The organism is Streptomyces sp. NPDC057565, from assembly GCF_042801455.1.
GTDB classification, from domain to species: Bacteria; Actinomycetota; Actinomycetes; order Streptomycetales; family Streptomycetaceae; genus Streptomyces; species Streptomyces yanii.
Genome location: NZ_JBHVFU010000006.1, coordinates 262,971 through 320,482, shown reverse-complemented (window position 1 = coordinate 320,482; position 57,512 = coordinate 262,971). Strand labels below are relative to the sequence as shown.

Genomic DNA, 57,512 nt, shown 5'->3' with positions numbered 1-57,512 from the left:
GCCCATGAGGACGGCGGTCAGAGCGCCGAAGGAGGCCATCGACACCATGAAGAAGGCCTGCAGGGTCAGGTCGGTGTGCGGAACCCTGTCGGTGGTGTTCCGGGTTCCGGAGATCAGCAGGTAGATCACCGACGGGTAGATGACCGAGAAGAACATGAACTTCTTGTTCCGCAGGGTGCGGGTCACTTCGAGCCTGATGAGTGCCCACGAGAAGAAGTTCAGCATGCGGTCCTGGCCTCCTCGGCCTCGGTGATGGCGACGAAGGCCTGTTCCAGGCCGAGTCCTGCGACTTCGAGTTCGCGCGGGTAGAGGCCGAGTGCGTAGACCGCGTGGACGGTCGCGTCGGCGTTGTGCGACTGGATACGGACCCGGTTGCCGCTGATGTCGAGCGTGGAGAGGAACGGCAGGCCGCGCAGGGCCGCTTCGTCGACCGCGCTCTCGAGTTCGAACGAGATCCGGCGGGCTCCGGCCCTCGCCTTGATCTCGGCTGCGGTGCCGTCGGCGAGGAGCCGCCCCTTGTGGAGGACGAGGACGCGGTCGGCGATCGCGTCGGCCTCTTCGAGGTAGTGGGTGGCGAACAGGACGGTACGGCCCTGCTCGGCCTGTTCCCGCATGGTGGCCCAGAACGCCTGGCGCGCGGTGACGTCCATGCCGGTGGTCGGCTCGTCGAGGACGATCAGGTCATTGGCCCCGGCGGTGGCGAGCGCGAACCGTACGCGCTGCTCCTGGCCGCCGGAGAGTTTGTTGACCATCCGGTCGGCGATCGACGCGATGCCCGCACGGGCCAGCACGTCGCCGACCGGGTACGACCGCGGGTGCAGATCGCAGACGAGCCGGACGATCTCCTCCACGGTGACGTCCTCCATCAGGCCGCCGGTCTGCAGCATCGCGCCGACCCGGCCCTTGGCGATCGCCTCCTGCGGGGAAGCGCCGAAGAGCCGGACCGTGCCGGAGTCCGCGGTGCGCAGGCCGAGGAGCAGGTCGAGAGTGGAGGACTTGCCGGCGCCGTTGGGGCCGAGAAGCGCCACGGTCTCGCCGGGGTGCAGGTCGAGGGTGAGCCCGTCGACGGCGCGTACGTCTCCGTACGCCTTGCTGACCTGGTCGAAGCTGACCACTGCGGCGTGCGCGGTGGTGGCTTCGGTGGCTGTCGTCGTCATGCGTCCAGGCTGGCGGAGTGGGGTGGCCGCCCGGCAGGGTCACGGGTCGTGAATCGGGGATGACAGATGTCATGCCCCACGCATGACGCCGCCCCCCGGAACAGGGGGCGGCGTCATCGGGATCCGTGCTTCGGTGATGCTATCCGTTGCCGTCGAGGGCGATGGTGGCGGTGCGCTCGGTGGGGGTTTTGCCGAGCAGCGCGGTCTGCATGGCGTGTGCCACGTCGTCCGCACTGAGCTGGTGCTTCTTGCCGTCGCCCTTGGTGATCATGATGCCGTCGAAGACGCCGTCACAGAGGGTGTCGATCGCGGTCTTGTTGTAGACCTCGACCAGCCGGCCGTCGACCGCCTTCATGGAGAGGATCTGGGGCAGCGACTTCGCCGGTCCGAACTGGATCTGCTTGGGCCCTGCCTTGATCGTGATCAGGCCGGACATCGCGGGCTTCGCGAAGTCCTTCATCGCCCGGTCCAGTTCGGCCTGGGCAATGGTGGGCTGGCGGGTGGTGACCGGCAGTTGGACCGTGGCCGCCTTGCCCGTCTGCACCTGGGCACGGTACGCGTCCCGTACCGAGATCAACGACCTGTTGACGTCCAGCGCCTTGCCCGCCTTGCCGGGGACCGCGACGGCCTTGCCCGGCTCGAACTTGATCGTGCCGTCGTTGGCGGAGCCGGACACGCCCGCCAGGTCCGTCAGCGCGACCCCGAGCTTCTCCTCGTCGACCGGGATCACCGGGTCGGCCTTGCGCTCGGCCCCGAAGAGGGAGCCGATCACCGAGACCGGGTTGTAGTCGCTGCCCGCGGCGCCGCGCACGGTCTCCACGCTGTCCAGCGCGAGACCGGCCTTCTCCGGGGCGAGCTTCTCGTTCTTGCCGTCGACCGAGAGCTGGAGGGGGGTCTTGGCGCGCTCCCCGAGAGCCTCGTCCAGCTTGGCGACGGCCTGCTCCTTCGTGCCGCCGCCGATGTCGACGCCGAGGACGGTGGTGCCCTTGGGGACCTCGGAGTGGTTCATCAACAGTCCCGCGCCGTACGCGACACCGGCCAGGACGACGATGCCCGCACCGAGCAGGACCGGCTTCGAGCGGCCCTTCTTCTTCGCCGGGGCCGGGGCAGTACGGGCGGGGGCGGACGCCTGGGCGGCGGGGCCGCCCGGTCCTGCCGGTCCGCTGCCCATCGGGTCGTTCGGGCCTCGGGGCGGCAGGTCGGCACGCGGACCGGGACCCGCGGGGCCGCCCGCGTTCGGGAACAGGGACGGGGCGGACGGCGAGCGGTGCTCCGGCGGGACGACAGGGATACCGCTGTTGAGCGTGTCCCCCGAGACGTGGCCGCCGGGGCCGGGCGGTGTGAACTGCGGCGTGAGGACGGCCGTGTCGTCGGACATCCGCGGGGGTACGCCACCGGGGGCGCCGGGAGCGGACGGTCCGCCGGGACGCGCCTGGCCTGCACCCGGACCCGCCGGGCCGGGGCCGGGGCCGCCCGGCCCGCCGAGGCGGGGAGTCAGGGACGAGGTGCCGGTGACCGGGCCGGTCGTCGGGCCGGACGGGCCCGGTGTACGCACACCGAGATTCGGCGTGGCACGCGGCCCGCCCGGGGCCGCGGAGTCGTCGCCCGGGCGGGGTGCGCCCTGGTCGCCGGTGCGCTGCGAGCCGTCCGAGAAGTACGGCAGATCGGCGCGCGGCGGGGTGGGTGCACCGGATCCGGCACCCCCGCCCGCGCCGGCGGATCCGGCAGCAGCGTTGCCGGCCGGCCCGGCTGCGGCGTCGACCACCGACGTGTTCGTCGGTGCCTTGCGCGGAGCGAACCAGTCGCTGCCGCTCTTCTCCCTGGCCGGCTTCTCGGCGCTCGGCTCCGCGGTCGCGGAGCCGTCTCTCGCTTCGGTGGCCGGTCCGCCCGATGCGCCCGGTCCGCCCGGCGCACCGCCGGACTCGGGTGCGCCCGGGCGCGGTGTGCTGCCCGTGCGCTCACGCGTGGCGTCCGCGTCGGCATCGCCCATCGGCGTACGCATCACGACCGGCGGGATGGGCCGCGAGCCGGGGATGTTGATCCGGATACGCGTCGTCAGTGTCGTCTCGGTCTTCGGCTCTTCGGACAGAGGCGAATCCGCAGGCTCCGGGGTCTCCTCCGGGGCGTCCTGCGAAGGGTGCAGCGACGGATACTGGCGTGATCCGTACGGCGGCGTACCCGAGGGATACGCGGCTCCCCCGCGCCCCTGGGGGCCGGTGGACGAACTGTCAGTTTCACGACTCAAAGCAGGTTCTCCCGATTGGCTCCGCCGCCCGTACTTCCCCCGTGCCGCAGGCCAGGGGACGGCTCGGCGCGCGAACCACCATACTGGCCGCCACCGACAGACACCCCGCGACCGGAGGAAACGACGGTGCGCCTCCCCGACGGAGGGGGTGCATTACGGGATCGGACGTGGCACATTACTTGCCAGGTCGGCCGTTGTCGGCGCCTTGTTGGGGCGACCGCGACATGGTGGCACACATCACAGCGACGGCCATCCCCCCCAGCATGAAGAGGATGAGCCCCAGTTCGTCGCCGAAGACGTAGTCGCCCTCCGGCCGTCCGCCGAGCAGAACGATGACCGAAATCAGCCAGCCCGCGGCGGGCGCGAGGGCGCCGATCTGGGTCCCGATGAGGATGCGGCCCCCGTAGAACAGTCCGGCGCAGGCCACCAGTGCGAGCAGCAAACCGCCCGGGAACCAGGCGGCTTGGACGAATGCTCCCGCGAGCCCGACAAGCGCACCGAGGACCGCGAGGCCCAGGTAGGCCCCGATGCGGCCCGGGTTCAGGGGTGCGGCAAGACCGGTGGGCACGGGCTCCCGGGGCGGAGCGTCGCTTCGGGGCCGGCGCTGCTTGCCGCCGCTCATGACCGTGCTCCCGACTCAGCCCCCGGCACGTTCTCCGTACCCGATACGCCCGGTACGCCCGGTACGCCCGTGAAGAGATCGTGTTCCCGTGCACCCGCGGGCGCTCCGGACGTTCCCCGTACCAACTCGTAGTACTCGGTGGTGAAGACGGGCTGCCCCAGATCGTTCGAGAGGGCGAAGAACGGACCGTCCACGGCGATCTGGGTGCGGTGTGCCCGCATCGCCGCCGTCTTGGCCGCCGCGTGGGCGGCGCCGTCGATCTCCGCGGTGATCCGGGTGTCGTTCACCACACCCGGTACGTCGTCGATCGCGGCGATCCCCGGGAAGGCGTCGGGGGCCGTCGAGCGCAGCCGTGCGAAGGCCTGCTCGGCGACGGAGCGCGGCACCCGATTCCAGTAGATCTTGTCGATGGTGTGCGGGGCACCGAGTCCGCTGCGGTACGCCGGGTCGGCTGCCAGGTCCGCGGCGCGCATCGCGACGCGGTGCGCCTGGATGTGGTCGGGGTGCCCGTACCCGCCGTCGGGGTCGTAGGTGACGAGGACCTGGGGGCGTACCGAGCGGATCACCTCCACGAGGTACCCGGCGGCCTCGTCCACGTCCGTGTTCCAGAAGGCGCCGGGGCGGTGATTCTGCTCGGCACCCATCATTCCGGAATCGCGGAACCGCCCGGGGCCGCCGAGGAAACGGTGGTCGGTGACCCCGAGCTCCTTCATCGCGGCAGCGAGTTCACCGATGCGATGGTCACCGAGGGTGTCGTCCCGATCGGCTACGAGATGGGCGAGTTCGGGCGGGATGACCTCGCCCTCCTCGCCGCGCGTGCAGGTCACCAGAGTGACCCGGGCGCCCTGGGCCGCGTACAGGGCCATGGTGGCGCCGTTGTTGATCGACTCGTCGTCGGGGTGCGCATGCACCAGGAGCAGACGACGGGCAGGAAGGTCCGTCATGGGACCCACCCTACGAGCCGACTGGCCCGGGGGCCGACCACGGAGGGGGCCGGGACCAGTCGCAGCTGCGCGTGCCGGACCCCCCGCGAGCCCGGCATGACCCGAAGGACAGGAACCGGATCAGAACTTGATGTCGCCGATCATGCCGGCCACATTCGTGGTCAGCTCCGAGATGGTGGGTGCGATGGACGAACTCGCGAGATAGAAACCGAGCAACATGCAGACCACCGCATGTCCGCCCTTCAGTCCGGATCTCCGGATCAGCAGGAAGACGACGATCGCCAGCAGCACCACCGCCGAAATCGAGAGTGCCACGGCGGTTCACCTCCATCAGTACGGTCGGGACGGGCAGCACACATGGAGCCGGCAGGTTCATACCCACCGAGCGCTACGGATCATAACTATCCGTGCCACCGCATTGATCGGGGCACAGCAGCACGAGGGGCGCACGACCGGACGGTCGGGCGCTGTGTCCCGTTCCGCGTTTCTCACTCCGATCAGGCCCTAGGGTTCGGGGGTATGACCTCGCAGAAGCTCTCGTTTCCCCGTCAGCACGCCAGAACACAGCGGTTCACCCTCGGCGCTCCGCGGGCGTTCACCGTCTCTCCGGACGGGGAGCGGGTGATCTTCCTGCGGTCGGCCTCCGGCACGGACCGGACCAACCGGCTGTGGGTGCTGGACCTGGCGGACGGTTCCACGCCGAAGGAGCGGCTCGTCGCCGACCCCGAGGCGCTGCTGGGCGGTTCGGCGGAGAAGCTGTCCCCGCAGGAGCGGGCGCGGCGCGAGCGCAGCCGCGAGGGGTCTGCGGGGATCGTCGGCTATGCGGTCGACTCCGCGGCCGAGTTGGCGGCGTTCGCGCTCTCCGGGAAGGTGTACGTTGCCGAGCTGCGGGCCGGGACGGCCCGCGCGCTGCCGGTACCGGGCCCGGTACTGGACCCGCGTCCGTCGCCCGACGGACGCCATGTCGCTTACGTGTCGAAGGGCGCACTGCGCGTCGTGGGGGCGGAGGGTGACGGGGACCGGGCGCTCGCGGAGCCCGAGGACGCGCACATCTCGTACGGTCTCGCGGAGTTCATCGCGGCCGAGGAGATGCACCGCTCGCGCGGCTTCTGGTGGTCGCCCGAGTCGGACCGGCTGCTGGTCGCAAGGGTCGACGACAGTGCGGTGAAGCGGTGGTGGATCGCCGACCCGGCGCATCCGGACCGCAAGCCCACCGAGGTCGCGTACCCGGCGGCGGGGACGCCCAACGCGGAGGTGCGGCTCCTGGTGACGGACCTGGACGGGGCCCGTACCGAAGTGGTGTGGGACCGGGGCCGGTATCCGTATCTGGCACAGGTGCACTGGTCGTCGGACGGCGCCCCGCTGATCCTGGTGCAGGCCCGTGACCAGCGCAGTCAGCTCTTCCTCGCGGTGGACACGGAGAGCGGTGCGACGCGGACGGTTCACGTCGACGAGGACCCGGTGTGGCTGGACCTGTTCCCCGGGGTGCCGGCGTGGGCGCCGGACGGGCGGCTCGTGCGGATCGTGGACGAGGGCGGGGCGCGGGTCCTCTCGGTCGGCGACCGGCCGCTGACCGGGGCGCAGTTGCAGATCCAGGCAGTGCTGGACATCGGCGAGTCGGACGTCCTCGTATCGGCTTCGGCGGGCGAGGACGCGGCGGAGCCGGAGATCGGGCAGAGCCATGTCTACCGGGTCAACGAGCTGGGCGTGGAGCGGGTCTCCGAGGGGGCGGGGGTGCACTCCGCGGTCCGGGCGGGCGAGGTGACGGTGCTGGTCTCGGCGTCGCCGGAGCGGCCCGGCACGGAGGTGCGGGTGCTCCGGAGCGGCAAGCAGGTCGCGACGATCGCGAACCACGCGGAGGAGCCGGTTCTGACGGCCCGGGTGCAGTTCACCGAGGGGGGCGCACAGCGGATTCCGTGCGCCGTGCTGCTCCCCACCGACTATCAGGAATCAGATGGTCCGCTTCCGGTCCTGATGGATCCGTACGGTGGACCGCACGGGCGACGGGTCCTTGCCGCCCACAATCCGCACCTGACGTCGCAGTGGTTCGCCGATCAGGGCTTCGCGGTCGTCGTCGCGGACGGCCGGGGCGCACCGGGGCGCTCACCCGGCTGGGAGAAGGCGGTCAAGAACAATTTCGCCCTCAGCCTCGACGACCAGGTGGACGCGCTGCACGCACTCGCCGAAAGGTTCCCGCTGGATCTCACCAAGGTGGCGATCCGTGGCTGGTCGTACGGCGGATACCTGGCAGCCATGGCCGCGCTCCGGCGGCCGGACGTCTTCCATGCGGCAGTGGTGGGCGCGCCGGTGACGGACCTGCGGCTGTACGACACGCACTACACCGAGCGCTATCTCGGCGATCCGGCCGAGCAGCCCGAGGTGTACGCGTACAACTCGCTTCTCACCGACGAGGGGCTGTCCGAGGCCGCGGACCAGGTCCGACCGATGATGATCATCCACGGGCTGGTGGACGACAACGTGGTGGTCGCGCACTCGCTGCGACTGTCGTCGGCGCTGCTCTCGGCCGGGCGGCCGCATGAGGTACTGCCGCTGAGCGGGGTCACGCACATGACTCCGCAGGAGCAGGTTGCGGAGAATCTGCTCCTGTTGCAGGTGGACTTCCTGAAGCGGGCGCTGGGGCTGGACAGGGCCTAGTCGGGCGCTCCGTCCTCGGTCTCCCCCGGGCCTCAAGGGCCGGGGGAGGCCCTCGACGGCTTCTGCCGGCCGGCCGGGTCCTGTTGAACCGGGTAACCGGCCGGAGGGACATGACAGCCCCCCGACCGGTCCACGGCACCCGCACGGCCGTACGTTGTCCATGGTGATGCGTTCGTATATCGGACGTGCGACGGTCAAGTTGCCCGTGCGTTAACGAATCCGCGGTCGCGTTCCCGGCGGCCGTCAGTCGGCGTGCGCGCCTCCGGACGGGGGTGCCGGCCCGTCGCCCTTGCCCGCGGCGTCGTCGGGTGCAGCCGGTTCACCGGGCCCGCCCGGCTCCTCCGGCGCCCCGGGCTCCACCGGCTCCGTCTCCGGCGCCTCCAGCAGCCGTTCCGGTGGCACCACCTGCTTCTCCTCCGCGAAGTGGCATGCCGAATCGTGTGCGGCCGCGGTGTCCGTCAGCCGGAAGGCCGCCGGGACCGCGAGCAGCGGCACCTCCAGTTCGCACCGCTCCTGCGCCTTCCAGCAGCGGGTGCGGAAGCGGCAGCCCGACGGCGGGTTGGCCGGGGACGGCACGTCGCCGTGCAGGATGATCCGCTCGCGGTACTCGCGCGCCATCGGGTCCGGCACCGGCACCGCGGACAGCAGGGCCTGTGTGTACGGGTGCGTGGGGTGATCGTAGATCTGCTCGTCCGTACCGATCTCGGCGAGCCTGCCCAGATACATCACGCCGACCCGGTCGGAAATGTGCCGGACGATCGACAGGTCGTGCGCGATGAAGACGTAACTCAGGTTGAACTCCGCCTGCAGCCGGTCGAGCAGGTTGATGACCTGGGCCTGTACGGAGACGTCGAGGGCCGAGACCGGTTCGTCGGCGACGATGATCTCGGGGTTGAGGGCCAGCCCACGGGCGATGCCGATGCGCTGACGCTGACCGCCGGAGAACTGGTGCGGATAGCGGTTGATGTACTCCGGGTTGAGACCCACGACATCGAGCAGGTCCTGCACCTTGCGCCGCCGCTCGCCCTTGGGCGCGACCTCGGGGTGGATCTCGTACGGCTCCCCGATGATGTCGCCGACCGTCATCCGCGGATTGAGCGAGGTGTACGGGTCCTGGAACACCATCTGGATGTTGCGCCGTACGGCCTTCAGCCCACGTCCGGACAGCTTGGTGATGTCCTCGCCCTTGTACTTGATCGCGCCGGACGTCGGCTGTTCCAGATGGACGAGCATCTTGGCGACGGTCGACTTGCCGCAGCCGGACTCCCCCACGATGCCGAGGGTCTCGCCCGCGGCCAGCTCGAACGAGACACCGTCGACCGCCTTGACCGCACCGACCTGCTTCTTGAACAGGATGCCCTGGGTCAACGGGTAGTGCTTGACGAGGTCGATGACCTCCAGAATGGGTTCGCCGCCCGCGCGAATGCTCCCCTGTTCAGCGCGCATCGAGCGTCTCCTTCCAGAAGTAGCAGGCGCTCTCGCGGTGTTCGGCCACCTCGAACAGCGGCGGCACCTCGCCGCGGCAGATCTCCTGGGCCATCGGGCAGCGCGGGTTGAAGGCACAACCGGGCGGGATGCGCAGCAGGTTGGGCGGCAGTCCCTTGATGGCGTACAGCTCCTGGCCCTTCTGGCCCAGCCGCGGAATCGACTGGAGCAGACCCTTGGTGTACGGGTGGGCGGGCGCCCTGTAGATCTCGTGGACGGGGGCCGACTCGACGATCCGGCCCGCGTACATCACGGCGATGTAGTCGGCCACATCGGCGACCACGCCCAGATCGTGGGTGATCAGGATGAGGCCCATGTTGAGCTCGCGCTGGAGCTCGGCGAGAAGGTCCATCACCTGGGCCTGGACGGTCACATCGAGGGCGGTGGTGGGCTCGTCCGCGATGATCAGCGACGGTTCCAGCGCCAGCGCCATGGCGATCATGATGCGCTGGCGCATGCCGCCGGAGAACTGGTGCGGGTAGTTCCCGACCCGGTCCTTCGCAGCGGGGATGCGGACCCGGTCCATCAGTTCGATGGCCTTCAGCCTGGCGTCCTTACGGGACATCCCTCGGTGCACCACGAACATCTCGCCGAGCTGTTCCCCCACGCTGAGCACCGGGTTGAGGGAGGACAGGGCGTCCTGGAAGATCATGGCCATCTGCTGACCGCGGACCTGCCGTCGCTCCTCCGCCTTCAGTGTCAGCAGATCGCGGCCCTTGAAGATGATCTCGCCGCCGCTGATCCTCCCGGGCGGCATGTCGAGGATCCCCATGATCGCCTGCGCGGTGACCGACTTGCCCGACCCGGACTCGCCGAGCACGGCGAGCGTCTCGCCCTCGGCCACCGAGTAGTTGACCCCGTTGACGGCCTTGGCCACCCCGTCCCGGGTGTGGAACTCCACGTGCAGATCGCGCACTTCGAGCAACATGGCAACGGGCTCCTCAGCGCAGCTTGGGGTCGAGGGCGTCGCGCACCGCGTCGCCGAGCATGATGAAGGCGAGCACGGTGATCGCCAGCGCTCCGGCCGGCCAGAGCAGCATGTGCGGGGCGTTGCGGATGTAGTTGGCCGCTGCGGAGATGTCGATGCCCCAGGAGACGGCCGGCGGTTTCAGGCCGACGCCGAGGAACGAGAGGGTCGCCTCCAGAGAGATGTACGTACCGAGGGCGATGGTCGCGACGACGATCACGGGGGCGACCGCGTTGGGGGCGATGTGGCGGAGCATGATCCTGGAGTTGGAGGCGCCGAGCGCTCGGGCCGCCTGGACGTAGTCGTTCTGTTTGGCGGTGATGACCGAGCCGCGTGCGATACGGGCGATCTGCGGCCAGCCCAGCAGAACGATGAAGCCGATCACCGGCCAGACGGTGGAGCCCGGCACCACGGAGAGGAAGACCAGGCCGCCGAGGACGACCGGGATGCCGAAGAACACGTCGGTGAGACGGGAGAGGACCGAGTCCCACCAGCCGCCGAAGAAGCCGGCGAAACCGCCCAGGATGCCGCCGAGGAGCGAGACTCCGAGGGTGGCGCAGACACCTACGGTGACCGAGGCCCTGGCCCCGTAGACCGTACGGGTGTAGACGTCGCAGCCCTGTCCGTCGAAGCCGAACGGGTGGCCGGGCTGTGAGCCCTCCTGAGCCTTGCCCAGGTCGCAGTTGAGCGGGTCCTGGTTCGTGATCAGCGACGGCCAGATCGAGATGATCACCAGGAAGAGGATGATCAGGGCGGAGATGATGAAGACCGGGTTGCGGCGCAGGTCGCGCCAGGCGTCGGACCAGAGACTGCGGGGTTTCTCCGCCGGCCCGGTCCCTTCGGGGCCGCCCGGGGTCTTCTCCAGGGTCTCCCCTTCCTCGATGGCGAGGTCCATGCCCGCACCCGCTCCTCCCGCAGAGATCGCTTCGTCCGGGGTCTGCTCAGGCATAGCGGATCCTCGGGTCGAGTACGGCGTACAGCAGGTCGACGACCAGGTTCGCCGCCAGGAAGACCAGGACCAGGATGGTGACGAACCCGACGACGGTCTGGGAGTTCTGGCGCAGAATGCCCTGGTAGAGCTGGTAGCCGACACCGTGGATGTTGAAGATGCGCTCGGTGACGATCGCCCCGCCCATCAGGGCGCCCACGTCCGTACCGATGAAGGTGACGACGGGGATCAGAGAGTTGCGCAGCAGATGCCGGATGACGACCCGGCGCCTGGGGAGGCCCTTGGCTACGGCGGTACGGACGTAGTCGGCGCGGGCGTTCTCGGCGATCGAGGTCCGGGTGAGCCGGGTGACGTACGCCAGGGAGACCGAGGCGAGGACGAGCCCAGGGACGAGGAGTTCGTCGAACGGCGCCTCCGAGGAGACGGACGGATCGATGATCCCCCATTTCACGCCGAGGAGGAGCTGGAGCAGCAGACCGGTGACGAAGGTCGGGACGGAGATGACGACCAGGGTCAGGATCAGCACGGTGGTGTCGACGGGCCGGCCGCGGCGCAGACCGGTGACGACGCCGAGGCTGATGCCGATGACGACTTCGAAGACGATCGCGATGACGGTGAGCCGAATGGTGATGGGGAAGGCGGTGGCCATCAGCTCGGTGACCTTCTGGCCGTTGAACGCGGTGCCGAAGTCGCCGGTGAAGACATTGCCCATGTAGGTGAGGTACTGCTGCCAGACCGGCTTATCGAGGCCGAATTCCTTGCGGAGTTGGGCGGCGGTCGCAGGATCGCACTGGCGCTCGCCGCAGAGACCCGCAATGGGGTCACCCATCACGTTCACCATGAGGAAGATCAACAGCGTGGTGCCGAAGAAGACCGGGATCATCTGCAGCAGCCGCCGGATCACATACCGTCCCATGAGGGGCTCCGGGGGTCGCGGGGGGCAGTTGCTCGGGGATGGGGAAGCCGGGTGGCCGGTGCGGGGTGTGCACCGGCCACCCGGCTTCCGGGTCCTACTTGACCTTGATCTGCTCGTACACCGGGACGCTGAACTGGTTCAGCGCGACGTTGGTGATCCGGTCCGAGTAACCGGCGCTGCCGTTCTGGTACCAGAGCGGGATGACGGGCATCTGTTCGGCGAGAACCCTCTCCGCGTCCTGGAACGTGGAGACGGCCTTGGCCTTGTCCGACTCGGCGTTGGCCTTGTCGATCAAGGAGTCGAACTGCTTGTTGCTCCACTTGCCGTCATTGGACGAGGCGTTGGTGTAGTAGGTCGGCTGCAGGAAGTTCTGGATCAGCGGGTAGTCCATCTGCCAGCCCGCGCGCCACGGTCCGGTCAGCTTCTGCTGGGAGACCTGGCTGCGGAAGTCGGCGAAGGTGCCGACCGGGGCGCCGACGCAGGCCTTGTTGTTGCCCAGCGCGTTGTTGATGCTGTTGCAGACAGCGTCGACCCACTCCTTGTGCGAGCCGGTGTCCGCGTTGTACGAGATCTTCAGCTGGCCGCCGGGGATCCCGCCGCCCTCCTGGACCAGTTTCTTGGCGTCCGCCGCGTTGTACTCGCACGGGGCACCGCAGAGCCCCTTCTTGAAGCCGCCCTCCTCGCCGAGGACCGGGGAGGTCCAGTCGGAGGCGGGAGTACGGGTCTTCCGGAAGATCTGGCTGGTGATCTGGTCCCGGTTGATCGCCATCGACAGGCCCTGCCGGACCTTGATGCCTCCGGGGGTGTCCCACTTCTTGTCGTAGAAGGGGAAGGCGATCGTCTGGATGATGCCGGCCGGGGTGTTGATGTAGCGGTCGCCGAGGTCCGCCTTGACGTTCTTCAGCTGCGCGGCCGGCACATCGTCGACGAGGTCGAGATTGCCCGCGACCAGGTCGGTGTAGGCGGTGTTGCTGTCCGTGTAGACCTTGAGGTCGATGCCGCCGTTCTGCGCCTTGTCGTCCCCGGGGTAACCGTCCCACTTGCGCAGGCTCATCGAGGAGCCCTTGGTGTAGTTCTCGATGGTGTACGGGCCGTTGCCGATGGGCTTGGACACCCAGGCGGCGTGATCGGTGAAGAAGGCCTTCGGCAGGGGTGCGAAGGCCGGGTAGCCGAGTGTGTCCGGCCAGAGCGAGAACTTCTGCGACAGCTTGACCGTGAAGGTCTTCGGGTCGACGACCTTGAGGCCGGAGAGCGTGGCCGCGGAGGCATTGCCGGTGTTCGGGTGGACCTTGTCGTAGCCGTCGATGTAGCCGAAGAAATAGGCGTTCTTCTGATTGTTCTTCAGCAGGGCGCCGTAGTTCCAGGCGTCCACGAACGAGTGCGCCGTGACCTTCTCGCCGTTGCTGAAGGTCCAGCCGTCCTTCAGAGTGATGGTGAAGTTCTGCGAGTCGGTGGACTCGATCTTTTCGGCCAGCATGTTCGTGGCCGCACCGGTCTTCGGGTCGTACTTCTTCAGCCCCCGGAAGACCATGTCGAGGACTTTGCCGCCCTGCACCTCGTTGGTGTTGGCGGGCTCGAGCGGGTTCTGCGGGTCACCCCAGGAAGAGCTCACAATCCCATTGGCGCCACCGCCACCACCACCGCCCCCGCCCCCGCAGGCCGTCGCCGTCAGGGCAACGACAACTGCGCAAGCGGCCCACTTGGCTTGTGCGGCTCCGCGCATGGAAAGCCTCCTTATCGGTCCTCATCACGCTTAGAGCCAAATATCACCTCATCAACAGATCAACGCATCAGCACTACGGCCGCCCGTGGTACCCCGTCACCGGAACGGCCGGATGTCCCCGCACGACGAAAGAGACACACCAGGGATCGGACAGGGACGCCCGATCCGATCAGGGGCAACCCGCGCCGCGCGTACACGACGGCGGTCCTGTCCGCCGTGCCCGCTGCTGGAAGACCACGGACAGGTACGTGAGCGAGGCACCGCCGCCGGTACAGGTGACGGGCGGCCGTGACAGCCTCTGACGGCCTGCCACTGTCCGGAGGTTTCCGGTACCGCCCCGGACGTCCCGCGGGGATACGCCTGCCGGGACCGCCCGGAGTGACTGTGCGGGCACACGACAGGGCGCCCGGAACCGTGTTCCGGGCGCCCTGTCGATGTATGCCTGTCGAGGCAGGATCACGCCGCGCCGACGACGTCCTTCTCCTCGGCGAAGTGGCAGGCCGACTCATGCGCGGCCGGGGTGTCCGAGGACTTGAAGCGCTCGGGGATCGCCAGCAGCGGCACCTCCGTGGCGCACTTGTCCTCGGCCTTCCAGCAGCGGGTGCGGAAGCGGCAGCCCGACGGCGGGTTCGCCGGCGACGGGACGTCACCGCTGAGGATGATCCGCTCGCGGCGCTCGCGGGCCTCCGGGTCCGGAACCGGAACCGCCGACAGCAGCGCCTGGGTGTAGGGGTGCGTCGGGTGGTCGTAGATCTCCGTGTCCGTACCGATCTCGGCGATCTTGCCGAGGTACATGACACCGACCCGGTCGGAGATGTGCCGGACGATCGACAGGTCGTGCGCGATGAAGAGGTAGGAGAGGTTGAACTCGTCCTGCAGCTTCTCCATCAGGTTGATGACCTGTGCCTGCACCGACACGTCGAGCGCGGAGACCGGCTCGTCGCAGATGATGATCTCCGGGTTGAGCGCGAGACCGCGGGCGATGCCGATGCGCTGGCGCTGACCGCCGGAGAACTGGTGCGGATAGCGGTTGATGTACTCCGGGTTGAGACCCACGACATCCAGGAGGTCCTGCACCTTGCGGCGCCGGTCGCCCTTCGGGGCCACCTCGGGATGGATCTCGAAGGTCTCCCCGATGATGTCGCCGACCGTCATACGGGGGTTCAGCGAGGTGTACGGGTCCTGGAACACCATCTGGATGTTGCGGCGCACGGCCTTGAGCGCGCGACCGGACAGCTTGGTGATGTCCTGGCCCTTGAAGAAGACCTCACCGGCGGTGGCCCGCTCCAGCGTCATCAGGAGCTTGGCGACCGTGGACTTGCCACAGCCGGACTCACCCACGATGCCGAGCGTCTCGCCCTGGTACAGGTCGAACGAGACGCCGTCCACTGCCTTGACCGCACCGACCTGCTTCTTGAACAGGATGCCCTGGGTCAGCGGGAAGTGCTTGACCAGGTTGCGGACCTGAAGGATCGGTTCGCCCTTCGACACCGGCGCCTCGATGGCGGCAACAGCCTCCGCCTCGGTGGCCGCGTCGACCGTCTCCACTTCGGTGACGTTCGGGGTGGCGTCCACGGGCTCCTTGTTGATGTCAGCCATGGATCGTCTCCTTCCAGAAGTGGCAGGCGCTGCCGCGGCCGACCAGCTCGATGCCGTCCTGCTCGGTCACCGGGCGCAGGGCCGGGATGTCCGTACGGCAGATGTCCTGCGCCATCGTGCAGCGCGGGTTGAAGGCACAACCCGAGGGCACGTGCAGCAGGTTGGGCGGCAGCCCCTTGATCGCGAAGAGCTCCTGGCCCTTCTGGTCCAGCCGCGGGATCGACTCCAGCAGACCCTTGGTGTACGGGTGTGCCGGACGCTTGTAGATCTCGTGGACCGGGGAGGTCTCGACGATCCGGCCCGCGTACATCACGGCGATCTTGTCCGCGACGTCGGCGACGACACCGAGGTCGTGCGTGATCAGGATGAGACCCATGTTGTACTCGCGCTGGAGCTCCGCGAGGAGGTCCATCACCTGGGCCTGCACGGTCACGTCGAGCGCGGTGGTCGGCTCGTCCGCGATGATCAGGTCCGGCTCCAGGGCCAGCGCCATGGCGATCATGATGCGCTGGCGCATACCGCCGGAGAACTGGTGCGGGTAGTCCGAGACCCGGGCCTTGGCGGCCGGGATCTTGACCTGGTCCATCAGATCGATGGCCTTGGCCGTCGCGTCCTTCTTGGACATGCCCTGGTGGACCCGGAACATCTCGCCGAGCTGGTAGCCGACGGTGAGCACCGGGTTCAGCGAGGAGAGCGCGTCCTGGAAGATCATCGCGATCTTCTGGCCACGGATCTGCCGACGCTCCTCGTAGGGCATCTTCAGCATGTCCTGGCCGCGGAAGAGGATCTCCCCCTGGGGGATCTTGCCCGGCGGCATGTCGAGGATGCCCATGATGGCCTGCGCCGTCACGGACTTGCCGGAGCCGGACTCGCCGAGAACGGCGAGCGTCTCCCCTGCGTTCACGCTGTAGTTCACGCCGTTGACGGCCTTGACCACACCGTCGCGGGTGTGGAACTCCACATGCAGGTCACGGACGTCGAGCAGCGGGCCGACGTGGTCGTCACCCGAGCGCGGGGACGGGACTTCGGCGGTCTTGTCGATGGTAGTCACGTACGCCCTCCTTATCGCGACTTCGGATCGAGGGCGTTGCGGACGGCTTCGCCGAGCATGATGAACGCCAGAACGGTGATGCTGAGCATGATCGACGGGTACAGCAGGACATGCTGCGCGACGCGGATCTGGCTGAGGCCGCCGGAGATGTCGATGCCCCACGAGATCGTCGGGTCGGCAAGACCCAGCCCCAGATAGGACAGGGTCGCCTCGGCCGAGATGTACACACCCAGCGAGATGGTCGCGACGACGATCACCGGGGCCATGGCGTTCGGCAGGATGTGCTTGAACAGGATCCGGGGCGTGCTCGCACCCAGGGCCCGGGCGGCCTGGACGTAGTCCGACTGCTTGATCGTGATCACGGCACCGCGCATGACTCGCGCGATCTGTGTCCAGCCGAGGAACGCGAGGGCGAGGATCACGACCCAGACGGTGCGGTCGCTGAACGCCTGCAGGACCACCATGCTGCCGAGCAGGAAGGGCAGTCCGAGGAAAATGTTCGTGAACCCGGACAGGAGCGCGTCGACCCAGCCGCCGAAGTAGCCGCCCACCATGCCGATCAGGCCACCGAACACGGTCACCACCGCGGTGACGGAGATACCGACGATCACCGAGGCGCGGGTGCCGTAGATGACACGCGCGTAGACACTTCGGCCCTGAAGGTCGTAACCCAGCCACTCGGGCGATCCGACCTTGCCGAGTTCGGGCTTGCTCAGGAAGTGGTGCACCAGGTCGCCCCTGGTCGGCGAGGCACCGGTGAACAGGCCCGGGAACGCCGTCATGACGAGCAGGATCACGATGAGGACGGACGAGATGATGAAGTACCAGTTGGAGCGCAGATCGATCCAGGCGTCGCCCCAGAGACTGCGGGCCTTCTCCGCCTTCACGGTCGCCGGCTCCGCGGCTGCGTTCTTCGGGTCTTCGGTCGCGGGTGCGGTCTTGATCGCGTCAGGCATAACGGATCCTCGGGTCCAGGACCGCGTACAGCAGGTCGACGAGCAGGCTCATGAAGAGGTAGACGAGCACCAGGATGGTGACCAGGCCGACCAGGGTGGTGCCCTCGCGTCGGACGATCGACTCGTAGATGGTGCCGCCGATGCCCTTCACGTTGAACAGGCCTTCGGTCACGACCGCGCCGCCCATCAGGGCACCCAGGTCGGTTCCGAGGAAGGTGATGACGGGGATCAGCGAGTTGCGCATCAGGTGCACACCGATGATGCGGCGCTTGGGAAGTCCCTTGGCCACGGCGGTACGCATGTAGTCCGAGCGCAGGTTCTCGGCCATCGTCGTACGCGTCAGTCGCGCCACGTAGGCGAGGGAGAGCGACCCGAGCACGACGGCCGGTGCTATCAGCTCGCTCCACGTCGCCTCGTTCGAGACGTTCGGCGCGATCCAGTCGAGCTGGAAGGCGAACACCGACTTGATGATGAAGCCGAGAACGAAGACCGGGATCGAGATGATCAGCAGGGTGAAGACCAGGATCACGTTGTCCGCGAGGCGGCCGGCGCGCAGCCCGGCGACCATGCCGAGGCCGATACCGAGAACGATCTCGATGAGGAACGCCATGGCGGCCAGTCGCAGAGTGACGGGGAACGCGTCACCGAGTACGTCCGTGACCGGGCGACCGCTGGCTATCTGAGTGCCGAAATCACCATGCAGGACAATGCCCGTCATGTAATTCCAGTACTGCTGCAGGATCGGTTGGTCCAGCCCCAGTTGGTGCCGCATGGCGGCCAGGGTGGCGGGGTCGGCACCCTTGTCCCCGAAGAGTCCCCGCACGGGGTCGCCGGGCAGGGTGTAGACCATCAGGAAGATCAGCAGAGTTGTCCCGATGAAGACCGGGATCATCTGGAGCAGTCGTCGTGCGACATAGCGCCCCATCGTGCCTCCATGTAAATAGGCAAGCAGCAGCCGACGGGCCCTCCCCCGTCATCGACCCCTCGTAAGGGCGTCGATGTCGTGGGAGGGCCCCCCGGCCACGGCGTGCAGGATGGTGTGGGACCGATGTCAGTGTCGGTCCCGCACCGGCCCGCGGACTACGTCGTCGGTTACTTCTTGACCTGAACTTCAGTCAGGATCGGGTCGCCGTCCTGGGCGTAGTTGACGTTCTGGACCTTCTCCGAGTAACCGGCGTTGACCTTGTAGTACCAGAGCGGGATGGTCGGCATGTACTTCACCAGGTCCTTCTCGATCTCCTGGTAACCCTTGACCGACTCCTCGAGCGTGGCGGCGGAGTCCGCGGCCTTGATCTTGGCGTCGAGGTCCTTGTTCGAGAAGAAGCCGTTGTTGCCGGCCGCACCCGTACGGAACAGGTCGCTGATGAAGTTCGCGTTCACCGGGTAGTCGAGCACCCAGCCGCCGCGGTAGAACGACTTGACCTGCTTGGCGTCACGGGCGTTCAGGTCGGCCTGGAAGTCGGCCTTCGAGTCGCCGGCGCACGCGACACCGGTCGCCTGGGTGATGCTGTTGCAGACAGCCTCGACCCATTCCTTGTGGCCGCCGTCGGCGTTGAACTGGATGTAGATCTTGTTACCCGGAACACCGCCGCCCTCCTTGATGAGAGCCTTGGCCTTCGTCGGGTTGTACGTGGTGACGTCACCCGCGACGTTCGGCTGGTAGCCGAGAACACCCTTGGCGACCCAGCCCGTGGCCGGCTCGCGGGTGCCCTGGAGCACCGTCTTGGTGATGGTGGCGCGGTCGATCGCCATCGACAGGCCCTGGAGGACCTTCGGGTCGGTGTTCTTCCACTGCTTGGTGTACATGGCGACACCGAGCGTCTGGATCGCGGAGTACGCCTTGTCCACCGCACGGTCACCGAGGTCGGCGCGGTAGACCGGGAGGTCCTTCGGCGCGATCTGGCGCAGCACGTCGACGTTGCCGGACTTCAGGTCCTCGTAGGCGGTCTCGAGGGTGGTGTAGTTCTTGAAGATCACACCACCGTTCTTCGCCTTGTCGGGGCCCTGGTAGTCGTCGTAACGGACGACCTTGATCTGCTTCTTGTGGTCCCAGCTGACGAACTTGTACGCGCCGTTGCCGACCGGCTTCTCACCGGCGGCCTTCGGGTCCGCGTAGAAGGACTCGGGCAGCGGCGAGAAGACCGTGTAGCCGAGCTTGTACGCGAAGTACGGCAGCGGGTTGTTGAGCTCGATGGTGAAGGTGCTGTCGTCGACGACCTTCAGACCCGACATGGCGTCAGCCTTGGGCTTGGCCTTCTCGCCGTCGGGGTGCACGTCGGCGAAGCCCTTGATGTCCCCGAACCAGGACGCGTTGGTCTGGGCGTTCTTGATGTTCGCGGCCCAGTTCCACGCCTTGACGTAGGACTCGGCGGTGACCGGCGTTCCGTCGTGGAACTTCCAGTCCTTCTTGAGCTTGACCGTCCAGAGCTTGCTGTCCTTGGTGTCGACAGACTCTGCGTTGACCATCACGAGCTTGCCGGAGGGGTCGTAGTCGACCAGCTGCGAGAAGATCGCGTCGGTGACGATGCTGCCGTTCGACTCCATCGTGTTCGCCGGCTGCAGCGGGTTCTGCGGCTCGCCGACCTCGACGGAGAAGATGCCGTTGGCGTTGACAGCACCGTTGGCGCTGTCACCCCCCTTGCCCTTGCCGCTGTCGTCGCCGCCACCACAGGCGGTCGCAGCCAGGGCGATGATGGCCGCTCCCGCGACCCACTTGGCGCTCTTGGCACCACGCATGGGTTTCCTCCTCATGAGTCCACTTTTGACTGCAAGAAAGGCACTGGCGTGATACACCGACACCCCTGACGGTGATCGTTTCAGTGCCTCGAGTGTGCTCGTGAGTCGGCACTCCCCACAGTGCGTGACCCATTGACCCGAGCTCAATGGAGCCAACTATTAAGTACGCCCGGGCTGTAAACCACACTTAAAGGGTCTCGGTTTGACAACATCGACCAGGCCTGGTTGACCGAAATCCGGACAAAGCGATCCCAGACAGACACCCGCGAAACGGACCGTTAACACATGTTCCGGAGAGCGACGCCCGATATCCGGACACCCCGGGCAGGAAATCGAGTTGACGAAAAGCCCGGGCCCCCACAGTGTCCGTGAGGGCCCGGGCCCGGTGTCAATAGGTCGTACGACGTCAGCGCTTGGCGCGCGACGCGGCGCGGCCGCGCTCCTTCTGGTCAAGGACGACCTTGCGGATACGCACGGTCTCCGGGGTCACCTCGATGCACTCGTCCTCGCGGCAGAACTCCAGGGACTGCTCCAGGGAGAGCTTGCGGGCCGGAACCACGTTCTCCGTGGTGTCCGCGGAGGCCGCACGCATGTTGGTGAGCTTCTTCTCCTTGGTGATGTTCACGTCCATGTCGTCGGCGCGGGAGTTCTCGCCGACGATCATGCCCTCGTAGACCTCGGTGCCGGCCTCGGTGAAGATGACACCGCGCTCCTGGAGGTTGACCATCGCGAACGGGGTCACGGAACCCGCGCGGTCGGCGACCAGCGAACCGTTGTGGCGGGTGCGCAGTTCGCCGAACCACGGCTCGTGGCCCTCGAAGATGGAGTGCGCGATGCCCGTGCCACGGGTCTGCGTCAGGAACTCCGTACGGAAGCCGATGAGGCCGCGGGACGGGACGATCCACTCCATGCGGACCCAGCCCGAACCGTGGTTCGTCATCGTCTCCATGCGGCCCTTGCGGGTCGCCATCAGCTGCGTGATCGCGCCGAGGTGCTCCTCGGGGGAGTCGATCGTCATGCGCTCGATCGGCTCGTGCGTCTTGCCGTCGACCTGCTTGGTGACGACCTCCGGCTTGCCGACCGTGAGCTCGAAGCCCTCACGGCGCATCTGCTCGACGAGGATGGCCAGCGCGAGCTCACCGCGGCCCTGGACCTCCCAGGCGTCGGGACGCTCGGTGTCCAGGACGCGGAGCGAGACGTTACCGATCAGCTCGCGGTCGAGGCGGTCCTTCACCTGGCGGGCGGTGACCTTGTGGCCCTTGCCGCCCTTGCCGACGAGCGGCGAGGTGTTCGTACCGATGGTCATCGAGATGGCCGGCTCGTCGACCGTGATCAGCGGCAGCGCGACCGGGTTCTCGGGGTCGGCCAGCGTCTCGCCGATCATGATGTCCGGGATACCGGCGATGGCGCAGATGTCGCCCGGGCCCGCCTTCTCGGCCGGCTTGCGGGTAAGCGCCTCGGTCATCAGCAGCTCGGTGATGCGGACGTTGGACATCGTGCCGTCACGCTTGATCCAGGTGACGGTCTGGCCCTTGCGCAGCTCGCCCTGCTCGACGCGGCAGAGCGCGATACGACCGAGGAAGTTGTCGGCGTCCAGGTTGGTGACGTGGGCCTGCAGCGGGGCCTCGTCGTCGTACTCCGGGGCCGGGACGTGCGACAGGATCGTGGAGAAGAACGGCTCCAGGTTGTCGCTGTCGGCCGGGACGGTGCCGTCCTCCGGCTTGGTCAGCGAGGCGACGCCGTCACGGGCGCAGGCGTAGACGATCGGGAACTCGATCTGGTCCTCGTCCGCGTCCAGGTCCAGGAACAGGTCGTACGTCTCGTCGACGACCTCGGCGATCCGGGAGTCCGGACGGTCCGTCTTGTTGATGCAGAGGATGACCGGCATCTTCGCGGCGAGCGCCTTGCGCAGCACGAAGCGGGTCTGCGGGAGCGGGCCCTCGGAGGCATCGACGAGCAGCACGACCGCGTCCACCATCGAGAGACCGCGCTCGACCTCGCCGCCGAAGTCGGCGTGGCCGGGGGTGTCGATGATGTTGATCGTGATCGGGTCCCCGCCGTCCTTGGGGTGATACTTCACCGCCGTGTTCTTGGCGAGGATCGTGATGCCCTTCTCACGCTCCAGGTCGTTCGAGTCCATCATGCGGTCGTCGAGGTGCTCGGCGGCGTGCGCGGCGAAGGCGCCGGCCTGCTTGAGCATGGCGTCGACCAGCGTGGTCTTGCCGTGGTCGACGTGGGCGACGATGGCTACGTTACGGATGTCGTGGCGCGTGGGCATGGGTGGCTTGCGCTTCTCTCGGATCGTGGGATCAGGCGTCTTAGTCGGTCTCGAGTCCTTGTACGCCCGCCGGGCGGACGCGCCACGGCTACCCCCCATGGTACGGGGCTGACGCCGTAGCGGCTTCCCGGGCAAGGGTTACCGGCCGCTCACAGACGGCGACCGACGCCGCCGGCTGCGCGGGCCGCGGCGGGGCCGTTCGCGCCGAACGCCTCGTCACAGCCGACCACTCCGGCACCCGAAACACTTCAGTTCGCCACATGTCCGACGGTCTGCTCGCCCTCCGCTCCCCCGCCGCGGAGGAGCGGAAATCGGCCTCGACCAGCCGGAGGGTGCTGTACGCCACATACCGGCTGTCCGGCCGCCCGAGCGGGGCCCCTGTCCGCCGTCTTCCGGGCCGGAGCCGTCGCCCCGCCCGTCGACGCGGCGGCAGCCCACCGTCCTCGCGCTCCGTGTTTCTGCCCCCGTGGTCATGTCTTCCGATGAATTTCACCGACGGTCACGGACGCGCTCCCGGCCGGGGGCCGCCCGCCGCGGCAGTCGGGCGACTTCGGCGGGGAGGGGGATGCGCAGCGGTGGGGGGTGTCCGCGCATTGATTGCCCGGGTCAACAGGTAGGCACGACCTTGCCCGCCGAGTGCTTCGGCGGGCAAGGGAATTGAGCCAGTTCTGAGCTTCCGCTGTGGCCCTGACCTGCTATTTCTTACGATTCGCGGGGGGTCCTGCCGCTTGCGGCTTCTTGAAACCGATGTCCTGGTAGTGCGGGACTCCGAAGCCGAAGGCGCCGACATTCGCGAGCTTCTTGTCGGTGGCCACGAGCTGTGGGCGCTGATACAGCGGAATCGATCCTGCAGCCGCCCAGATCCGGGCGTCCGCCTGCTTCATCAGGTCCTGGGCAGTCCCCTCGTCGAGTTCGGAGACCGCCTGGTCGAAGAGCTGGTCGATGTGGTCCGTACCGACGCGGGTGTAGTTCTGCTCGACGAGCAGCGAACCGTCGGCGGCGGGGACCGGCTTGGCGAAAATCGGCCGGTCGTCGGTGGCCGGGTAGGCGGTGGCGGGCCAGGAGTACAGCGCCAGGTCGTAGTCGCCGGACGCAACGTGGTCCTTGAAGTAGCTGGCGTCCGAGACCTTGATGATCTGGGTGCGGATGCCGACCGCGTCGAGCATGGCCGAAATCTTGTCCCCCACGGTCCGCAGCGACTCCGAGCCGGGTCCGGACGGCAGGACGAAACGCAAGGTCAACGACTTGCCGTCCTTGCCGAGGGGGCCACGGACCGGGTCGGCGGCCTTGGCCGGGGCCGCCGGAGCCGCAGTCCCGGCGGGGGCGTAGGCGCCTGCGACGCCGCCCGGCCCCCGTTCCTGGGCGGTGACCTTCTTCCGGGTGCCCTCAGCAGGGCTGGTACCGGTGTCGGCGACGGTGCGGGCGTCGGCGTACGCGTCCGAGAAGGTTCCGGCCTGGCGCAGCAGTGCGGCGCTCTGGACGGCGGCGGCCGGAGCGGGGGCGAGGGCGCGGCCGAACCCTTCGTCGTCGCCCGGCTTGTTGTCGCTGCCGGACTTCGCCGCCTTCTCGTCCTTCGCGGCCTTGTCCGCCTTCTCCTCGGCCGTCTTGCCCTTCGTCTTCTCGCCCTCGCTCCCCGCCTTCGTGCCGTCGGGCTCCTTCGCCGCGCCGTCCCGGGTCCAGCCGGCGTCCGCCAGCAGCGCCTGCGCCGCCTTGGGGTCCTGGTCGCCGAGCACGCCACTGCTGTCGTGGTAGCCACGCTGTCCGGCCACGGCCAGGTGACTGCCGAGCGGGGCCGCGGGCAGGCCGAGCGGGCTCAGCACGGCGTCGGCGATCTCCTGGCGGTTCAGGGCCCGGGCGACCGCGCGGCGCACCCGGTTGTCGGCCAGTGGCCCGGACTCGCCGTTCAGCGCGAGCTGGGTGTAGGCGGGCTCCAGCGACTTGCGGAGAACATAGGCGCGCAGCCCGTCCTGCTCGGAGGCGTACACCTCGGCGGCTGCCCTGGTCTTCTCCCTGGCCGCCCGGGCGACCGCCGCCGCGTTCTCGTCCGAGCCGTGCGCCACGGCCCAGGAGCGCATCGCGGCAGCCGGGCCGATCTCCCAGCCGGGGCCGTGGGTGAGCGGCTGCCCGTTGCCTCCCTTGTCCCGTCCCGCCGCCACGATCCGGTGCGCCGCCGCCGCGTCGACATCGGCGATGTCGACCTTGCCCTCGACCAGCGCCGCGGTGCGGTCCTTCGGTTTGACCGCGCGGAAGACGATCGAGTCGAGCTTCGCCTGGCCACCCCACCAGCGCGGGTTGCGGACCAGGGTGATGGTGCCCTTCCCCTTGTCCACGCTGCGCAGCTGAAAGGGGCCTGCGGTGGCCTTGAGCGTGGTCCGCGCTCCGTCGTTGAAGGTGTCCGGGGAGCCGGTCACCTCCTTGGGGTACAGCGGGGAGAACAGGGAGCGCCAGTCCCCGTACGGTTTGGCGAAGGTGACCCGGACCTCCAAGTCGTTGGCGCCGCGCTCGATCCGTTCGATCCGCTCGTAGCCGGCGTTGCGGGCGGTCCAGAACGCCGAGTCCTTGCCGCTGAGCGCCCGCCACTGGGCGACGAAGTCGGGGACTCCGATATCCCGGCCGTCGCTCCAGACCGCCTGCTGGTTGAGCCGGTAGAGCACGACCTGCCTGGGCTCGCGCTCGACGACCTTTGCGGATTTCAGGTAGTCCGTGTTCATCCGCGGGGTGCCCTTGGCGTCGAGCGGGAAGAGCGTCGGCAGCAGTGCCCCGGTGATGCGTGTGGTGGTGGCGTCGGCGTCCGCCTGGAAGGCGTTGAAGGTCGCGGGCATCGCGTCGATCGCCCAGTTGACCGTGCCGCCCTCGGCGACCTGGCCCCGGCCCGCGGGGGCCACGTCCTGCGGAACGGCGATGGCGGCGGTGGCGTCCTCGTCCGAACTGCCGCACCCGGCGAGCGCGGGGATCGTGAGCACACCCGCGACAAGGAGCGCGAGCGGGCGGCGCTTTCGGACTGTCCCGCGCGGGACGCCGACGTGGGACATGGCTGATACCTCCGGGGCCGGCCCGGCCCACCCGTATGTGAATGGACCAGATTGTGCTTGTTTGGTGGCATTGAATGCTGATCACACTAGTTCCGCTCATCCAATGAAGGCGCCCACGCGCGCGAGACGGCGCAGACACGACGCCCGGCCCGCGAACCTCACCCGGGCGGCGGAGCACCGAACAAAGACGGGGCGGCCCGCTCCCTTCCCAAAGGGGATGTGACGCGCGACACTCGCATGCGCATGAGCATTGCCACCCGCGACCGCGGAGGTGAGAGCAAGTCATGTCACTGCAGGACGAGTTGACTGCTGTTCAGCACTGCCTCGACGACCTGGTCCGCACCGTCGGACGGCTGGAGCGGAGCCTTGCGCAGCTGCGCGCGGCCGACACCGGTCCGCAGCCGCCCGGACCCGCCGCCGGCACCGATCCCGTCGACGGCGTCATCACGATCACCGAGGCGCCGTACGACGCCAGCCTGTGGACGGACTCGGACGACGAGGGTCTGGGCGTCCGCGGCAGGCACGCCCCCTAGGAGAGTTCCTTGGCCACCGGCACAGCACCAGGTACGGAACCATCTCGACGCAAGGACCCCGCGCGGCGCGGCGCACCCACCACCCGGCCGACCGGCGTGCACGACGCCTCGCGGGCTGCCATCGCCGCCCGCCATCTGCGGACCGACTGCTGGTGGCTGGCGCCCGCGGTCACCGCGGGCGGGCTCCTCGCCTTCATCGTCTACTCGACCTGGCGGGCCTTCTCGAACGCCGACTACTACGCCGCCCCCTATGTGTCGCCGTTCTACTCGCCCTGTCTGGCGGAGAACTGCGCCCCCATGCGGCACGGCCCGAACTGGGAAATCCTCGGCAGCTGGTGGGGCCTCTCACCCGCCCTGCTGATCCTGATCTTCCCGCTCGGCTTCCGGCTGACCTGTTACTACTACCGCAAGGCCTACTACCGGGGCTTCTGGGCCTCGCCCCCGGCCTGCGCGGTCGCCGAGCCGCACACGACGTACACCGGCGAGACCCGCTTCCCGCTGATCATGCAGAACATCCACCGGTACTTCTTCTACGCCGCGGTGCCGGTCGCCGGGATCCTCACGTACGACACCGTGCTCTCCTTCCGTGACGAGCACTACGCCTGGGGCCACATGGGCCTCGGCTCCCTGATCTTCCTCATCAACATCACGCTGATCTGGGCGTACACCCTGTCCTGTCACTCCTGCCGGCACATCATCGGCGGCCGGCTGCGGCACTTCTCCAAGCACCCCGTGCGCTACCGGCTGTGGGGCTGGGTGGGCCGGCTGAACGCCCGGCACATGCTCCTCGCCTGGGCCTCCCTGATCAGCGTGGCGGTCGCCGACTTCTACGTGTATCTCGTGGCCTCCGGCGCCTTCGACGATCCGAGGTTTTTCTGAATGACTGAGCTCGAACGGCAGCAGTGGGACGTCGTCGTGGTCGGTGCCGGAGGCGCCGGGCTGCGCGCCGCCATCGAGGCGCGGGAGCGCGGGGCCCGTACCGCGGTCATCTGCAAATCGCTCTTCGGCAAGGCACACACGGTCATGGCGGAGGGCGGAATTGCCGCCTCCATGGGCAATGTGAACTCCGGGGACAACTGGCAGGTGCACTTCCGCGACACCATGCGCGGCGGGAAGTTCCTCAACCAGTGGCGGATGGCGGAGCTGCACGCCAAGGAGGCGCCGGACCGGGTCTGGGAGCTGGAGACCTGGGGGGCGCTCTTCGACCGTACGCCGGACGGAAAGATCTCCCAGCGCAACTTCGGCGGCCATGAGTATCCACGGCTCGCCCATGTCGGGGACCGTACCGGCCTCGAACTGATCCGCACCCTCCAGCAGAAGATCGTCTCGCTGCAACAGGAGGATCACCGCGAGCACGGCGACCACGAGGCCCGCTTGAAGGTCTTCCAGGAGTGCACCGTCACGCGGGTGCTCAAGGACGGCGAGCGGGTCAGCGGGACCTTCTGCTACGAGCGCGAGTCCGGCCGCTTCTTCGTCCTCGAAGCGCCCGCGGTCGTCCTCGCCACCGGAGGCATCGGCAAGTCCTTCAAGGTCACGTCGAACTCCTGGGAGTACACCGGCGACGGCCACGCCCTCGCGCTGCTGGCGGGCGCACCCCTGCTGAACATGGAGTTCGTACAGTTCCATCCGACCGGCATGGTCTGGCCCCCGTCGGTGAAGGGGATCCTCGTCACCGAGTCGGTGCGCGGCGACGGCGGGGTGCTGCGCAACTCCGAGGGCAAGCGGTTCATGTTCGACTACGTCCCCGATGTGTTCAAGGAGAAGTACGCGCAGTCGGAGGAGGAGGGCGACCGCTGGTACGAGGACCCGGACCACAACCGCCGCCCGCCCGAGCTGCTGCCGCGCGACGAGGTCGCCCGCGCCATCAACTCCGAGGTGAAGGCGGGCCGCGGCTCACCGCACGGTGGCGTCTTCCTGGACGTGTCCACCCGGATGCCGGCCGAGACGATCCGGCGGCGGCTGCCCTCGATGTACCACCAGTTCAAGGAGCTGGCGGATGTCGACATCACGGCGGAGGCGATGGAGGTCGGCCCGACCTGCCACTACGTGATGGGCGGGATCGCCGTCGACTCGGACACCGCGGCAACCGTCGCCGTGCCCGGCCTGTTCGCGGCGGGCGAGGTCGCCGGCGGTATGCACGGCTCCAACCGGCTCGGCGGCAACTCCCTCTCCGACCTGCTGGTCTTCGGCCGACGCGCCGGACTGCACGCCGCCGAGTACGCGAGCGGGATCGGTGACCCGCCGGTGGTGGACGAGGAACAGATCGACGCGGCGGCGGCGGAGGCACTGCGTCCGTTCAGCACCGAGGAGCCTGACGCCGCCGGGGGGCCGGCGGAGAATCCTTACGCCCTCCACCAGGAACTCCAGCAGACGATGAACGACCTGGTCGGCATCATCCGGCGGGCACCCGAGATGGAACAGGCGCTGGAGAAGCTCGCCGAGCTGCGGATACGGGCGCGCCGCGCCGGGGTCGAGGGCCACCGCCAGTTCAACCCGGGCTGGCACCTCGCCCTGGACCTGCGGAACATGCTGCTGGTCAGCGAGTGCATCGCCCGGGCCGCGCTGGAACGCACGGAGAGCCGCGGCGGTCACACCCGCGAGGACTGTCCGACGATGGAGCGCTCCTGGCGGCCGGTCAATCTGCTCTGCCGGCCGTCCGACGACGGCGCCCTGCCGCTGGGCGGCCGGATCGAACTCGTACGGAAGACGACCGAACCCATCCGACCGGACCTGCTCTCCCTCTTCGACAAGGAGGAGCTGGTCAAGTACCTCGCCGAAGAGGAGCTGTACGAGTGAGCAGCTACGAAGCCCGGTTCAGGGTCTGGCGCGGCGACACCGACGGCGGTGACCTGCAGGACTTCTCGGTCGAGGTGAATGACGGCGAGGTCGTCCTCGACATCATCCACCGGATCCAGTCCGGTCAGGCGGGCGATCTGGCGGTGCGCTGGAACTGCAAGGCGGGCAAGTGCGGTTCGTGCAGCGCGGAGATCAACGGACGGCCACGACTGATGTGCATGACCCGTATGTCGGTGTTCGACCGGGACGAGACGATCACCGTCACTCCGCTGCGGGCGTTCCCGGTGATCCGCGATCTGGTGACGGACGTGACCTTCAACTACACCAAGGCACGGGAGGTACCCGCCTTCGTACCGCCGAAAGGCGTGAAGGCGGGCGACTACCGGATGCAGCAGGTCGATGTGGAGCGTTCGCAGGAGTTCCGCAAATGCATCGAGTGCTTTCTCTGCCAGGACACCTGCCATGTGGTGCGCGACCACGAGGAGAACAAGGCGGCGTTCGCCGGACCGCGCTTCCTGATGCGGGTCGCCGAGCTGGACATGCACCCCTTGGACGCCGCCTCCGAGTCGGGAATCGACCGGAAGGCGACGGCGCAGGAGGAGCACGGGCTGGGCTACTGCAACATCACGAAATGCTGTACGGAGGTGTGCCCCGAGCACATCAAGATCACGGACAACGCGCTGATCCCGCTGAAGGAGCGGGCGGTGGACCGCAAGTACGACCCGCTGGTGTGGCTGGGAAACAGGATCCGACGGCGGGAGGCTCCCTGATGCCGGTCAGCCGAGCAGCTTGACGATCGCCTCGGTGGTGTCCGTCTCGCCGAGCCTCGGGAAGATCTTCTCGATGCTGTTGGTGTGGGAGCCGCCATCCATGTCGGTGACCGCGTCCGTGACGACGGTGACGTGGTAGCCGTGCTCGTGTGCGGCCCGGGCGGTGGACTCGACGCCGATGCTCGTCGCGACTCCCGTCACCACGACCTGGGTGACGCCGCGGCGGCGCAGCTGAAGGTCGAGATCGGTGCCGTAGAAGGCGCCCCACTGCTGCTTGGTGACCACGACGTCGCCCTCGCGCGGGCCGAGCTCGGGGACGATCTCGGCCCAGTCGGCGGCGGGCTGCCCGGAGCGCCGGGGCCCTCGGTACGGCCGGGGGCGCCGCCGGTGACACGGACCAGGACGACGGGGAGACCCTTGGCCCGGAAGGCGTCGGCGAGGGTCGCGGAGTTGGCGACGATGTCGGCCGCCGGATGGGCGGTGGGCAGGCCGACAATGCCCTTCTGGAGATCGACGACGACCAGGGCGGTCTTCGCGTCCAGGGTGGTGGCGGTCATGGTGGAGCTCCTTGCTCGGTTCTTTCCGGTGGAGGTCGGTTACAGGTGCGCAGTGCGCGGTCGGTGACGGTCAGCAGCAGGCCGAGCACGGCCGAGACCGCTGCCATCGGATGAAGTCCGCCGTCGCTCGGCGACTGCCCGTAGGCGAGGGCGATCAGGCTGGACGCGGTGATGGCCCCTATGTACTGGACGGTGCGGTACTGGGCAGTGCGCTGGAGTCCTGCGGCGGAGCCGATGGCCTCCGGTGGTGCGTGCGTCCGGACAGCGGCCTGGTTGCTCGTACCGATCAGCCCCTGCGGTATGCCGAAGCAGGCTCCGGCGAGCAGCAGCACGGCGAAGGGGCCGAGCAGCCACCACACCGGGTGGGCGAGATCGAGCAGGAAGAAGACCAGCACGGTCAGGAACGAGAACGGGCTGGGCCACGGCGCCGGCGAGATACAGGACCGAGATGAGCCACGCGATGTCGGCGGCACCGATGCCGAAGTGATGCCCGATCGCCACCAGGGCGGTGGAGATCATGGTGGTGTTGAGCACGGAGCCGAGGAGCAGCGGGGCGGTGAGGCGGGCGCTGAAGCCGGGGATGGCGGCGGCCGGGCCGGGGGCTGCTGCGGCGGCCGTGCCGGACGTGGGTGCGGTGGCGGCGGCCGGACCGGGGATCGCTTCCGGCGCCGGCCCGTCGCCGACCGCCCGTAGTGCTGTCGGTTCGCAGGCGGTCACTTCTCGACCAGGCGGTCGAGGAGGGCCGTGGCCTCGGCGACGGTGCGGCGCTCGTCGCCGTCGAGTCCGGCCGCAATCGCTTCGGCCAGCCAGTTGTGCTTGGCGGCCCGTACGGCGCCGAGCGTGGTGCGGCCGGATTCGGTGATGGACACGACCGACTTCCTGCCGTCAGCTGGATCGGGGGCCCGCTCGACGAGGCCCTGGCTCTCCAGCGCGCCGAGGGTCAGCCGCATGGACTGGGGCCGTACGTACTCCGCGCGGGCCAGCCCGGCCGTGGTGTCCGGACCTTCCCGGCCCAGCCGCGCCAGCACCGAGCGCTGGGTGGGGGTGAGCAGGCTGTCCGACGAACTGGTGCGCAGCCGCCGCAGCAGCCGGTTGACGACGGAGACAAGCTGCGTCGCCATCTGCTCGGCACTCGGCTCAAGGGGTGCGCCTTCGGACGATGTCGGTTCCCGCATATCCCCAAAGTAAAAGATGCACAGGCCATCTTGCAAGGTTGCCTGTCTATTTTCGCGGAGTCGCTCGGGACCTTGCTCGTGCACGACCCCGCGATCTAGGGTGAATGCGCTTTCAGAAGAAATATCGGTACGGAAGAAGAAGCGGACGGTCGGTCGGGTGAGCGCCCCAACGGTGTACGACGTCGCCGAGCGGTCGGGGGTCTCGATCGCGACGGTCTCGCGGGTCTACCGCAACCCGGATTCCGTCCGCGCCCAGACCCGCGAACGGGTTCTCGAAGCGGCACGCGAGCTCGGTTACGTACCCAGCGGGAACGCCCGCGGACTGGCCAGCCGGACGACCGGCGTGCTCGGACTCTGCTTCCCCGACTACGCCGACCCGGACGCCGAGGCCGACGCGGAGGCGGACAGCGACGCCGACGACGCGGTGATGCTCTACTCCGACCAGATCATCCGCGGCATGGAACGGGCGGCGCGGCGGCACGGATACGCCCTGCTGATCGCAGCATCGCTGGAGGGCGGGCCCGAGAGCCTCGTCGCGAAGGTCGCGGGCCGGGTCGACGGCTTCGCCGTACTGGCGCAGACCGTGCCGACCGAGGACCTCGAAGTGATATCGCGCCGGCTGCCGGTGGTGATGCTCGCCGGGCCGCGCGAGATCGACCACCTCGACCACATCGTCGTCGCGAACGCGGACGGCGAACGCGAACTGGCCCGCCACCTGATCGAGGACCACGGGCTGCGCAGGCTCGCCTTCATCGGGGGCGAGGTGGAGTCCCCGGACGCGGAGGCACGGTTCCGCGGCTTCCAGCAGGCCTGCCGGAACGCCGGGCTCCCGGTGCCGGACGCACCGGACCTGCGGGCCGAGATGATGACGCAGGCCGAGGGCGCGCGGACGGCAGAGGCACTGCTGGACCGGAACGCGGGCCTCAGCGACTCCGAACGCCCGCAGGCGATGCTGTTCGCCAATGATCAGATGGCGGTGGGCGCATTGCGCGCACTGGAGCGCCGGGGGGTGCGGGTGCCCGAGGACATCGCCGTGACCGGGTTCGACGGGATCCCGCTGAGCCGGATCGTACGACCGCCACTGACGACCGTACGGCAGCCGATCCGCCAGCTGGGCGAGCAGGCGGTCGAACTGCTGGTGCAGCGCCTGAGCAACCGGGAACGCCCCCCGGTCTCCCTCATGCTCCCGGTCTCGCTGGCCCGCCGGGCCAGCTGCGGCTGCGGCTGACGGACGCCGGAAGTCACCCACGACCGGGCGCGCATCCCAGCGTCTCGGGCGCCCGAGGACAACCCGGCAGCCGGCTGATCCCAGTTCCCCGGGATCAGTGCCATCAGGGCTCTGGCCAACGCCGAAGGGGGTCCCCCCTGGCCCTTAAGGCCTTGGGGGAGTGCGTGCCGGGCGGCGCGACGGGGCAAAGCTTGCCCGGGACAGCCCTCAGGCCAGGTACGTGCCGAAGAACCGCCGCCGGTTCTCCCGCAGTTCCGCCGTCTCCGCGGCAAGCCCCTCGTGCTCGAAGTGCCCCGCGCTCAGCACCTGCAGTTCCCGCGGCCCGGTGAGCGCATTGTGTACGGCGAACTGACCGGGCGGCGGCACCGCCGGATCAAACAGCGCGGCCGCCACCAGCGTCGGCAACTCCACCTGCGCGGCGGCCGTCGCCGCGTCGAAGTACCGCAGCACATCGGTGACTTCAGGGTGCTCCCGGTGGTACGCGCGCACCGATTCACCACTGCCGACACACGGCAGCGTGATGCGCAGCGGGTGGTTCCCGAACGTCGGCACCGTCAGCTGAGCGGCCCCGAACCGGTCGTCCCACGGCAGGGCCAGCGCGCCGAGTCCACCGCCGAAGCTCTCCCCGAGGTAGCCCAGGCGATGAACCCCCTCCCCGCCCTCGGGAGCAAGCTCCGGGACGAGCTCGTGCAGCGCCGAGGCCGCGCACCACAGGTCGGCCACGCAGTCGCCGATGACATACGTGTCGCGCGACTCGATGCCGTGCAGGACATGCGCGTCGGCCGCGTCGGGAATGCCCGGCTGCAGGCCGCGGCTGCCCATGCCGCGCACACAGGGCAGGATCGCGGCGGACCGGGCCAGCGGCAGCGGCAGATCGGGCCCGGGTTCCTGCCGGCCGCCGTAGCCGTGGCCGATCACGAATCCGTGCTCCGCCGCCCCCTCGGCAGGCAGTGCGAGCCAGCCGCCGATCCGGGCCCCACCCACGGAGGTGTACGTCACACCGTGGATCCGAAGCCCGTCGCGCTCCCCCTCCAACGGGCCTATCCGCGGCTCCGTGGCGACCTTGCGGGCCTCGTCGTGGCGGGCTCGCCAGAAGGCCGCGAAATCGCCCGGGGCGGCAGGCGGCGGGACGCGCAGGAGCTCATCGAGCGAGCACCCGTAGGACGGATCGAACGGGAAGTCATGCGTGAACGAAGCCATGATCGCGACAGTATCGCCCCACCATCTCCGGTCCAGACCACTTACCGAATCGGTCACATCGGTTTCATATCCGCAAACACCCCGTTTACGGTTCCAAAGTTGAACATTCAGATGACCGACACGTTGCACGAGTGTGACCTAGCACCCTCTTGCGCATCCCCGAATATGTGCCGCAGAGTGATGTATGCGCTTACAGGCAGCGCATACATTCGGATTGCTCAAGGAGGAGCCCTCCATGTCCCGCACCGTCAGAACCGCCTCGGTCGGCATAGCAGTCGCTCTCGCATTCGGCATCACCGCGTGCGGCAGTTCCGGTGGCGACGACGTCGCCGCGGACAAGAAGCAGACGATCACCGTCTGGGCCATGGGGGCCGAGGGCGAGAAGCTCGCGGATGTGGCGAAGGTCTACGAGAAGTCCCACCCGAACATCACCGTCAAGGTGACCCCGGTCGGCTGGGACGTCGCCCACCAGAAGCTGGTCTCCGCGGCCGCCGCCGGCACCTTGCCGGACGTGGCGCAGATGGGCGGCAGCTACATGGGCGAGTTCGCCGAGCTGGGCGTCCTCGAGCCGGTGGACACCAAGACCTTCGACAAGAAGGACTTCTTCGCCTCCGGCTGGAACCAGGGCGAGGTGGACGGCACCGCGTACGGCGTGCCGTGGTACGTCGACACCCGCGTCCTCTACTACCGCACCGACCTGGCCGAGAAGGCCGGCATCGACAAGGCCCCGACCAACTGGAAGGAGATGCAGGACCTCGCGACCGCCTACCAGAAGAAGGCCGGTACCAAGTGGGGCCTGTCCATCCAGCCCAGTGGCCTGGACACGGTGCAGAACTTCTACTCCTTCCTGTACTCGGCCGGCGGCGAGATCGTCAACGACAAGGGCGAAGCCGTCATCGACAGCCCTGAGGCCGTCAAGGCGCTGAAGGAGTACGGCTCGTACTTCGACAAGGGTCTCTCCAACAAGTCCGTGCAGCCCGGCTACGACGTCGTGAAGGACTTCGGCAACGGCCGCGTCCCCATGTTCTTCGGCGGCCCCTGGCACGTGACCCTGCTGGACGAGGGCCAGCCGCAGATCAAGGGCAAGTGGGCGGTGGCCAACGTCCCCGCCGACAAGTCCTCCGTCTCGATGGCGGGCGGCTCCTCCCTGGTGATCTCCAAGGACAGTGAGCACAAGGCCGCCGCCACGCAGTTCATCAAGTACCTGACCGACGCCAAGGGCCAGGCCGACTGGTACAAGCGCACCAAGGACCTGCCTGCCAACACCGCGGCCTGGACCTCCGGAACGCTCGCCGACGACGCCAACCTCCAGGTGTTCAAGAAGCAGATGGACACCGCCAAGCCCTCGCCCTCGCTGGCCAAGTGGACCGAGATCACCGACAAGGTGGACCAGGCCATCGCGAAGGTGACCCAGGGCAAGGCTTCCGCCGAGGACGCGCTGAAGACGGCGCAGTCCCAGATCGAAGGCCTCGTGAAGTAGGAGCCATGAGCACCACGACCGGAAAGGCCGCACAGCCGGCCAAGGTGCAGGCCGGGCCGGGGACCTCCGCGTCCCCGGCCGCCGGGCCACAGGGGCGCCGGGGTCGCAAGAGGGCTTCGATGGGTGTGCAGAACGCGGCCGGCTGGCTGTTCTCCACTCCCTTCCTCGTCCTCTTCACCGTCTTCATGGCGTTCCCGATCCTCGCCACTCTGCTGATGAGCTTCACCGACTTCGGACTGCGCAATGTCACGCACCCGCTGGACGCGAATTTCATCGGTTTCGAGAACTACGTCAATCTGTTCAGCGACGACAAGTTCCTCAAGTCGCTTTTCAACACTGCGTACTTCGTGGTCATCGGTGTCCCCCTGACGATCTTCCTCGGTCTGGTCGCCGCGGTACTGCTGAACAACGGCATCGACCGGGCGCGGACCTTCTTCCGGGTCGGTTTCTACGCTCCGGTGGTCACCACGATCGTCGCGGTCGCCGTGGTCTGGCGTTTTGTGCTCGACCCGAGCGACGGGCTGATCGGCGGCCTCTTCACGGAAGTGGGCCTCACCCCTCCGGACTTCCTCGGCTCCGAGACGCTGGCGATGCCGTCGATGATCGCCATGGCGGTCTGGCGCAACCTCGGCACGGTCATGGTGCTCTTCATCGCCGGCCTGCAGGCCATTCCCACCGAAGTGCGGGAAGCCGCGAAGCTCGACGGCGCCGGTGTCTGGCACGAGTTCCGCAGGATCACCGTGCCTCTGCTGCGGCCCACGCTCCTCTACGCCACGGTCATCACCACCATCGGCTACCTCAACGTCTTCGAGGAACCGTTCGTGATGACGCAGGGCGGGCCCTCGGACTCCACCCTCACCGTTTCGCTGAACATGTACCGCGAGGGCTTCAACTTCTTCCACATGGGCTATGCGAGCGCCATGGCGTATGTCCTCTTCGTAGTGATCATGGGCATCACTGTGCTCCAGCTCCGACTGCTGAAGGACAACACGAAATGAGCGCCACCCGTGCACCCGGCGCCGTCCCGACGGCGAAGTCGAAGGAGCCGATCCGGCCCCAGGGCGTGAAGAAAACCCGAAACCCCAAGCGGCCGCTGGTCTACGTCCTGCTCTCGGTCGGTCTGCTGATCATGTCGGCACCGTTCCTCTGGATGGCTCTCTCGGCCTTCAAGACGTCGAGCGAACTGTCGGCCAGCCCTCCGGTGTGGATCCCCACCGAGTGGACCCTGGACAACTTCCGGGACCTGCTCGACAAGCTCGATCTGCCGCTGTACTTCATGAACTCGGTGATCGTGGCGGTGCTGGTCACCCTCGCGAACCTGGTGTTCTGCTCGATGCTCGGCTATGCCCTGGCCAAGCTGAACTTCATCGGGCGCAACAAGATCTTCGGGCTGGTCCTCGGCGCCCTGATGGTGCCCGGCAATCTGATGCTGCTGCCGCTCTTCGTGCTGATGAGCAAGCTCCAGCTGATCGACACCTACGCGGGGCTCGTGCTGCCCTTCGCCGCCGGAGCCTTCGGTGTCTTCCTGATGCGGCAGTTCATGCAGTCGATCCCGGACGAACTGCTGGAAGCGGCCCGGATGGACGGCGCCGGCGAGTGGTACATCTTCTGGCGGATCGTGATGCCGCTGGTGAAGCCTGCCCTCGCAACGCTCTCGATCTTCACCTTCCTCGGTTCCTGGAACAACTTCGTCTGGCCGCTGATCGCGACCAACGACCCGGACAAATACACCCTGCCGGTAGCACTCGCGACCTTCGCCACGGACCCCAACAAGGCTGGTGGCTCCAACGGCATGCTGATGGCCGGGGCGTTCCTGGTCGTGCTGCCCGTGCTGGTCCTGTTCATCGCGCTGCAGCGCCACTTCACCCAGGGCATTGCCACGGCCGGCATGAAGTAGCCCGCCCGGCCAAAACGCACAAGGCCGCACCCCACTCCGCTGTCGGCCACACCCCTCCATGCACCAGAAAGACATTTTGCGATGACTCACACCCAGGTCCCGTTCCCCGAAGGCTTCCTGTGGGGTGCCTCCACGGCCGCCCACCAGATCGAGGGCAACAACACCAACAGCGACTGGTGGGTCAAGGAACACACCGCGGGCACCCACATCCAGGAGCCCAGCCTGGACGCCTGCGACAGCTACCACCGCTGGCACGAGGACATGGACGTACTCGCCGGTCTCGGTTTCACCGACTACCGGTTCTCCATCGAGTGGGCGCGCATCGAGCCGGCCGAGGGCCAGTTCTCGCGGGCCGAACTCGCCCACTACCGCCGCATGGTCGAAGGCGCCGTCGAGCGCGGCCTGCGCCCGATGATCACCCTGCACCACTTCACCGTGCCGCAGTGGTTCGAGGCGCGCGGGGGCTGGACCGCCGAGGGAGCGACCGAGCTCTTCGCCCGCTACGTCGCAGCCTGCGCACCGGTGATCGGCCAGGACGTCAGCCACGTCTGCACCATCAACGAGCCCAACATGATCGCCGTGATGGCCGGCCAGGCCAAGCGGGGCGACAACAGCTTCCCGCCGGCCGGGCTGCCGACCCCGGACGACGAAACGACCCAGGCCGTCATCGCCGCCCACCACGCCGCCGTCAAGGAGGTCAAGGCGGTCAACGCCGACATCCAGGTCGGCTGGACCATCGCCAACCAGGTCTACCAGGCGCTCCCGGGCGCCGAGGACGTCACGGCCGCGTACCGCTACCCGCGCGAGGACATCTTCATCGAGGCCGCCCGCGGCGACGACTGGATCGGCGTCCAGTCCTACACCCGCACCAGGATCGGCGCCGACGGACCGATCCCGACGGCCGAGGGCGTCGAGCGCACCCTCACGCAGTGGGAGTACTACCCGTCCGCGGTGGGCTACGCGCTGCGTCACACCGCCGAGGTGGTCGGCAGCGAGGTGTCGCTGATCGTGACCGAGAACGGCATCGCGACCGATGTCGACAGCCGCCGGGTCGACTACTACACCGGGGCTCTGAACGAGGTCGCGTCCGCGCTGCAGGACGGTCTCAACATTCAGGGCTATCTGGCGTGGAGCGCGCTCGACAACTACGAGTGGGGCTCCTACAAGCCCACCTTCGGTCTGATCGGCTGGAACCCGGAGACCTTCGAGCGGCTGCCGAAGCCGTCCGCCGTCTGGCTGGGCGAAATGGGCCGCACCCGCACCCTGCCGCGCATCGCCGACTGACGAAACCCCACAGACCGGGAGCCACCTGACGGCCCCCTCCAGTGCGGGAACCGGCGGAACCTGACGGCCGCCGGTTCCCGCACTGCACCCTTCGGCGCGCTCGACGCCCCACGGCCTCGGACGCGCCGACAGCCACACCCGAAAACCGCGCCATCGGCGCAGCCACACCCGCGGCCGTCTTCCTGCCGCCGCATCGAGCACGCCACGAAATCCCCCCATCCCCCTTCTGCCACCGGGAGCTGGACCTTCATGGACCGTCGCACGTTCATCACCGCTGCAGGGACCGGGGCTGCCGCCCTGTCCTTCGGAGTCGTATCCGCGTCCTCCGCGAGCGCCGCTCCGGCCACTCGATCCGGTCAACCCACTCATGCCGCGCATCCTGTTCATGCCTTTGATACACCGCTGCTGCTGCGCTGGTTCCGCGACACGTACCACTCGATCGAGGCAATGACGACCGACCTCGGTCTGGCCACGGACAAGATCGACGTCAGCGGATCCGGCGGCCCCGTCCAGTCCCGCCAGACCTCGCCCACCAATATCGGCTGCGGGCTCTGGTCGACCGTGGCCGCGGGCCGTCTCGGCGTGATCAGCGACGCCACAATGCACCGAAGGCTGGAGCGCACCGTGCAGGCCGTGGAGAAGCTGGAGCGCCACCACGGCTTCTGGCTCAACTGGTACGACGCGCACGATGGTTCGGTGCTGACCGAGTGGCCCGGCACCGGCGACCCGGTCCGCCCGTTCCTCTCCTCCGTCGACAACGCCTGGCTGATCACCGGCCTGCGCATCGCCGCCGACGCCTCGCCCGCGCTGCGCCCGCGCGTCTCCCGGATCCTGGCTACCGCCGACTGGTCGTACTACTACACGCCGTACGACCCGGCCGACCCGGTCGCCGGCCCCGGCCAGCTGCGCGGCGGCTTCTGGCCCGACACCGAGGAGCCCACCGGCCACCATTACGGAGCGCTCAACACCGAGCCGCGCATGGCCAGTTACCTCGGCATCGCGGATGGATCACTGCCGGCCGACCACTACTGGCACCTGCTGCGCACGATGCTTCCGGAGCACGGGCAGGAGCAGTATCCGCAGGGTTCGTACGTCGCCATGGACGGCGTTCGCGTCTGGCAGGGCCACTACACCCACCGCGGCCGGAAGATCATCCCCAGCTGGGGTGGTTCGATGTTCGAGGCGCTGATGGTGCCACTGTTCGTGCCGGAGCCGGAGTGGTCGCCGCAGGCCTGGGGCCTCACCCACCAGCGTTATGTCCGCAGTCAGATCGAACACGGCATGGACGAAGCGAAGTACGGGTACTGGGGTTTCTCCCCCGCCAACATTCCCGAGGGCGGTTACCAGGAGTACGGCGTCGACGCCATCGGCATGCAGGTCGACGGCTATGCCTCCAATACCGACCGTACGTACACCACGGACGGCGCGCCGCTGCCGCCCGCGTCGGCGTTCACCAACGGTGTGGTCACCCCGCACGCCTCGTTCCTCGCCCTGCCGTACGCACCGGTGGAGGCGATGGCCAACCTGCGGGCGCTCGACCGCGACTTCGGTGCCTACCACGACGGTTACGGCTTCCGGGACTCCGTCAATGTCCGCACCGGACGGGTCAGTGATTACATGCTCGCCCTCGACCAGGGCATGATCGCCGCGGCACTGGCCCAGGCGATCCGCCCCGGGCTGCTGCAACAGCCTTTCCGGACGGGCGGGTTCCGGTCGAAGGTGCGTCCGCTGCTCGCCAAGGAGCGGTTCTCCATCTGACCCCCGGCGGCGGGGTCAGTTCCACCCCTCGCGGTACGCCGCCCAGTCACCTTCCCGCGCGGCGAAGTCCACATAGAGCGCGACTCCGAACCGTTCCCGGCCGCGGTCCGTGCGTCCCAGACCCAGTCTGGTGCCGCGGACTGCGGCCTCGACCGTCTCCGCCGACTCGTGGTGCCCGAGATCGTCCTCGTGGAAGAACGGCAGGCCCATCAGCAGATCGGTCTCCCGGGGGGTCACTTCGAGGGCGAGCGCTGTCTGCTCCGCGACGTAGCCGCCGTACATGCCCTCCAGCGGCATCCAGCTGTCGTACGACATGACGGCGATCTGGTCCACACGTCGCGCCACCTGCCCGAAGAACTTCTGCGACCACCACTTGGGGCTGCCACTGAGCGTGCCCACGACACTGTGCGCGGCGGGCAGCGGATCGATCTGGTGGGCGGCGACGGAGAGCGGTGCCGATCGGGCCTGTGTGAGGGCGTGCAGGTCGTCGAGCAGCGAGAGATAGTGCCGGTCGCCGGAGTGCAGGGGTTCGAGGTCGAAGTGGACACCGTCGAAACCGGCATCGAGGATCTGCCTCGCGGAGGCGACCACCGCGGTGCGGGACGCGGACCGTTCCAGACGAAGCCCGTCGGGACCTTCGGTGGCCAGGACGTCGCCGAGCCAGGCCTGCACCCGGATGCCCGGCAGAGTGCGGTGCACGGCATCGAGCAGCCATCGCGCCTTCGGGTAGCGGGTGGTGGGCAGTGTGCCGTCGTGTTCCAGGGGTCCGGCATGGACGTACAGGTCCTTGATCCCGGTCCCCCTGATCCGGGCGGCAAACGCGGCGAGGTCCTTGTCGGTCTTGCGCCCGTCGACCCAGGCGTGGCCGAGCCAGACGGCATCACGGCCGCGGGTACGGGTCCCGGCACCGGGATCGCCGGAGTAGTTGATCCGCAGCGCGACACCCGCCGTGACCACCGGAATCACGATCACCAGGACGAGGCCGAGCGCGATCCGTCGCGGCCAGGTCTCCCAGAGCCGACTCCAGCGGAACCGGCCCACCCGATTCCACACAGCACTGGCCATATCCCTCATACGCGTACGCACTCCGGTGCCCCCTTGATTGTCGGCGTGCCGTGGCAGTATGACCGCCATGACTCCTCCCTGCCGAAGGGCCGATGCGGCGTAAGCAGCCCGGCGCGCTGCGCACCGCCCAGCAGAGAACGCCCGGACGGCTGTTCCAGCCGGGCAGGATCCACCGGCTGTCCCTCTCCGCCGACGCCGCGATCCGTCGTGTGGAGCACGAGAGCGATGGGTACACGGTCTTCCCGGGTGCCACAGCCGCAGCCCCGCATCGCTGTCACTCCTTCTTCGGCCTCCCGGGCCGCACGCTGTACCCCGGCCTCGCCGACTGCCCCTGTCGGGGCTGCTCGCTCGACGACGTGACCCTTGCCAGGGACGTGCTCGACGACGTCCTGGCCCTGCTGCCGCCCCGGCCGCAGGCCGAGCCGGGCCGCCTCGTCGCCCTGATCGACAGGGAGCTGTTCCGCCGGCCCCTCCCCGATCCCCGCGCGCCCGGCCATCCGTGGCGACGGGAGGCGTGGTGGCGGATGCGGCAGTAGGACGGCGTCATCGATCCCCCGCAGTGCGGACCGTAGGACCCCACCTCGGAGGATCACGTGGCACCGGCCCCGGGCGGACCGCCGGGTCGCGGGTGACTGAGGGTGGACATAACCTCACAAAGGTGATGCAGCTCGTGAGCCGTACCCGGATCCTCATACCGGGCCGCGCCCTCGTCGCGGTGCTGTTGGCGTTGGCCTGGCCGACCTTTCCCGCTGCGCCGATCGCCCGCGCCGACGACCCCGTGACGTTGTCCCGGGACGGGCAGATCACCGACAAGGTGGGTGCTCTCGGTGATCGAAGGTCCGAAGTGGTCGCCGCGCTCGACCGTCTCTACGCCGACCGCCGCATCCAGCTCTTCGTCGTGTACGTACGTGACTTCTCCGGCCGTTCCGCGCAGAACTGGGCCGATGAGACCGCCCGTAAGAACGGGCTCGGCCTGGAGGACGTCCTGCTCGCTGTCGCCACACACGGCCGGCAGTACGCGTACACCGTCGACCAGGGCTCCCGCCTGACCGACGCCCAGCTTCGGGACGTGGCGAGCACGGCCATCGAACCGGCCCTCAGGGAGAACGACTGGGCGGGCGCCGCCATCGGGGCTGCCGACGGCTATACCGCCGTACTGGCCGGGAAGCCCGTGCCCACCCCCGCCGTCACACCCGGCGCCAACGATCCCGGAACGGGGAATCCCGGCGGGACGAGCGCCTGGGACCTGCTCCTGCCCGTGGCCCTCGTCGGCGGGGCGGGAGCGGTCGCCGCCTATACGTACACCCGCCGGAAGAGACGCACCACGACCCGCACCACTCCCGGCGCGACCGGCTGGGCACAGGGCACCCCTCCACCGGAGCTGCCGACTCCGCTTCCGGAGCTCGATGCCCGGGCCAAGCAGACGCTGGTGGACACGGACGACGCGGTCCGCACCAGTGAAGAAGAACTCGGTTTTGCCACCGCGCAGTTCGGGGAAGAGGCCGCCGCCCCGTTCACCGGGGCCGTCACATGCGCGAAGGACGAGCTGACCGCCGCGTTCCGGTTGCGCCAGCAGCTCGACGACGCCTTCCCCGAGGACGACGCGACGCGCCGTCGGATGCTGGACGAGATCATCAGCCGCTGCACCGAGGCCAACACACGACTCGACGCCGTCTCCGAGGACTTCGACCGGCTGCGCGCACTGGAACGCAACGCTCCGCAGGCCGTGGCCACCGCCGAGTCCGCTTTCCGTGCGCTCGCGGGCCGGGTGTCGGCGGCCGACACGGTGCTCACCACGCTGCGCAGTCGGTATGCGGAATCGGCCTCCTCCTCCGTCACGGGCGATGCCGAACAGGCGAAGGACCGTCTCGTCTTCGCGACCTCGAGTCTCAACCAGGCGCGACAGGCGGTGGACGGGGGCAACAACGCGGCAGCCGCGGTGTACGTACGGGCCACCGAGGGCGCGGTCGGTCAGGCGACCACCCTCGTCGACGCCGTGGACCGGCGGGCCCGGGAGCTCGCGGAGGCGGCGGCGAAGCTGCCGGCCGCGCTCACCGAGACAGAGACCGATCTGGCCGATGCGAACGGGCTGCTCGAAGGCACCGCGGAAAACGTGCCGACCGCGGATCTGCGGGGCCGGGTCGCCCGGGCCCGGTCGGTGCTCGGCGAGGTGAAGAGGGAGCTGGCGGCCGGGCCTTACGACCCCATCGATGCGCTGCGCAGAGTGGAGGAGGCGGATGCGGCGCTCGACGAGGCGCTGGCCGGGGCACGCGAGCGGGAGCAGGGCCATCGTCGCGCCCAGTCCCTGCTCGACCAGGCGACGTTCACCGCACGCTCGGCGATCGCCGCAGCCGCGGACTACATCACGACGAACCGCGGGGCGGTGGGCAGCCAGGCCCGGACCCGCCTCGCGGAGGCGCAGCGGCGATTGGAGCGGGCCCGGGAGCTGGCCGGGAACGACGATCCGCAAGGCGCCCTGGCCGAGGCGCATCGGGCGGACTCGCTGGCCGGACAGGCGCAGAGCCTGGCCGAACAGGATGTGCGGGCGTACGGGAACCGAAACGGTCCGGGCGGTGTACAAGGAGGCGGGATGAGCGGGGCGGTCCTCGGCGGGATCATCCTCGGCGGTCTCCTGGGCGGCGGGGGCGGCGGCTACGGAGGGGGGTTCGGGGGCGGATTCGGCGGGAGCGGTGGCAGGGGCGGGCCCGGCAGTTTCGGCGGCGGGGGCACCCGCGGCCGGCGGGGTGGCGGCGGCCGCTTCTGAAAAATCGGCGGAACATGCGCGCGAGCGCGTTCGGACCGCCCGTACGGCCTGTCCGATTCGCACAGCCCATGGAATTCATACGGTCCACACGGCCCATACCAAGGAGAGGTGCCATGACCAAACAAACCATCCTCGGCCGCGTCACTCAGCTGGCAAAGGCCAACATCAATGCGCTGCTGGATCAGGCGGAGGATCCGCAGAAGATGCTGGACCAGCTGATCCGCGACTACACGGCGAACATCTCGGAGGCCGAACAGGCGGTGGCGGCGACCATCGGCAATCTGCGGCTGATGGAGCAGGACCACCGGGAGGACGTCGACGCGGCCGAGGAATGGGGCAACAAGGCGCTCGCCGCCAGTCGCAAGGCCGACGAGCTGCGGGCGGCGGGCTCGGCAGCGGAGGCCGACACGTTCGACAACCTGGCCAAGGTCGCGCTCGGCCGCCAGTTGCAGTCGGAGAAGGAGGCGAAGACCGCAGAGCCGACGATCGCCGCGCAGACGGAGGTGGTGGACAAGCTCAAGTCCGGCCTGGACCAGATGAAGAACAAGCTGACAGAGCTGAAGTCCAAGCGGGACGAGCTCGTCGCACGCGCCAAGTCCGCCCAGGCACAGAACCAGATGATGGACTCCGTCAAGAACATCAATGTGCTGGACCCGACCAGTGAGCTCAGCCGCTTCGAGGACAAGGTGCGGCGCGAGGAGGCGAAGGCAATGGGCAAGCAGGAGCTCGCCGCATCGTCCCTGGACGCCCAGTTCGAGCGGCTGGACAGCCTGGGCGACAGCGCCGAGATCGAGGCCCGGCTTGCTGCCCTGAAAACGGCGTCATGACCGCCGCACCCGGAGCGGCAGCCGTTCCGACCCCGGGTCCCGGTCCCGCGTTCAGAACATGCTCAGCAGCTGCTCGACCGTGCGTTCTGCGGCCGGTGCCCCGTCGGGCAGCGGCAGCTCGAACCAGACGGTCTTGCCGCGCGGAGTCCGCCTCGAACCCCAGGCCGCACTCAGCAGTCCGACCAGCTGCAGCCCGCGCCCGCCCTCGTCCGTGTCGTGTGCTCGGCGTCGCCGCGGCTGGACGAGACCTGCGTCCCATACCTCGCACACGAGCGTACGGTCGCGCAGCAGCCTGAGCCGGATCTCGCCCTCGCCGTAGCGCAAAGCGTTGGTGACCAGCTCACTGACGAGCAGTTCGGTAGTGTCCACCAGGTCATCGAGTTCCCAGGCGAGCAGTTGGCGACGGGCCAGTTCGCGGGCACGGCCGACGGAGCGGGGTTCGCGCGGCAGCCGCCAGTCGCCGACCGCGTCGATCGGCAGCCCCTGGATGCGGGCCATCAGCAGGGCGATGTCGTCCTCACCGTGCCGGGTGTCGAGCGTGGTCAGTACGTGGTCGCAGACGTCCTCGAGCGGGAGCTCGGGTTCGACGAGGGCGTTGCGCAGTGCCTGCAGTCCTTCGTCGAGCGGGTGGTCGCGGGACTCGACGAGACCATCGGTGTAAAGGGCGAGGAGGGCGCCCTCCTTCAGTTCGACCTCGACTTCCTCGAAGGGTTCGCCGCCGACGCCGAGCGGCATCCCGGGCGGGACGTCGAGCAGCAGGGCGGGTTCGCCCGGCTCGACCACAACAGGGGGGAGGTGTCCGGCGTTGGCAAAGGTGCACCGCCGGGTGACCGGGTCATAGACGGCGTAGACACAGGTCGCCAGATAGACCTCGGAGAGATCTGCATCCCGGGCCTTGTGGGACGCCCGTGACGGCCACTGGGCGCCGCCGAGGCCATCGGAGGGGGTGCTGCCACCGGGGGTGCCCAGACCGCGGGCGACCTCGTCGAGGGCGGAGAGAACCTCGGCGGGTTCCAGGTCGAGGAGGGCCAGGGTCCTTACGGCGGTGCGCAGTTCGCCCATGGCGACGGCGGCCCGCAGTCCACGGCCCATGACGTCGCCGACCACCAGGGCGGTGCGGTGTCCGGGGAGTTCGATCACGTCGAACCAGTCGCCGCCGACCTCGGTCGCGGTGTTGCCGGGAAGATAACGGCAAGCGATGTCGAGACCGGCTGCCTCGGGATCGCCCGGTGGCAGCAGGCTGCGCTGGAGGATGAGCGCGCGCTCGTGCTCGCGCCGGTAGAGGCGGGCGTTGTCGATACAGACGGCGGCGCGGGCAGCGAGTTCGGTGGCGAGGGCCCGGTCGCGTTCGCCGAAGGGTTCGCTGCCCTTGGTGCGGGAGAACTGGACGAGGCCGACGACGGTGTCATGAGCGACCATCGGAACGGCAAGGGTGGACTGGACGAAGCCGCGGTCGTCGCCGGGGACGTCCTCGACGTGGCCGGTCCGCAGGGCTATGGAACAGGGGGAGTTGAAGGGGTAGCGGTGGACGGCGCCCAGGGCGGGCGGGGTGATGGCGCCGTCGGTCGAGGCGCTGTCCGGGGCAGTGGCCGGAAGGGCATCCGACACGGCACTGGCGAAGGCGACACGGCGCAGTTCCGCGGATCCGCCGACGGGCTCGTGGTGGAGCGAGCCCCAACTGCCGGGCGGCGCTTCGTCACCGGTGAGCAGCCCCTGATAGAGGTCGACCGAGGCGAGGTCGCAGAAGCCGGGTACAGCGACGCCGAGGAGTTCGCGGGCGGTGGTCTCCAGGTCGAGGGAGTTGCCGATGCGGGCGCCGGCCTCGTTGAGCAGGGCGAGGTTGCGGCGGGCGCTGGCGGCCTCGCGGGCGGCGATGTGTCGGCGGGTGACGTCGGTGGCCAGTCCGGCTATGCCGATGGGGCGGCCTGCTCCGCTGTGCACGCGGTAGAGGTTCATCGACCAGTGGCGGCTCTCGGAGTCGCCCGGTGTGGTGCCGACGAGTTGGAGATCGGTGACGGAGTTCCCGGTCTCCAGAACACGCCGGAGTGTGGCGGTGAGCCGCTCGGCCTCGGGGCGGGCGAGATAGTCGTCGACCGTGCGGCCGCGGTGGTCGTCGGCCTGGCCGCCGAAGACGGTGGCAAAGCGCTGGTTGGCGCGCACGACCGTGAAGTCTGTGCCGAACAGCACGAAACCGAAGGGAGATTGACCAAAAATGGCCTGCGATGCCGCAAGGTCCGTCTCGATACGCCGCAGGGCGCGGACGTCCACGACGATACAGAGGGCGGCCGGTTCCCCGCTCTCCGTCTCGCTGGGCATGACATAGACCTCGGCGAGACCGTGCACGGCGTTCTCGCCCGGCATCCGGAAGGGGACGAGGCCCGTCCACTCCTTGCCGTCGAGTATCTCGCCGACCCGGCGATGGCCACCGGTGCGCAGCTCTGCGGGCATGAAGGTCTCGACCGGGTCCCTGCCCACCGCCTCGTGCGCGGCAATGCCGAAGAGGCCGGCGGCCCGGCGGCTCCACTGCTCGATCAGCCCGTCGGGGCCGATCGAGAAGGAGGCGACCCTGATGTAGTCATAGATCGAGCCAGGCGGGCTGCTCTGCCACACGACGTCGCCCGCTGTCCCCGGTATTTCGCTCACGCGACCGTCCCCTCCAGCTCACACACCGGACCGGTCCTGCCCGCAGTATTCAGCACTACGGCGCTCTCCGGCACGGCGTTCAGGATCACAGCACGGCCACAGTCCCTTTCAGCCAGGTTCGGCCCGGCCTCTGGTGATCGCTGTGCGTCCCACCCCACTCCTAACCAGGGAGGGCCAGCTCGAACCACACTGTCTTTCCACTCTTTCCGCGCCGGGTCCCCCAGCGGCGTGCGGAACAGGCCACCAGCTGCAGTCCTCGGCCGCCTTCGTCGTCGGGTGCAGCAGCACGTTCGGTGGGCGGATCCGGAAGCGGATCGGAGACTTCCACCAGCAGTCCGGGGTGGGCGTCCGGAACTTCGCCATCGAGGTGGGGGCGCACCAGCCGTACCCCGATGGGGCCCGAGGCGTAGCGCAAGGAATTGGTCACCAGCTCGCTGACCAGCAGGACGGTCACATCACCGACGGCCGCATCGAGTCCCCACCCCCGCAGCGCCTCGTGGACCGCATGCCGAGCAGTACGGACGGCGCCGGGCACTGCTGGAAAGGTCCACTCGGCGCAGTCGCCTTCGGTATCGATCACGCCGATCACTTCCCAAGACCAGCAACGAAGAACGTCCTGTTTACGGTGGCTAATCAGCACATACCCGATATTTAGGGCGACCTATCGCCGGAATCGACGCGTAGGGCGTACGGGCGTACGGCGACATGCGCGCAGCGCGGGCACAGCGGGGCACCCGATCAGCAGCACGCACCGCCCGGCAGCCTCCGGGTCGACGCGGTTCCGGTCGGCGTGGATTCGGCCGTCGTGGATTCGGCCGTCGTGGATTCGACCGGCGCGGATCCGGCCGGGAGACGGCGCATGGCTTCGGCGACGGCGGGCCGGTCCTGATCCAGCCAGTCGATCTCGTCACCCTCGCCGGGCCCGAGCCAGCGCAGCTCGTCATGATCCTGGAGCGGCGCGGGCACACCGGACACCAGTCGCGCGGTCCACACCTGAAGTACGTATCCGGGCCCCAGCGGCCACTCACCGGGGATTCGCTCCAGCGGCTCGGTCTCGACGCCCAGTTCCTCGCGGAGTTCACGTACGAGCGCCTGTTCGCCGCTCTCCCCCGGCTCCAGCTTTCCACCGGGCAGCTCCCAGCGGCCGGCCAGCTCGGGCGGCGCACTGCGACGCGCGGCCAGCAGGCGCCCCTGGTCGTAGACGGCTCCGGCCACCACCACGCGATCACTCATAGGCCGGAGCGTAGTCCCCGGTTCCGCCCCTCACAGGCCCCGGCCCCGTACCACCCCCGTAGTCGCCCGTCGGTCACGGCCGGGCGCTCTGCCCCATGCGCTCCACCCAATAGAGCTGCTTGTGTCCGCGATTGTCGAGCTTGTCAGCGATCTTCTGGGCCTCGTCCCGCGTGGCGTACCTGCCGACGCGGTACCGATTGCCGTTGTCGTCCTGCCGTATCACCAGCCACGGGAGCACGGCACCGCCGTCGCTCATCGTGTCCCTCCCGAGCATTGAGCCCCTCCCCTGAACGGCGTGCACGCCTCTAAGGATCCCCAGGAAACCGCAGTACGCATATGCCCGAGCGTACGCCTGGCCTTTACGCAACGGATACGTAATTACACAAAGAGGCACCGATCCGGCCAACGCGAAGGGGGCGCACCCATTCGGATGCGCCCCCGTGCCTCGCGGAGCGGTCGTGCCGCTTACGCCTCCGCCACCTCGGCCGGCCCCCGCGCCGTGCGCAGCGTCGGCATCGGCATGAGGACAGGGCCGGCGGTCGGATCCTTGCGGCAGATGTCCCCGCACTCCGCGTCCAGCGAGCAGCACAGCGAACAGATCGGTCCCGACTGGACCGGGCAGTCGGCGATGTCCGGGAGCTCGTAGGCGGTGTCGCAGACCGAGCAGGTGTGGGTGGCGGTGAGGTCCTCGATCTCGACGCCCGGCCCGTTCACCGGGTTGGGGCGGGCCAGGTAGTACGCGCCCTTCGTCGCCCACGCGATCAACGGGCAGAGCGCCAGGGAGAGTCCGGCGGCGATGAAGGTCGAGAAGGCCTCCGCGTAGGTGCCGAACAGCCCGAAGAAGGCGAGGATCGAAACGGTCGAGGCGATCACCATCGCGCCGAATCCGGCCGGGTTCACCGCGTACAGGTAGGCGCGCTTGAATTCGATGTACCGGGGACTCAGACCGATCCGCTTGTTGATGACCAGGTCGGCGGCGACGGCTGCGATCCAGGCGATGCCCACGTTCGAGTAGAAGCCCAGCAGTTTGTTGAGGGCCGCGAACATGTTCATCTCCATCAGCGTGAGCGCGATGGCGAGGTTGAGGAAGATGTACCAGACCCGGCCCGGGTGCTTGTGGGTGATGCGGGAGAAGAAGTTCGACCAGGACAGTGAACCGCTGTAGGCGTTGGTCACGTTGATCTTGATCTGCGAGACGATCACGAAGACCGCGGCGGCGGGCAGGGCGAACGAGCCGAGCCACGGCCTCAGCGCCTCGATCTGCGGTGCGATCGGTTCCAGTGCGTGTGTCCTGCCGACCGCCTCCAGCGCCACGAAGGCGAGCAGCGCGCCGCCGAGCTGCTTCGCCGCCCCGATGATGACCCAGCCGGGCCCGGCGGCGAGCACCGCGAGGTTCCAGCGGCGCTTGTTGGCCTCGGTCCTGGCGGGCATGAAGCGCAGATAGTCGGCCTGCTCTCCGATCTGGGCGATCAGCGAGAGGGCGACGCCCGTGCCGAGTCCGAACCCGACCCAGGAGAAGCCGGAGCCCGCGCCTTCCGTACCGCCGAAGGAGCCGAACGCGCCCCAGGCGTCCGGCGCTTCGAAGGCGAGTACCACGAACGGCAGGACCATGCCGACAATCCAGATCGGCTGGGTCCAGGCCTGCACCTTGGCGAGCGCGCCCATGCCCCGGAAGACGATCGGGATGACGATCAACGTGGTCAGCAGATAGCCGGCCTGGACCGGCAGTCCGACGGCCTGGTGCATGGCCTGCGCCATGATCGAGCCCTCGAGGGCGAAGAAGATGAAGGTGAAGGACGCGTAGATCAACGAGGTCAGCGTCGAGCCGAAGTAGCCGAAGCCGGCGCCGCGCGTGACCAGGTCCATGTCGAGGCCGTACTTCGCACAGGCCCGGGCGATCGGAATGCCCGTGAGGAAGATGATCGTCGCCGCGGTGAGGATCGAGGCGAGACCGCTGGTGAAGCCGTAGGTGAAGACGATCGAGGCACCGATCGCGAAGTCGGCGAGATAGGCGATCCCGCCGAGCGCGGTGCCCGCGACCACCGAGGGCGACCAGCGCCGGAAGGAATGCGGTGCGTAGCGGAGGGAGTAGTCCTCCCGGCTCTCGTCGGCGGCGAGTCTGGCATAGCTGCGTCCGGGAGGCGGCGGGGCGGCGGCCGGTGTCCCGGCAGCCCCGTCGGATCCCGAAGCTCCGGCGGGCTGCGCCTCCGGGACCCCGGCCGTCGTGGGGGTGGCTGTGTCCGTCATCGGTGACTTCCCGTTCGTCTGTCCGTGTGCGGGTACGGACGGGAAGGTAGGAGCAGGACATGACAACTCGCTACGGCCGGTGATTGCCCCTCGGTTACGGGAACCGGATGGGCGTTAACTCGTCGTCACGGGTCCGGGACAGGCCGTCCGGGTATCGGTCACTCGACAGAAATCCCGGCCGCAAGCCGGGCGGGGCCCGGAAAAGTCCCGCCGGAGCACTCGTCAAAGGGATCGGCGTCGAGCTCGGCCGAGGGCTCGACAGCGGGCCCCGATGGACCCCACCGGCGCGCGAACCGCCGCTCACCTGACAGGAAGGTGATAGGCGATCCGGTAGCGGTCGGCGGGCACCACCACATCCGCCGTCTCGACCGCCCGCCCCGATGCGTAGTACGTGCGCCCGATCACCATCACCACATGACCCGGCACACCGCCGAGCGCCAGGAGCTCCTCCGCCAGTCCCGGGCGCGCGCCGACCTGCTCGACCACGTTGTCCACGACGACATCGATCGCGGCCATCCGCTCGACCACCCCGCAGCCGCCCAACGGGCCCTCCTCCGGCAGCATCACCGGCGTGCGCCCCGTGATGGCGAGGGGCTCCCAGGAAGTGGAGAGCATCATCGGCTCCCCCGCTTCCCGGAAGATGTACCTCGTACGCATCACCCGGTCGCCCGTCTCGATGCCGAGCCGCTCGGCGATCTCCGGGCTCGCCCCTTCCTGCTCGCTGCGGGACTCCCACGTCCCCCGCACCCCGTCCGCCGTCTGCTCCTGGCGGAACGGGGTGGCACCGGCGCCCGGACGGTATCCGGAACGGGCGATACGACGCGGGACCGGGCGCTCGCGCACATACGTACCGGAACCGGAGCGCCCCTCGACCAGCCCTTCGGCCATCAGCACTTTGCGCGCCTCCAGCGCGACCGTGTCGGAGACTCCGTACTCCTCGCGGATACGGGCCTGCGACGGCAGGCGCGTATGCGGCGGCAGCGAACCATTGGCGATCTTCTCTCTCAGATCGCTCGCAACGCGCAGATAGGCGGGCTGCTCACCGAAAGTCACGGGCCACTCCCAACAGGTTGACAGTCTGCAACAGACTGGCAACCGTCGGTTGTGGACCGCAAGCACAGGCCAAAGTTTCACCCGAAGTGATGATTTGGTGCCGCACGACACATACCCGACCCCCGACCGCCCCCGATAATCCGCGATCGGCTCCCACCCCTTGACCCGATTTGGTCCAGACCAATAACTTCCTCTGCACACAGCACAACTCACAGCACGGCTCTCGTACTTCTCGGCATACGCACAGGAACGGGCCTCATGCGTCGAAGAACCCTGTCCGGACTCGCCCTCGCCGCCTCCGCCCTCTCGCTGGCGGCCGGCATCGCCCCCGCCTCCGCCACCGCAGATCGCGCCACCAGCGGCACCGGAAGCGACGGCCGCCACGCCGCCGCGTCCGCCCCCGCCTACAAGCGCGTCGGCTACTTCACCCAATGGGGTGTCTACGGGCGCGACTTCCAGGTCAAGGACCTGGACACGAGCGGCGCCGCCGCCAAACTCACCCACATCAACTACGCCTTCGGCAACGCGAGCGCCGACGGCACGTGCCTGGCCGGCAATGTGCCCGGTGAGGCGGACGCCTGGGCGGACTACGTCCGTCCGCTCGACGCCGCCGGGTCGGTGGACGGCGTCGCGGACACCGACACCCAGCCTCTCGCGGGCAACTTCAACCAGCTGCGTGAGCTCAAGGCCAAGCACCCCGGCCTGAAGGTGATGATCTCGCTGGGTGGCTGGAGCTGGTCCACCCACTTCTCGGACGCGGCCCGCACCGCCGCCTCCCGCAAGGCGTTCGTCTCCTCCTGCATCGACCTGTACATCAAGGGCAATCTGCCGGTGGACGGGGCGCGCGGCGGCGAGGGAGCCGCAGCCGGGCTCTTCGACGGCGTGGACATCGACTGGGAGTGGCCCGGCTCCGCCGGCGACACGGACACGGTCTACCGCCCCGAGGACAAGCAGAACTTCACCGCCCTGGTGCACGAGTTCCGTACCCAGCTCGACGCGTACGCGAAGAGCGGTGCGAAGGCGCGGAAGGGGAAGGGCCACGGCGCGAGGCCGAAGCACTACGACCTCTCCGCGTTCGTCCCCACCGCTCCCGCCAAGATCGACGCGGGCTTCGACGTGCGCCGCATCATGCGGGACTTCGACTTCGTGAACCTCCAGGGTTACGACTTCCATGTCTCCGGCGAGAAGACCACAGCGCAGCAGTCCGCGCTGTACGCGAAGGGCGACTTCAGCGTCGACCAGACCGTCGGCGACTGGATCGAGCGCGGCGCCCCTGCCCGCAAGCTGGTGATGGGCATGCCGTTCTACGGCCAGGGCTGGACCGGCGTGACGGGCGGAGGCGACGGTCTCGGCCGGCCGGCCGCGGCCCCCGCACCCGCCACCTGGGCGGCGGGCTACGAGGACTACAAGGCCCTCAAGAAGCTGGCCGACTCCGGTACGTACAGGATCCACCGGGACGTGAGGAACGGGCACGCCTGGCTGTTCGACGGCACGACCCTGTGGACGTACGACGACCCGCAGGTGCTGCGCACCAAGACCTCGTACATCCGCAGCCACGGCCTCGGCGGTGCGATGTTCTGGTCGCTGGACGGGGACACGGACGACGGCGAGCTGATGACCGCCGTCGACCAGGGCCTGGGCCGGCGTTAGCAGGCGAGAGGGTGTGGGGGCAGCCGCCCCCACACCCTCGGTCCGTTCACGGACCCGTCGTCGCAAGGATCAGAACTGCAGGGCCCAGGAGTTGATCCTCCCGGTGTCGGCCGCGGCATTGTCGCTGACCCGCAGCTTCCAGGTCCCGTTGGCCGCCTCCGACGAGGCGTTCACCGTGTAGGTGGTGATCACGTTGTCGGTGCTGCCGCCCGTTCCGTACGCCTTCAGGTTGTAGACCGACCCGTCGGGCGCGACCAGGTCGATCCTCAGGTCGCCGATGTACGTGTGCGTGATGTTGACGGGCACGCTCAGCGCCGCGGGTGCGTTGCCGGTGACACCGGTGACGGTGATCGGCGACTCGACCGTGGAGTTGTCGCTGATGGTGTAACTCGTCGTGTTCTCGAACTTCGGGCCCGGCGGCGTCGTGGTGCCGCTGCCGACGTTCAGCAGCCGGTTCGGTGAACCCGTGCCCGGGCTGGTCACCACTCCGGTGCTGGCCGCGGCGACCAGGCCGGCGGAGACCTGCGCGGGAGTGTCGGCCGGGTGGTCGGCCAGATAGAGGGCCGCGGCGCCGGCGACGTGCGGGGTCGCCATCGACGTACCGGAGATGGTGTTCGTGGCGCTGTCGCTGGTGTTCCAGGAGGAGGTGATCGACGAGCCCGGGGCGAAGATGTCCAGCACGCTGCCGTAGTTGGAGAAGCTGGAGCGGGCGTCGGTGCTGGTCGTGGAACCGACGGTGATGGCCTCGGTGACGCGTGCCGGGGACTTGGTGGAGGCGTTGGTCGACTCGTTGCCCGCGGCAACGGCGTAGGTGATGCCGGACGCGATGGAGTTGCGCACGGCGGCGTCGAGCACGGAGTCCGCCCCTCCGCCCAGGCTCATATTGGCGACGGCGGGCTTGACGGCGTGCGCCGTCACCCAGTCGATGCCCGCGACGACCTGTGCGGTCGTGCCGGAGCCGCTGTTGTTGAGGACCCGCACGGCGACGATCTTCGCCTTCTTGGCGACGCCGTACGCGGAACCTGCGACGGTGCCCGCCACATGCGTGCCGTGGCCGTTGCCGTCCTGCGCGGTGTTGTCGTTGTCGATGGCGTCGTAGCCGTACGAGGCGCGGCCGCCGAAGTCACTGTGGGTGATCCGGACACCGGTGTCGATGATGTACGCCGTGACACCCTCGCCCGCCTTGTCGGGATAGGTGTAACTCTGGTTCAGCGGCAGGGTCTTCTGGTCGATCCGGTCGAGTCCCCACGAAGGCGGTGACGGCTGGGTGCCGGAGACCGTGAACGTCCGGTTCTGCACGACGGACTCGACGGCCGGGTCCGCGGCGAACTTCTTCGCCTGCGCCTCGGAGAGCTCGACCGCGTAGCCGTTGAGGGCGGCGCGGTAGGTCTTCTTGATCGTGGCGCCGTACTCCTTGGCGAGCGCCTTGCCCTGCGTGGAGCCGGCGTCGGCCGCCGTCTCGTCGAGCGTGACGATGTAGCTGCCGCTGATGGCGCCCGGCGCGCCCGCGTTCTCGATCCGGCCTTCCGCCGCGGTCCCGGCCGCGGTGGCGGGGAACGCCGCCGCGGTGGAGAACGCGAGGGCGGCGCCTGCTATGACGCTCGCCGCAGCGAGTCTTCGACGCGCGTGGGGGGTGTGACTCATCACTGACATGTGGGGGGATCCTCCTCAATTACCGTGCGTTGATGTGGCGTTGTGGGCCGGTCGGAAATGGACATGAGCATGTCAATCAACAACGCCGGTTTCCGCGCTGCCCGTTCCCTGCTGTCAGCGAAAGATTGACCGATCCATAGGAATCCCACAAGACGGCCTTGGGGAACGCCATACCTTTGCCATCCACCCGCCACACGGCTGACATGCTGGCGGACATGGCCACGTATCTCTGCCCGCAGGACGGCACCCGCGCCGACACCACATCCCTGACCTGGTGCTGTCCGGTCTGCCGCGGCCCCTGGGACCTCGACTTCGAGCCGGATGCACCGCTCTCCGCCAACGCGCTTGCCGGACGCGTCAATTCACTGTGGCGTTACGAAGAGGTGCTGCCCCTCTCCTCGCCCACCACCAGCCTCGGCGAGGGCCGCACGCCACTCGTACCGCTCACCGGCACGGTCTCCGCCAAGCTCGACTTCCTGATGCCGACCCTCTCCTTCAAGGACCGCGGCGCCGTGATGCTCGCCGAGCTGGCCCGCCGTCTCTCCCCCGGTCGCGTCGTCGCGGACAGCAGTGGCAACGCGGGGACGGCCGTCGCCGCGTACTGCGCGCGGGCCCGACTGCCCTGCACGGTGTACGTCCCCGAGGGCACATCCCCGAAGAAGACCGAGCAGATCCGGGCCCACGGCGCCCGCCTGGAGATCGTCCCCGGCGACCGCGAGGCCACCGCACTGGCCGCCAGGGCCGCCGCCGACTCCCCCGGCACCTTCTACGCCTCGCACGTCTTCAACCCGTACTTCCTGCACGGCACGAAGACGTACGTGTACGAGATGTGGGAAGACCTCGGCGGCAGGCTCCCCGACGCCATCGCCGTGCCGGTCGGCAACGGCACGCTGCTGCTCGGCGCGGCGCTGGCCACCTCGGAACTCCTCGCCCAGGGCCTGATCGACACGCGTCCCGCCCTGATCGCCGTGCAGGCCGAGGCCGTGTCGCCGCTGGCCACCGCGTTCCACCGAGGCGCGGACGGCCTGCCCGACCCTCCCGGCCGGGCCGCCCTCGCCGCCCCCACGCTCGCCGAGGGCATCGCCATCCCCCGCCCGCCGCGCGCCCGACAGATCCTGGCGGCGGTACGGGAGTCGGGCGGCACCTTCCTCACAGTGACGGAAGATCAGATCCGTGCCGCACAGAGGGACCTGGCGACCCGCGGTTTCTACGTCGAGACGACCGGGGTCGCCTGCTGGGCGGCGGTCGGCGACTGGACGGACCGCAGTGTCGTCGTCCCCCTGTGCGGGGCTGGACTCAAGACGGGCCTGGCTCCCTGATCAGGGAGCTGCCGACAGCGAGGGAGCGAGCCGGGGTCAGTCCGTCCAGTACGTGTCGTGCTTGATGAAGAACTCGGTCCGCTCCTCCTCCGACCACTGCGCGGCCTCCGCCACCTTCTCGAAGTACTCCTCGCGCGGCGCACCCGGTGTGAACAGCAGCAGCATCGACGCCGGTGCCTCGGAGTCGTTCCGGAAGGCGTGCAGTCCGCCCTGCGGTACGTAGACGAAGTCGCCCTGTGTCGCGTCGACCCACTGCGCGCCGTCGTAGATCCGCACCGTCCCGTCGAGGATGAAGAACGACTCCGAGATGGACCGGTGGAAGTGTGTGGCAGGGCCGCCGGCTCTGGGCGCCATGTCCATCCGGTAGAGCCCGAATTCGCCGTGCGTCGTCTCCGTGGTCGCCAGGTAGTGGGTACTTCCGCCGCTGCGGGTCAGCAGATTCGCCGCCGTGCTCGCCGGCCGGTACGTGGCGCTGATCTCGCCCTTGCCGTCCGTGTACGTCGGTTCCGGGTACGACATGCCGTTCTCCTCCGTCGATCGAACCGTCAGCCGATCACCCCATGCGTCGCCCGCCCGTGGCGTCGGCGTCCTTACGTTCGCACAGTGAGCGTCGCGCGCGTCTCTCTCATCACGGTCCTCCCCACCTGATCGCGGGCGCGCTGATCGCCCCGCCGGCGCCCTCGTGCGCGGCGTCTCCCCCGACCGCCGGCCGTCCCCGCTCCGACGTCCGGCGGCCGGGGACACCGAGGCCGCCTGGGCGCACCGCTCGGCCGAAACCGCTCGCGCACGCCCCCGGGGGCGATGCATCATGGACGGCATGACCGACACGCGAAAGGCCCATGCCGCGTAAGCCGCCGGCCGCCGTCCGCAGGGGCCTGCGGCATCGTCACCGCCCGTGGGAGAGCCGGGCCGTGGTGCCCGGGCTCTCGATGCGCACCCTGACCGAACTCACCCACGCCGAACGGGAACGCTTCTGGCCGGGCGCCGCGTACGAAGCGTTCCGGCACTGGCGGCAACTGGCTGACATCCCCGGGCAGGGAGTGCTCTACCCTCTGCGGACGGGTG

46 protein-coding genes and 2 pseudogenes (2 of these 48 cut by a window edge) are annotated in these 57,512 nt (G+C 68.8%); 17 read left to right on the top strand and 31 right to left on the bottom strand.

Translation table 11 applies throughout. The annotated features are described in order from the left end of the window. The 6 genes from ACFU8W_RS15980 to ACFU8W_RS15955 all read right to left on the bottom strand — a co-directional run. Nucleotides 1–225, bottom strand: the 5' portion of a protein-coding gene (locus ACFU8W_RS15980; RefSeq protein WP_345510544.1) for an ABC transporter permease. It extends 531 nt beyond the left edge of the window; the window shows 225 of its 756 coding nt (coding positions 1–225); the start codon lies at nucleotides 223–225; the stop codon falls past the left edge of the window. Continuing rightward, nucleotides 219–1,157: an ABC transporter ATP-binding protein gene (locus ACFU8W_RS15975; RefSeq protein WP_384036868.1), complete on the bottom strand. Its 939-nt coding sequence runs from the start codon at nucleotides 1,155–1,157 to the stop codon at nucleotides 219–221. Before ACFU8W_RS15975 ends, ACFU8W_RS15980 begins: the two co-directional genes overlap by 7 nt. A 139-nt stretch (nucleotides 1,158–1,296) precedes the next feature. Then, on the bottom strand, nucleotides 1,297–3,402 hold the full coding sequence (locus tag ACFU8W_RS15970; RefSeq protein WP_384036865.1) for a hypothetical protein: 2,106 nt from the start codon (nucleotides 3,400–3,402) through the stop codon (nucleotides 1,297–1,299). A 175-nt stretch (nucleotides 3,403–3,577) separates the two neighbouring features. Next, complete coding sequence (locus ACFU8W_RS15965) at nucleotides 3,578–4,024, bottom strand: DUF6113 family protein (RefSeq protein ID WP_384036862.1); 447 nt, start codon at nucleotides 4,022–4,024, stop codon at nucleotides 3,578–3,580. Continuing rightward, nucleotides 4,021–4,968 carry an N-acetyl-1-D-myo-inositol-2-amino-2-deoxy-alpha-D-glucopyranoside deacetylase gene (gene mshB / locus ACFU8W_RS15960; RefSeq protein WP_384036859.1) on the bottom strand — a complete coding sequence of 316 codons (948 nt, stop codon included), beginning with the start codon at nucleotides 4,966–4,968 and terminating at the stop codon, nucleotides 4,021–4,023. The genes ACFU8W_RS15965 and mshB overlap by 4 nt, the downstream gene beginning before the upstream one ends. A gap of 120 nt (nucleotides 4,969–5,088) precedes the next feature. Beyond that, a complete protein-coding gene (locus ACFU8W_RS15955; RefSeq protein WP_345510548.1) occupies nucleotides 5,089–5,283 on the bottom strand; it encodes a hypothetical protein in 195 nt (64 codons plus the stop codon). A 204-nt stretch (nucleotides 5,284–5,487) separates the two neighbouring features. On the opposite strand from ACFU8W_RS15955, the gene ACFU8W_RS15950 reads away from it, so the two are divergent. Beyond that, complete coding sequence (locus tag ACFU8W_RS15950; protein WP_384036854.1) at nucleotides 5,488–7,623, top strand: alpha/beta fold hydrolase; 2,136 nt, start codon at nucleotides 5,488–5,490, stop codon at nucleotides 7,621–7,623. Nucleotides 7,624–7,866: 243 nt separating this feature from the next. Here ACFU8W_RS15950 and ACFU8W_RS15945 read toward each other — a convergent pair whose 3' ends face one another. From ACFU8W_RS15945 to ACFU8W_RS15890, 12 genes are all read right to left on the bottom strand, one after another. Continuing rightward, entirely contained in the window at nucleotides 7,867–9,069 is a 1,203-nt protein-coding gene (locus tag ACFU8W_RS15945; RefSeq protein WP_384036851.1) for an ABC transporter ATP-binding protein, read from the bottom strand. Then, on the bottom strand, nucleotides 9,059–10,036 hold the full coding sequence (locus tag ACFU8W_RS15940; protein WP_384036848.1) for an ABC transporter ATP-binding protein: 978 nt from the start codon (nucleotides 10,034–10,036) through the stop codon (nucleotides 9,059–9,061). The genes ACFU8W_RS15945 and ACFU8W_RS15940 overlap by 11 nt, the downstream gene beginning before the upstream one ends. Nucleotides 10,037–10,049: 13 nt before the next feature. Then, complete coding sequence (locus ACFU8W_RS15935) at nucleotides 10,050–11,024, bottom strand: ABC transporter permease (RefSeq protein ID WP_345510552.1); 975 nt, start codon at nucleotides 11,022–11,024, stop codon at nucleotides 10,050–10,052. Next, nucleotides 11,017–11,940 (bottom strand): ABC transporter permease, encoded by a 924-nt coding sequence (locus ACFU8W_RS15930; RefSeq protein WP_345510553.1) that lies wholly within the window; start codon nucleotides 11,938–11,940, stop codon nucleotides 11,017–11,019. The genes ACFU8W_RS15935 and ACFU8W_RS15930 overlap by 8 nt, the downstream gene beginning before the upstream one ends. Before the next feature lie 94 nt (nucleotides 11,941–12,034). Further along, the gene (locus tag ACFU8W_RS15925; protein WP_384036844.1) at nucleotides 12,035–13,663 is read right to left on the bottom strand and encodes an ABC transporter substrate-binding protein; all 1,629 of its coding nucleotides are present in this window, start codon (nucleotides 13,661–13,663) and stop codon (nucleotides 12,035–12,037) included. Nucleotides 13,664–14,119: 456 nt separating this feature from the next. Beyond that, a complete protein-coding gene (locus tag ACFU8W_RS15920; protein ID WP_345510556.1) occupies nucleotides 14,120–15,262 on the bottom strand; it encodes a dipeptide ABC transporter ATP-binding protein in 1,143 nt (380 codons plus the stop codon). Then, nucleotides 15,255–16,313 carry an ABC transporter ATP-binding protein gene (locus ACFU8W_RS15915; RefSeq protein ID WP_384036840.1) on the bottom strand — a complete coding sequence of 353 codons (1,059 nt, stop codon included), beginning with the start codon at nucleotides 16,311–16,313 and terminating at the stop codon, nucleotides 15,255–15,257. The genes ACFU8W_RS15920 and ACFU8W_RS15915 overlap by 8 nt, the downstream gene beginning before the upstream one ends. Before the next feature lie 11 nt (nucleotides 16,314–16,324). Continuing rightward, the gene (locus ACFU8W_RS15910) at nucleotides 16,325–17,269 is read right to left on the bottom strand and encodes an ABC transporter permease (RefSeq protein ID WP_384036837.1); all 945 of its coding nucleotides are present in this window, start codon (nucleotides 17,267–17,269) and stop codon (nucleotides 16,325–16,327) included. Then, nucleotides 17,262–18,194: an ABC transporter permease gene (locus ACFU8W_RS15905; protein WP_384036834.1), complete on the bottom strand. Its 933-nt coding sequence runs from the start codon at nucleotides 18,192–18,194 to the stop codon at nucleotides 17,262–17,264. Before ACFU8W_RS15905 ends, ACFU8W_RS15910 begins: the two co-directional genes overlap by 8 nt. A 167-nt stretch (nucleotides 18,195–18,361) precedes the next feature. Beyond that, complete coding sequence (locus tag ACFU8W_RS15900; RefSeq protein WP_384036831.1) at nucleotides 18,362–20,005, bottom strand: ABC transporter substrate-binding protein; 1,644 nt, start codon at nucleotides 20,003–20,005, stop codon at nucleotides 18,362–18,364. 406 nt (nucleotides 20,006–20,411) lie between these two features. Beyond that, complete coding sequence (typA, locus tag ACFU8W_RS15895) at nucleotides 20,412–22,283, bottom strand: translational GTPase TypA (RefSeq protein WP_384036828.1); 1,872 nt, start codon at nucleotides 22,281–22,283, stop codon at nucleotides 20,412–20,414. 695 nt (nucleotides 22,284–22,978) lie between these two features. Next, a complete protein-coding gene (locus tag ACFU8W_RS15890; RefSeq protein ID WP_384036825.1) occupies nucleotides 22,979–25,315 on the bottom strand; it encodes an ABC transporter family substrate-binding protein in 2,337 nt (778 codons plus the stop codon). Nucleotides 25,316–25,599: 284 nt separating this feature from the next. On the opposite strand from ACFU8W_RS15890, the gene ACFU8W_RS15885 reads away from it, so the two are divergent. Genes ACFU8W_RS15885 through ACFU8W_RS15870 form a run of 4 tightly spaced genes read left to right on the top strand, consistent with a single transcriptional unit; the run spans nucleotide 25,600 to nucleotide 29,414 of the window. Further along, nucleotides 25,600–25,848: a hypothetical protein gene (locus ACFU8W_RS15885; protein ID WP_345510563.1), complete on the top strand. Its 249-nt coding sequence runs from the start codon at nucleotides 25,600–25,602 to the stop codon at nucleotides 25,846–25,848. Between the two features lie 9 nt (nucleotides 25,849–25,857). Then, nucleotides 25,858–26,727, top strand: a complete 870-nt coding sequence (locus ACFU8W_RS15880) for a hypothetical protein (protein WP_384036822.1) — start codon at nucleotides 25,858–25,860, stop codon at nucleotides 26,725–26,727. After that, nucleotides 26,728–28,644, top strand: coding sequence for a fumarate reductase/succinate dehydrogenase flavoprotein subunit (locus ACFU8W_RS15875; RefSeq protein ID WP_384036819.1), 1,917 nt, complete (start codon nucleotides 26,728–26,730; stop codon nucleotides 28,642–28,644). Next, nucleotides 28,641–29,414: a succinate dehydrogenase/fumarate reductase iron-sulfur subunit gene (locus ACFU8W_RS15870; protein ID WP_384036816.1), complete on the top strand. Its 774-nt coding sequence runs from the start codon at nucleotides 28,641–28,643 to the stop codon at nucleotides 29,412–29,414. The genes ACFU8W_RS15875 and ACFU8W_RS15870 overlap by 4 nt, the downstream gene beginning before the upstream one ends. A 6-nt stretch (nucleotides 29,415–29,420) precedes the next feature. On the opposite strand, the pseudogene ACFU8W_RS15865 reads toward ACFU8W_RS15870, so the two are convergent. From ACFU8W_RS15865 to ACFU8W_RS15855, 3 genes and pseudogenes are all read right to left on the bottom strand, one after another. Then, nucleotides 29,421–29,971 (bottom strand): annotated as a pseudogene (locus ACFU8W_RS15865) (isochorismatase family protein). Then, nucleotides 29,968–30,490 (bottom strand): annotated as a pseudogene (locus ACFU8W_RS15860) (hypothetical protein). The pseudogenes ACFU8W_RS15865 and ACFU8W_RS15860 overlap by 4 nt, the downstream one beginning before the upstream one ends. A gap of 194 nt (nucleotides 30,491–30,684) precedes the next feature. Beyond that, nucleotides 30,685–31,146 carry a MarR family winged helix-turn-helix transcriptional regulator gene (locus tag ACFU8W_RS15855; protein WP_384036813.1) on the bottom strand — a complete coding sequence of 154 codons (462 nt, stop codon included), beginning with the start codon at nucleotides 31,144–31,146 and terminating at the stop codon, nucleotides 30,685–30,687. Nucleotides 31,147–31,303: 157 nt separating this feature from the next. Between ACFU8W_RS15855 and ACFU8W_RS15850 the strand changes: the two genes are divergently transcribed. Then, nucleotides 31,304–32,374, top strand: a complete 1,071-nt coding sequence (locus tag ACFU8W_RS15850) for a LacI family DNA-binding transcriptional regulator (protein WP_384036811.1) — start codon at nucleotides 31,304–31,306, stop codon at nucleotides 32,372–32,374. Between the two features lie 207 nt (nucleotides 32,375–32,581). Here ACFU8W_RS15850 and ACFU8W_RS15845 read toward each other — a convergent pair whose 3' ends face one another. Further along, nucleotides 32,582–33,574, bottom strand: a complete 993-nt coding sequence (locus ACFU8W_RS15845; RefSeq protein WP_384036808.1) for an acetylxylan esterase — start codon at nucleotides 33,572–33,574, stop codon at nucleotides 32,582–32,584. Between the two features lie 235 nt (nucleotides 33,575–33,809). On the opposite strand from ACFU8W_RS15845, the gene ACFU8W_RS15840 reads away from it, so the two are divergent. From ACFU8W_RS15840 to ACFU8W_RS15820, 5 genes are all read left to right on the top strand, one after another. Next, nucleotides 33,810–35,054: a sugar ABC transporter substrate-binding protein gene (locus ACFU8W_RS15840; RefSeq protein ID WP_384036805.1), complete on the top strand. Its 1,245-nt coding sequence runs from the start codon at nucleotides 33,810–33,812 to the stop codon at nucleotides 35,052–35,054. 5 nt (nucleotides 35,055–35,059) lie between these two features. Next, nucleotides 35,060–36,052: a carbohydrate ABC transporter permease gene (locus ACFU8W_RS15835; RefSeq protein WP_384036803.1), complete on the top strand. Its 993-nt coding sequence runs from the start codon at nucleotides 35,060–35,062 to the stop codon at nucleotides 36,050–36,052. Next, nucleotides 36,049–36,951: a carbohydrate ABC transporter permease gene (locus ACFU8W_RS15830; protein WP_384036800.1), complete on the top strand. Its 903-nt coding sequence runs from the start codon at nucleotides 36,049–36,051 to the stop codon at nucleotides 36,949–36,951. Before ACFU8W_RS15835 ends, ACFU8W_RS15830 begins: the two co-directional genes overlap by 4 nt. A gap of 81 nt (nucleotides 36,952–37,032) precedes the next feature. Further along, entirely contained in the window at nucleotides 37,033–38,235 is a 1,203-nt protein-coding gene (locus ACFU8W_RS15825; RefSeq protein WP_384036797.1) for a glycoside hydrolase family 1 protein, read from the top strand. A gap of 249 nt (nucleotides 38,236–38,484) precedes the next feature. Further along, nucleotides 38,485–39,993: a glucoamylase family protein gene (locus ACFU8W_RS15820; protein WP_384036794.1), complete on the top strand. Its 1,509-nt coding sequence runs from the start codon at nucleotides 38,485–38,487 to the stop codon at nucleotides 39,991–39,993. Nucleotides 39,994–40,008: 15 nt separating this feature from the next. On the opposite strand, the gene ACFU8W_RS15815 is transcribed toward ACFU8W_RS15820, so the two are convergent. Further along, nucleotides 40,009–41,058, bottom strand: a complete 1,050-nt coding sequence (locus ACFU8W_RS15815) for a hypothetical protein (protein ID WP_384036791.1) — start codon at nucleotides 41,056–41,058, stop codon at nucleotides 40,009–40,011. A gap of 92 nt (nucleotides 41,059–41,150) precedes the next feature. Between ACFU8W_RS15815 and ACFU8W_RS15810 the strand changes: the two genes are divergently transcribed. The 3 genes from ACFU8W_RS15810 to ACFU8W_RS15800 all read left to right on the top strand — a co-directional run bounded on the left by ACFU8W_RS15810 (nucleotide 41,151) and on the right by ACFU8W_RS15800 (nucleotide 44,649). After that, a complete protein-coding gene (locus ACFU8W_RS15810; protein WP_384036788.1) occupies nucleotides 41,151–41,594 on the top strand; it encodes a hypothetical protein in 444 nt (147 codons plus the stop codon). A 134-nt stretch (nucleotides 41,595–41,728) separates the two neighbouring features. Beyond that, on the top strand, nucleotides 41,729–43,822 hold the full coding sequence (locus ACFU8W_RS15805) for a TPM domain-containing protein (protein WP_384036785.1): 2,094 nt from the start codon (nucleotides 41,729–41,731) through the stop codon (nucleotides 43,820–43,822). A 113-nt stretch (nucleotides 43,823–43,935) separates the two neighbouring features. Beyond that, on the top strand, nucleotides 43,936–44,649 hold the full coding sequence (locus ACFU8W_RS15800) for a PspA/IM30 family protein (protein ID WP_384036783.1): 714 nt from the start codon (nucleotides 43,936–43,938) through the stop codon (nucleotides 44,647–44,649). Nucleotides 44,650–44,700: 51 nt separating this feature from the next. Here ACFU8W_RS15800 and ACFU8W_RS15795 read toward each other — a convergent pair whose 3' ends face one another. From ACFU8W_RS15795 to ACFU8W_RS15770, 6 genes are all read right to left on the bottom strand, one after another. Beyond that, nucleotides 44,701–47,259: a SpoIIE family protein phosphatase gene (locus ACFU8W_RS15795; RefSeq protein ID WP_384037145.1), complete on the bottom strand. Its 2,559-nt coding sequence runs from the start codon at nucleotides 47,257–47,259 to the stop codon at nucleotides 44,701–44,703. Nucleotides 47,260–47,452: 193 nt separating this feature from the next. Beyond that, a complete protein-coding gene (locus ACFU8W_RS15790) occupies nucleotides 47,453–47,881 on the bottom strand; it encodes an ATP-binding protein (RefSeq protein WP_266981932.1) in 429 nt (142 codons plus the stop codon). A 149-nt stretch (nucleotides 47,882–48,030) separates the two neighbouring features. Then, entirely contained in the window at nucleotides 48,031–48,525 is a 495-nt protein-coding gene (locus tag ACFU8W_RS15785) for a (deoxy)nucleoside triphosphate pyrophosphohydrolase (protein ID WP_384036779.1), read from the bottom strand. Nucleotides 48,526–48,598: 73 nt separating this feature from the next. After that, a complete protein-coding gene (locus ACFU8W_RS15780) occupies nucleotides 48,599–48,781 on the bottom strand; it encodes an SPOR domain-containing protein (RefSeq protein ID WP_266981936.1) in 183 nt (60 codons plus the stop codon). Nucleotides 48,782–48,990: 209 nt separating this feature from the next. Next, nucleotides 48,991–50,772 carry a purine-cytosine permease family protein gene (locus ACFU8W_RS15775; protein ID WP_384036775.1) on the bottom strand — a complete coding sequence of 594 codons (1,782 nt, stop codon included), beginning with the start codon at nucleotides 50,770–50,772 and terminating at the stop codon, nucleotides 48,991–48,993. A 300-nt stretch (nucleotides 50,773–51,072) separates the two neighbouring features. Beyond that, nucleotides 51,073–51,825, bottom strand: coding sequence for a GntR family transcriptional regulator (locus ACFU8W_RS15770; RefSeq protein ID WP_384036772.1), 753 nt, complete (start codon nucleotides 51,823–51,825; stop codon nucleotides 51,073–51,075). 258 nt (nucleotides 51,826–52,083) lie between these two features. On the opposite strand from ACFU8W_RS15770, the gene ACFU8W_RS15765 reads away from it, so the two are divergent. After that, nucleotides 52,084–53,475, top strand: coding sequence for a glycoside hydrolase family 18 protein (locus ACFU8W_RS15765; protein WP_384036769.1), 1,392 nt, complete (start codon nucleotides 52,084–52,086; stop codon nucleotides 53,473–53,475). 69 nt (nucleotides 53,476–53,544) lie between these two features. On the opposite strand, the gene ACFU8W_RS15760 is transcribed toward ACFU8W_RS15765, so the two are convergent. Beyond that, complete coding sequence (locus ACFU8W_RS15760; RefSeq protein WP_384036766.1) at nucleotides 53,545–55,128, bottom strand: S8 family serine peptidase; 1,584 nt, start codon at nucleotides 55,126–55,128, stop codon at nucleotides 53,545–53,547. Between the two features lie 215 nt (nucleotides 55,129–55,343). Between ACFU8W_RS15760 and ACFU8W_RS15755 the strand changes: the two genes are divergently transcribed. After that, entirely contained in the window at nucleotides 55,344–56,447 is a 1,104-nt protein-coding gene (locus tag ACFU8W_RS15755) for a threonine synthase (RefSeq protein ID WP_384036764.1), read from the top strand. 36 nt (nucleotides 56,448–56,483) lie between these two features. Here the strand turns inward: ACFU8W_RS15755 and ACFU8W_RS15750 are convergent, their stop codons facing one another. Next, nucleotides 56,484–56,966: a cupin domain-containing protein gene (locus ACFU8W_RS15750; RefSeq protein ID WP_266981948.1), complete on the bottom strand. Its 483-nt coding sequence runs from the start codon at nucleotides 56,964–56,966 to the stop codon at nucleotides 56,484–56,486. A gap of 320 nt (nucleotides 56,967–57,286) precedes the next feature. Between ACFU8W_RS15750 and ACFU8W_RS15745 the strand changes: the two genes are divergently transcribed. Next, on the top strand, nucleotides 57,287–57,512 hold the 5' portion of the coding sequence (locus ACFU8W_RS15745; RefSeq protein ID WP_384036760.1) for a hypothetical protein. 215 nt of this gene lie beyond the right edge of the window; 226 of the gene's 441 nt are visible here — the first part of the coding sequence; it begins with the start codon at nucleotides 57,287–57,289; its stop codon lies beyond the right edge, outside the window.

What these genes read in the sequence shown, in the direction of transcription:
- ACFU8W_RS15930 (WP_345510553.1), bottom strand. Translation starts at nt 11,940, where the DNA reads ATGGGACGGTATGTGATCCGGCGGCTGCTGCAGATGATCCCGGTCTTC.
- ACFU8W_RS15765 (WP_384036769.1), top strand. Translation starts at nt 52,084, where the DNA reads ATGCGTCGAAGAACCCTGTCCGGACTCGCCCTCGCCGCCTCCGCCCTC.
- ACFU8W_RS15755 (WP_384036764.1), top strand. Translation starts at nt 55,344, where the DNA reads ATGGCCACGTATCTCTGCCCGCAGGACGGCACCCGCGCCGACACCACA.
- ACFU8W_RS15825 (WP_384036797.1), top strand. Translation starts at nt 37,033, where the DNA reads ATGACTCACACCCAGGTCCCGTTCCCCGAAGGCTTCCTGTGGGGTGCC.
- ACFU8W_RS15845 (WP_384036808.1), bottom strand. Translation starts at nt 33,574, where the DNA reads ATGGCTTCGTTCACGCATGACTTCCCGTTCGATCCGTCCTACGGGTGC.
- ACFU8W_RS15835 (WP_384036803.1), top strand. Translation starts at nt 35,060, where the DNA reads ATGAGCACCACGACCGGAAAGGCCGCACAGCCGGCCAAGGTGCAGGCC.
- ACFU8W_RS15900 (WP_384036831.1), bottom strand. Translation starts at nt 20,005, where the DNA reads ATGCGTGGTGCCAAGAGCGCCAAGTGGGTCGCGGGAGCGGCCATCATC.
- ACFU8W_RS15840 (WP_384036805.1), top strand. Translation starts at nt 33,810, where the DNA reads ATGTCCCGCACCGTCAGAACCGCCTCGGTCGGCATAGCAGTCGCTCTC.
- ACFU8W_RS15855 (WP_384036813.1), bottom strand. Translation starts at nt 31,146, where the DNA reads ATGCGGGAACCGACATCGTCCGAAGGCGCACCCCTTGAGCCGAGTGCC.
- ACFU8W_RS15760 (WP_384036766.1), bottom strand. Translation starts at nt 55,128, where the DNA reads ATGTCAGTGATGAGTCACACCCCCCACGCGCGTCGAAGACTCGCTGCG.
- ACFU8W_RS15945 (WP_384036851.1), bottom strand. Translation starts at nt 9,069, where the DNA reads ATGCGCGCTGAACAGGGGAGCATTCGCGCGGGCGGCGAACCCATTCTG.
- ACFU8W_RS15885 (WP_345510563.1), top strand. Translation starts at nt 25,600, where the DNA reads ATGTCACTGCAGGACGAGTTGACTGCTGTTCAGCACTGCCTCGACGAC.
- ACFU8W_RS15785 (WP_384036779.1), bottom strand. Translation starts at nt 48,525, where the DNA reads ATGAGTGATCGCGTGGTGGTGGCCGGAGCCGTCTACGACCAGGGGCGC.
- ACFU8W_RS15935 (WP_345510552.1), bottom strand. Translation starts at nt 11,024, where the DNA reads ATGCCTGAGCAGACCCCGGACGAAGCGATCTCTGCGGGAGGAGCGGGT.
- ACFU8W_RS15750 (WP_266981948.1), bottom strand. Translation starts at nt 56,966, where the DNA reads ATGTCGTACCCGGAACCGACGTACACGGACGGCAAGGGCGAGATCAGC.
- ACFU8W_RS15830 (WP_384036800.1), top strand. Translation starts at nt 36,049, where the DNA reads ATGAGCGCCACCCGTGCACCCGGCGCCGTCCCGACGGCGAAGTCGAAG.
- ACFU8W_RS15800 (WP_384036783.1), top strand. Translation starts at nt 43,936, where the DNA reads ATGACCAAACAAACCATCCTCGGCCGCGTCACTCAGCTGGCAAAGGCC.
- ACFU8W_RS15910 (WP_384036837.1), bottom strand. Translation starts at nt 17,269, where the DNA reads ATGCCTGACGCGATCAAGACCGCACCCGCGACCGAAGACCCGAAGAAC.
- ACFU8W_RS15780 (WP_266981936.1), bottom strand. Translation starts at nt 48,781, where the DNA reads ATGAGCGACGGCGGTGCCGTGCTCCCGTGGCTGGTGATACGGCAGGAC.
- typA (WP_384036828.1), bottom strand. Translation starts at nt 22,283, where the DNA reads ATGCCCACGCGCCACGACATCCGTAACGTAGCCATCGTCGCCCACGTC.
- mshB (WP_384036859.1), bottom strand. Translation starts at nt 4,968, where the DNA reads ATGACGGACCTTCCTGCCCGTCGTCTGCTCCTGGTGCATGCGCACCCC.
- ACFU8W_RS15950 (WP_384036854.1), top strand. Translation starts at nt 5,488, where the DNA reads ATGACCTCGCAGAAGCTCTCGTTTCCCCGTCAGCACGCCAGAACACAG.
- ACFU8W_RS15940 (WP_384036848.1), bottom strand. Translation starts at nt 10,036, where the DNA reads ATGTTGCTCGAAGTGCGCGATCTGCACGTGGAGTTCCACACCCGGGAC.
- ACFU8W_RS15965 (WP_384036862.1), bottom strand. Translation starts at nt 4,024, where the DNA reads ATGAGCGGCGGCAAGCAGCGCCGGCCCCGAAGCGACGCTCCGCCCCGG.
- ACFU8W_RS15820 (WP_384036794.1), top strand. Translation starts at nt 38,485, where the DNA reads ATGGACCGTCGCACGTTCATCACCGCTGCAGGGACCGGGGCTGCCGCC.
- ACFU8W_RS15890 (WP_384036825.1), bottom strand. Translation starts at nt 25,315, where the DNA reads ATGTCCCACGTCGGCGTCCCGCGCGGGACAGTCCGAAAGCGCCGCCCG.
- ACFU8W_RS15875 (WP_384036819.1), top strand. Translation starts at nt 26,728, where the DNA reads ATGACTGAGCTCGAACGGCAGCAGTGGGACGTCGTCGTGGTCGGTGCC.
- ACFU8W_RS15775 (WP_384036775.1), bottom strand. Translation starts at nt 50,772, where the DNA reads ATGACGGACACAGCCACCCCCACGACGGCCGGGGTCCCGGAGGCGCAG.
- ACFU8W_RS15975 (WP_384036868.1), bottom strand. Translation starts at nt 1,157, where the DNA reads ATGACGACGACAGCCACCGAAGCCACCACCGCGCACGCCGCAGTGGTC.
- ACFU8W_RS15810 (WP_384036788.1), top strand. Translation starts at nt 41,151, where the DNA reads ATGCGGCGTAAGCAGCCCGGCGCGCTGCGCACCGCCCAGCAGAGAACG.
- ACFU8W_RS15905 (WP_384036834.1), bottom strand. Translation starts at nt 18,194, where the DNA reads ATGGGGCGCTATGTCGCACGACGACTGCTCCAGATGATCCCGGTCTTC.
- ACFU8W_RS15815 (WP_384036791.1), bottom strand. Translation starts at nt 41,058, where the DNA reads ATGGCCAGTGCTGTGTGGAATCGGGTGGGCCGGTTCCGCTGGAGTCGG.
- ACFU8W_RS15920 (WP_345510556.1), bottom strand. Translation starts at nt 15,262, where the DNA reads ATGGCTGACATCAACAAGGAGCCCGTGGACGCCACCCCGAACGTCACC.
- ACFU8W_RS15925 (WP_384036844.1), bottom strand. Translation starts at nt 13,663, where the DNA reads ATGCGCGGAGCCGCACAAGCCAAGTGGGCCGCTTGCGCAGTTGTCGTT.